46 protein-coding genes and 2 pseudogenes are annotated in these 57,428 nt (G+C 72.6%); 23 read left to right on the top strand and 25 right to left on the bottom strand.

Features of this window, described 5'->3' with window-relative positions:
- Positions 1-43 precede the first annotated feature (43 nt).
- On the bottom strand, positions 44-1,399 hold the full coding sequence (locus tag ACXJMZ_RS20385; RefSeq protein ID WP_057239554.1) for a cation:dicarboxylate symporter family transporter: 1,356 nt from the start codon (positions 1,397-1,399) through the stop codon (positions 44-46).
- 152 nt (positions 1,400-1,551) lie between these two features.
- On the opposite strand from ACXJMZ_RS20385, the gene ACXJMZ_RS20380 reads away from it, so the two are divergent.
- Together ACXJMZ_RS20380 and ACXJMZ_RS20375 are read left to right on the top strand one after the other, a co-directional pair.
- Complete coding sequence (locus ACXJMZ_RS20380) at positions 1,552-3,186, top strand: sensor histidine kinase (protein ID WP_457031487.1); 1,635 nt, start codon at positions 1,552-1,554, stop codon at positions 3,184-3,186.
- Positions 3,183-3,875, top strand: coding sequence for a response regulator (locus tag ACXJMZ_RS20375; RefSeq protein ID WP_457031486.1), 693 nt, complete (start codon positions 3,183-3,185; stop codon positions 3,873-3,875). Before ACXJMZ_RS20380 ends, ACXJMZ_RS20375 begins: the two co-directional genes overlap by 4 nt.
- Before the next feature lie 6 nt (positions 3,876-3,881).
- Here the strand turns inward: ACXJMZ_RS20375 and ACXJMZ_RS20370 are convergent, their stop codons facing one another.
- A complete protein-coding gene (locus ACXJMZ_RS20370) occupies positions 3,882-4,481 on the bottom strand; it encodes a class I SAM-dependent methyltransferase (RefSeq protein WP_457031485.1) in 600 nt (199 codons plus the stop codon).
- A 9-nt stretch (positions 4,482-4,490) separates the two neighbouring features.
- Positions 4,491-5,060, bottom strand: a complete 570-nt coding sequence (locus ACXJMZ_RS20365; protein ID WP_457031484.1) for a dihydrofolate reductase family protein — start codon at positions 5,058-5,060, stop codon at positions 4,491-4,493.
- Between the two features lie 150 nt (positions 5,061-5,210).
- Between ACXJMZ_RS20365 and ACXJMZ_RS20360 the strand changes: the two genes are divergently transcribed.
- From ACXJMZ_RS20360 to ACXJMZ_RS20340, 5 genes are all read left to right on the top strand, one after another.
- Complete coding sequence (locus ACXJMZ_RS20360; RefSeq protein ID WP_457031483.1) at positions 5,211-6,554, top strand: diaminobutyrate--2-oxoglutarate transaminase family protein; 1,344 nt, start codon at positions 5,211-5,213, stop codon at positions 6,552-6,554.
- Positions 6,551-8,017 (top strand): pyridoxal phosphate-dependent decarboxylase family protein, encoded by a 1,467-nt coding sequence (locus tag ACXJMZ_RS20355; protein ID WP_457031482.1) that lies wholly within the window; start codon positions 6,551-6,553, stop codon positions 8,015-8,017. Before ACXJMZ_RS20360 ends, ACXJMZ_RS20355 begins: the two co-directional genes overlap by 4 nt.
- A 50-nt stretch (positions 8,018-8,067) precedes the next feature.
- Entirely contained in the window at positions 8,068-8,526 is a 459-nt protein-coding gene (locus ACXJMZ_RS20350) for a peptidylprolyl isomerase (RefSeq protein ID WP_457031481.1), read from the top strand.
- Positions 8,527-8,919: 393 nt separating this feature from the next.
- Entirely contained in the window at positions 8,920-9,651 is a 732-nt protein-coding gene (locus tag ACXJMZ_RS20345) for a tRNA-dependent cyclodipeptide synthase (RefSeq protein WP_057239575.1), read from the top strand.
- A gap of 31 nt (positions 9,652-9,682) precedes the next feature.
- Positions 9,683-10,879: a cytochrome P450 gene (locus tag ACXJMZ_RS20340; protein ID WP_457031480.1), complete on the top strand. Its 1,197-nt coding sequence runs from the start codon at positions 9,683-9,685 to the stop codon at positions 10,877-10,879.
- Between the two features lie 22 nt (positions 10,880-10,901).
- Here the strand turns inward: ACXJMZ_RS20340 and ACXJMZ_RS20335 are convergent, their stop codons facing one another.
- The 10 genes from ACXJMZ_RS20335 to ACXJMZ_RS20290 form a co-directional block, all read right to left on the bottom strand.
- A complete protein-coding gene (locus ACXJMZ_RS20335) occupies positions 10,902-11,696 on the bottom strand; it encodes an inositol monophosphatase family protein (protein ID WP_457031588.1) in 795 nt (264 codons plus the stop codon).
- Between the two features lie 131 nt (positions 11,697-11,827).
- Positions 11,828-13,000, bottom strand: coding sequence for a type III PLP-dependent enzyme (locus ACXJMZ_RS20330; protein WP_457031479.1), 1,173 nt, complete (start codon positions 12,998-13,000; stop codon positions 11,828-11,830).
- A complete protein-coding gene (locus ACXJMZ_RS20325) occupies positions 13,000-14,712 on the bottom strand; it encodes an IucA/IucC family protein (protein WP_457031478.1) in 1,713 nt (570 codons plus the stop codon). Before ACXJMZ_RS20325 ends, ACXJMZ_RS20330 begins: the two co-directional genes overlap by 1 nt.
- Positions 14,712-15,905: an MFS transporter gene (locus tag ACXJMZ_RS20320; RefSeq protein WP_457031477.1), complete on the bottom strand. Its 1,194-nt coding sequence runs from the start codon at positions 15,903-15,905 to the stop codon at positions 14,712-14,714. The genes ACXJMZ_RS20325 and ACXJMZ_RS20320 overlap by 1 nt, the downstream gene beginning before the upstream one ends.
- The gene (locus ACXJMZ_RS20315) at positions 15,905-17,611 is read right to left on the bottom strand and encodes an IucA/IucC family protein (protein ID WP_457031476.1); all 1,707 of its coding nucleotides are present in this window, start codon (positions 17,609-17,611) and stop codon (positions 15,905-15,907) included. Before ACXJMZ_RS20315 ends, ACXJMZ_RS20320 begins: the two co-directional genes overlap by 1 nt.
- A complete protein-coding gene (locus tag ACXJMZ_RS20310) occupies positions 17,608-18,804 on the bottom strand; it encodes an ATP-grasp domain-containing protein (RefSeq protein WP_457031475.1) in 1,197 nt (398 codons plus the stop codon). The genes ACXJMZ_RS20315 and ACXJMZ_RS20310 overlap by 4 nt, the downstream gene beginning before the upstream one ends.
- Before the next feature lie 63 nt (positions 18,805-18,867).
- Positions 18,868-19,854 carry an ABC transporter substrate-binding protein gene (locus tag ACXJMZ_RS20305; protein ID WP_457031474.1) on the bottom strand — a complete coding sequence of 329 codons (987 nt, stop codon included), beginning with the start codon at positions 19,852-19,854 and terminating at the stop codon, positions 18,868-18,870.
- A gap of 87 nt (positions 19,855-19,941) precedes the next feature.
- Positions 19,942-20,748, bottom strand: coding sequence for an ABC transporter ATP-binding protein (locus ACXJMZ_RS20300; protein WP_457031587.1), 807 nt, complete (start codon positions 20,746-20,748; stop codon positions 19,942-19,944).
- 29 nt (positions 20,749-20,777) lie between these two features.
- The gene (locus tag ACXJMZ_RS20295; RefSeq protein ID WP_457031473.1) at positions 20,778-21,833 is read right to left on the bottom strand and encodes a FecCD family ABC transporter permease; all 1,056 of its coding nucleotides are present in this window, start codon (positions 21,831-21,833) and stop codon (positions 20,778-20,780) included.
- Positions 21,830-22,795, bottom strand: a complete 966-nt coding sequence (locus tag ACXJMZ_RS20290; RefSeq protein WP_457031586.1) for a FecCD family ABC transporter permease — start codon at positions 22,793-22,795, stop codon at positions 21,830-21,832. Before ACXJMZ_RS20290 ends, ACXJMZ_RS20295 begins: the two co-directional genes overlap by 4 nt.
- A 192-nt stretch (positions 22,796-22,987) precedes the next feature.
- Between ACXJMZ_RS20290 and ACXJMZ_RS20285 the strand changes: the two genes are divergently transcribed.
- Positions 22,988-23,758 carry a (2Fe-2S)-binding protein gene (locus ACXJMZ_RS20285; protein WP_457031472.1) on the top strand — a complete coding sequence of 257 codons (771 nt, stop codon included), beginning with the start codon at positions 22,988-22,990 and terminating at the stop codon, positions 23,756-23,758.
- Between the two features lie 7 nt (positions 23,759-23,765).
- On the opposite strand, the gene ACXJMZ_RS20280 is transcribed toward ACXJMZ_RS20285, so the two are convergent.
- Entirely contained in the window at positions 23,766-24,992 is a 1,227-nt protein-coding gene (locus ACXJMZ_RS20280; protein WP_457031471.1) for an MFS transporter, read from the bottom strand.
- Between the two features lie 187 nt (positions 24,993-25,179).
- Positions 25,180-25,920: a MerR family transcriptional regulator gene (locus ACXJMZ_RS20275; RefSeq protein ID WP_457031470.1), complete on the bottom strand. Its 741-nt coding sequence runs from the start codon at positions 25,918-25,920 to the stop codon at positions 25,180-25,182.
- Positions 25,921-26,208: 288 nt separating this feature from the next.
- On the opposite strand from ACXJMZ_RS20275, the pseudogene ACXJMZ_RS20270 reads away from it, so the two are divergent.
- The 3 genes and pseudogenes from ACXJMZ_RS20270 to ACXJMZ_RS20260 all read left to right on the top strand — a co-directional run.
- A pseudogene (locus ACXJMZ_RS20270) lies at positions 26,209-26,359 on the top strand (IS701 family transposase); the annotation flags it as partial.
- Positions 26,360-26,504: 145 nt separating this feature from the next.
- Positions 26,505-28,043, top strand: coding sequence for a phosphatidylinositol-specific phospholipase C domain-containing protein (locus tag ACXJMZ_RS20265; RefSeq protein WP_457031469.1), 1,539 nt, complete (start codon positions 26,505-26,507; stop codon positions 28,041-28,043).
- Positions 27,959-28,171: pseudogene (locus tag ACXJMZ_RS20260) on the top strand (HNH endonuclease); the annotation flags it as partial. The gene ACXJMZ_RS20265 and the pseudogene ACXJMZ_RS20260, both read left to right, overlap by 85 nt.
- A 69-nt stretch (positions 28,172-28,240) precedes the next feature.
- On the opposite strand, the gene ACXJMZ_RS20255 reads toward ACXJMZ_RS20260, so the two are convergent.
- A complete protein-coding gene (locus tag ACXJMZ_RS20255) occupies positions 28,241-28,378 on the bottom strand; it encodes a hypothetical protein (protein ID WP_457031592.1) in 138 nt (45 codons plus the stop codon).
- 245 nt (positions 28,379-28,623) lie between these two features.
- On the opposite strand from ACXJMZ_RS20255, the gene ACXJMZ_RS20250 reads away from it, so the two are divergent.
- From ACXJMZ_RS20250 to ACXJMZ_RS20240, 3 genes are read left to right on the top strand one after another with little or no spacing between them, the layout of a single operon-like run.
- On the top strand, positions 28,624-30,156 hold the full coding sequence (locus tag ACXJMZ_RS20250; protein WP_457031468.1) for a flavin-containing monooxygenase: 1,533 nt from the start codon (positions 28,624-28,626) through the stop codon (positions 30,154-30,156).
- Positions 30,153-31,091 carry an alpha/beta fold hydrolase gene (locus tag ACXJMZ_RS20245; protein WP_457031467.1) on the top strand — a complete coding sequence of 313 codons (939 nt, stop codon included), beginning with the start codon at positions 30,153-30,155 and terminating at the stop codon, positions 31,089-31,091. The genes ACXJMZ_RS20250 and ACXJMZ_RS20245 overlap by 4 nt, the downstream gene beginning before the upstream one ends.
- Entirely contained in the window at positions 31,088-31,984 is an 897-nt protein-coding gene (locus tag ACXJMZ_RS20240) for an SDR family oxidoreductase (RefSeq protein ID WP_457031466.1), read from the top strand. Before ACXJMZ_RS20245 ends, ACXJMZ_RS20240 begins: the two co-directional genes overlap by 4 nt.
- On the opposite strand, the gene ACXJMZ_RS20235 is transcribed toward ACXJMZ_RS20240, so the two are convergent.
- Together ACXJMZ_RS20235 and ACXJMZ_RS20230 are read right to left on the bottom strand one after the other, a co-directional pair.
- On the bottom strand, positions 31,903-34,122 hold the full coding sequence (locus ACXJMZ_RS20235; RefSeq protein ID WP_457031465.1) for an NADP-dependent isocitrate dehydrogenase: 2,220 nt from the start codon (positions 34,120-34,122) through the stop codon (positions 31,903-31,905). The two genes, ACXJMZ_RS20240 and ACXJMZ_RS20235, sit on opposite strands and share 82 nt — an antisense overlap.
- A gap of 35 nt (positions 34,123-34,157) precedes the next feature.
- Positions 34,158-34,319, bottom strand: coding sequence for a hypothetical protein (locus ACXJMZ_RS20230; protein WP_457031464.1), 162 nt, complete (start codon positions 34,317-34,319; stop codon positions 34,158-34,160).
- Here ACXJMZ_RS20230 and ACXJMZ_RS20225 point away from each other — a divergent pair.
- A complete protein-coding gene (locus ACXJMZ_RS20225) occupies positions 34,318-35,085 on the top strand; it encodes an SDR family NAD(P)-dependent oxidoreductase (RefSeq protein ID WP_457031463.1) in 768 nt (255 codons plus the stop codon). The genes ACXJMZ_RS20230 and ACXJMZ_RS20225 overlap by 2 nt on opposite strands.
- A gap of 114 nt (positions 35,086-35,199) precedes the next feature.
- Positions 35,200-37,035 (top strand): ABC transporter ATP-binding protein, encoded by a 1,836-nt coding sequence (locus ACXJMZ_RS20220; protein WP_457031462.1) that lies wholly within the window; start codon positions 35,200-35,202, stop codon positions 37,033-37,035.
- Here the strand turns inward: ACXJMZ_RS20220 and ACXJMZ_RS20215 are convergent.
- Positions 37,008-37,676, bottom strand: a complete 669-nt coding sequence (locus ACXJMZ_RS20215) for a lysophospholipid acyltransferase family protein (RefSeq protein WP_457031461.1) — start codon at positions 37,674-37,676, stop codon at positions 37,008-37,010. The two genes, ACXJMZ_RS20220 and ACXJMZ_RS20215, sit on opposite strands and share 28 nt — an antisense overlap.
- 185 nt (positions 37,677-37,861) lie before the next feature.
- Between ACXJMZ_RS20215 and ACXJMZ_RS20210 the strand changes: the two genes are divergently transcribed.
- On the top strand, positions 37,862-39,418 hold the full coding sequence (locus tag ACXJMZ_RS20210; RefSeq protein ID WP_457031460.1) for a Na+/H+ antiporter: 1,557 nt from the start codon (positions 37,862-37,864) through the stop codon (positions 39,416-39,418).
- Between the two features lie 12 nt (positions 39,419-39,430).
- Here the strand turns inward: ACXJMZ_RS20210 and ACXJMZ_RS20205 are convergent, their stop codons facing one another.
- Positions 39,431-41,605, bottom strand: coding sequence for a bifunctional glycosyltransferase/CDP-glycerol:glycerophosphate glycerophosphotransferase (locus ACXJMZ_RS20205; protein WP_457031459.1), 2,175 nt, complete (start codon positions 41,603-41,605; stop codon positions 39,431-39,433).
- Positions 41,606-42,428: 823 nt separating this feature from the next.
- Here ACXJMZ_RS20205 and ACXJMZ_RS20200 point away from each other — a divergent pair.
- Positions 42,429-42,854, top strand: coding sequence for a YjbQ family protein (locus tag ACXJMZ_RS20200; protein ID WP_457031458.1), 426 nt, complete (start codon positions 42,429-42,431; stop codon positions 42,852-42,854).
- Positions 42,855-42,891: 37 nt separating this feature from the next.
- Positions 42,892-43,092: a hypothetical protein gene (locus ACXJMZ_RS20195; protein WP_057239618.1), complete on the top strand. Its 201-nt coding sequence runs from the start codon at positions 42,892-42,894 to the stop codon at positions 43,090-43,092.
- A 47-nt stretch (positions 43,093-43,139) separates the two neighbouring features.
- Here ACXJMZ_RS20195 and ACXJMZ_RS20190 read toward each other — a convergent pair whose 3' ends face one another.
- Both ACXJMZ_RS20190 and ACXJMZ_RS20185 read right to left on the bottom strand, forming a co-directional pair.
- On the bottom strand, positions 43,140-46,145 hold the full coding sequence (locus tag ACXJMZ_RS20190) for an AAA family ATPase (protein ID WP_457031457.1): 3,006 nt from the start codon (positions 46,143-46,145) through the stop codon (positions 43,140-43,142).
- Entirely contained in the window at positions 46,142-47,311 is a 1,170-nt protein-coding gene (locus tag ACXJMZ_RS20185; protein WP_457031456.1) for an exonuclease SbcCD subunit D, read from the bottom strand. The genes ACXJMZ_RS20190 and ACXJMZ_RS20185 overlap by 4 nt, the downstream gene beginning before the upstream one ends.
- A gap of 172 nt (positions 47,312-47,483) precedes the next feature.
- On the opposite strand from ACXJMZ_RS20185, the gene ACXJMZ_RS20180 reads away from it, so the two are divergent.
- From ACXJMZ_RS20180 to ACXJMZ_RS20170, 3 genes are all read left to right on the top strand, one after another.
- On the top strand, positions 47,484-48,353 hold the full coding sequence (locus ACXJMZ_RS20180) for a hypothetical protein (RefSeq protein WP_457031455.1): 870 nt from the start codon (positions 47,484-47,486) through the stop codon (positions 48,351-48,353).
- 173 nt (positions 48,354-48,526) lie between these two features.
- Complete coding sequence (locus tag ACXJMZ_RS20175) at positions 48,527-49,123, top strand: hypothetical protein (protein ID WP_457031454.1); 597 nt, start codon at positions 48,527-48,529, stop codon at positions 49,121-49,123.
- Between the two features lie 138 nt (positions 49,124-49,261).
- The gene (locus ACXJMZ_RS20170) at positions 49,262-50,062 is read left to right on the top strand and encodes an SGNH/GDSL hydrolase family protein (RefSeq protein WP_457031453.1); all 801 of its coding nucleotides are present in this window, start codon (positions 49,262-49,264) and stop codon (positions 50,060-50,062) included.
- A gap of 62 nt (positions 50,063-50,124) precedes the next feature.
- Here ACXJMZ_RS20170 and ACXJMZ_RS20165 read toward each other — a convergent pair whose 3' ends face one another.
- From ACXJMZ_RS20165 to ACXJMZ_RS20155, 3 genes are all read right to left on the bottom strand, one after another.
- Positions 50,125-51,189, bottom strand: coding sequence for a M36 family metallopeptidase (locus ACXJMZ_RS20165; RefSeq protein ID WP_457031452.1), 1,065 nt, complete (start codon positions 51,187-51,189; stop codon positions 50,125-50,127).
- A 187-nt stretch (positions 51,190-51,376) separates the two neighbouring features.
- The gene (locus ACXJMZ_RS20160; protein ID WP_457031451.1) at positions 51,377-52,486 is read right to left on the bottom strand and encodes a polysaccharide deacetylase family protein; all 1,110 of its coding nucleotides are present in this window, start codon (positions 52,484-52,486) and stop codon (positions 51,377-51,379) included.
- Positions 52,487-52,669: 183 nt separating this feature from the next.
- Positions 52,670-54,481, bottom strand: coding sequence for an AMP-dependent synthetase/ligase (locus tag ACXJMZ_RS20155; protein ID WP_457031450.1), 1,812 nt, complete (start codon positions 54,479-54,481; stop codon positions 52,670-52,672).
- A 305-nt stretch (positions 54,482-54,786) separates the two neighbouring features.
- On the opposite strand from ACXJMZ_RS20155, the gene ACXJMZ_RS20150 reads away from it, so the two are divergent.
- The coding region (locus tag ACXJMZ_RS20150; RefSeq protein ID WP_457031449.1) for a sensor histidine kinase at positions 54,787-57,428 on the top strand (2,642 nt) is incomplete at its 3' end.

The raw sequence follows: 57,428 nt of genomic DNA, 5'->3' as shown, positions 1-57,428 counted from the left end.
GACCGGGGGGTCTCCGAGCGGGGGCCTGCGGCTTGAGGGGGTGTCAGTGGGTCTTCTCCAGGGTGGGGGCGTCCGGCTGGGCCGGGACCGTGGAGGTGTGACTGTCCACCAGGGTGGTCTCGTCGAAGGGGAGGCGGCCGGTCAGGACCTGGTCCATCCGGTCGCGGTCGAGCTCCTTGGTCCAGTGGCCGATCAGCACGGTGGCGACCGCGTTGCCCGCGAAGTTGGTGAGGGCGCGGGCCTCGGACATGAAGCGGTCGATGCCGACGATGAGGCCGACGCCGTCGACGAGTTCGGGGCGGTGGGACTGGAGGCCGCCGGCGAGGGTGGCGAGGCCGGCGCCGGTGACGCCTGCTGCGCCCTTGCTGGCGATGATCATGAAGATGAGGAGGCCGAGCTGCTGGCCGAGCGCCATCGGCTTGTCGAGGGCCTCGGAGATGAAGATCGAGGCCATCGTGAGGTAGATCGCGGTGCCGTCGAGGTTGAAGCTGTAGCCGGTGGGGACGGTGATGCCGACGACGGGGCGGCTGACGCCGAGGTGCTCCATCTTGGCGATCAGGCGGGGGAGGGCGCTCTCGGAGGAGGAGGTGGAGAGGATCAGGAGGAACTCGCGGCCGAGGTAGCGGAGCAGGGCGAAGATGTTGACCCCCGCAGCCAGCCGGAGCAGTCCACCGAGCACCAGCAGGACGAAGAGCGCGCAGGTGACGTAGAAGCCGATCATGATCACGGCGAGGCTCTTGAGCGCGGCGGTGCCGGTGGCACCGACCACGGCGGCGATCGCGCCGAAGGCCCCGACCGGCGCCAGCCACATGATCATCGACATCACCCGGAAGACCAGCCGCTGGAGGTGCTCGATGCCGCGCAGCACCGGCTTCCCGGCCGGGCCCATCGCCTGCAGCGCGAAGCCCGCGAGCAGGGCGACCAGCAGGGTCTGCAGCACCTTGCCCTCGGTGAGGGCGGAGAAGACGGTGGTCGGGATGATCCCGAGCAGGAAGTCCGTGGTGTCCTGGGCGTGCCCGGCGGTGGCCTGGGCGTGGCCGGACTTGGCGAGGGCCTGGGTGAGGTGCAGGCCGGAGCCGGGCTCGAGCAGGTTGCCGACCAGCAGGCCGATGCCGAGTGCGACGGTGGACATCAGCAGGAAGTAGCCGAGCGCGAGCCCGCCGACCCGGCCGACCTTGGCCGCCTTGGTGACGGAGCCGATGCCGAGCACGATGGTGCAGAAGATCACCGGGCTGATCATCATCTTGATCAGGTTCACGAAGCCGGTGCCGATCGGCTTCAGGTCCACCGCCACGCCGGGGGCGACCAGGCCGACCGCGATGCCGGCCAGCACCGCGACGATCACCGCGAGATAGAGGTAGTGCGTCCGGTCCCGTCTCTGGGCTGCTGTGGTCGTCATGGTGCGGCTCCTTCGCCTGCGGGTGCTGCGGCCCGGGGTGGACGGGTCGGTCCGACTATGGGCGCCGAAGTGACCAGGGTCACGTTTGAGTTCATAGAGTTCACGCCACCCGAGCCGCTCGGCCCGCGCGGTGGCAGGGCACACTGGCTGGCATGGACGCGCACCCCGACCCCCAGCCGCGCCGCCGCGCACGCAGCCTGGCGGGCCAGCTCTTCGTGCTCCAGGTGGTCATCGTGGCCGCCGTGGTGGCCGGGGGTGCGGTGCTCGCCTACCTGTTCACCACCGGCCGGGCCGAGGATGCCGCCCGCCGCCAGGTCACCGCGGTGGCCCGATCGGTGGCCGCCGCACCCGACGTCCGGGACGCCGCGCTCGGCCCCGACCCGTCCGCCGTGCTCCAGCCGTACGCCGAGCGGGTCCGCCAGGACACCGGGGTCGACTTCGTCACCGTGATGGCCCCGGACGGCATCCGCTGGGCCCACCGCGACCCCGCCCAGATCGGCCGCCCGTTCCTGGGGCACACCGAACAGGCGCTGGCGGGACGGGTGTTCACCGAGACGTACACCGGCACGCTCGGCCCCTCGGTCCGGGTGGTGGCCCCGGTGCTGGACGGCAGCCAGGTGGTCGGGATGGTCAGCGCGGGCATCACGGTGCAGTCGATCAGCACCCAACTGCGGGGCCCGCTGATCGCGCTGGGCGGAGTCGCACTCGGCGCACTGCTGCTCGGCGGGGCGGCCACCTACCTGGCCAACGTCCGGTTGCGACGGCACACCCACGGCATGGGCGCTGCCCAGCTGAGCCATCTGTACGACTACCACCAGGCCACCCTGCACTCCGTCCGGGAGGGTCTGGTGCTGCTGGACGGCGTCGGTCGTGTGGTGCTCTGCAACGATGCTGCCCGCGAACTGCTGGGCCTGTCGGGTGAGTTGGACGGTGTGCCGGTCCGGTCGCTCGGCCTGCCGCCCTCGCTGGTCCGGGCGCTCGGCTCGGCCGAGCCGGTCCGGGACGAGCTGCACCTGACCGCGGAGCGGGTGGTGGTGCTGAACACCTCGGCGGTCGGGCCCGGCCTCGGCACCGTGGTGACCCTCCGGGATCACACCGAACTCCAGGGGCTGGTCGGCGAGTTGGACTCGGTACGGGGCTTCGCCGAGGCGCTCGGCGCGCAGGCGCACGAGGCCGCCAACCGGCTGCACACCGTGGTCTCGCTGATCGAACTCGGCCGCCACCGCGAGGCGGTGGACTTCGCCACCGCCGAACTCGAGCTCGCCCAGCAGCTCACCGACCGGGTGGTGGCGGCGGTCGGCGAACCGGTGCTGGCCGCCCTGCTGCTCGGCAAGACCGCCCAAGCCGCCGAACGCGGCGTCGAGTTGACCCTGACCGAGGACAGCCGGATCGACGACGGCGTACTGCCGCCCGGCCTCACCCCGCGCGACCTGGTCACCGTGCTCGGCAACCTGGTGGACAACGCGGTGGACGCCGCGATCGAGAACGCCGCCGCCCGCGCCCCCGAGGTCACCGTCACCGCCCGGGTGGACGGCTCCGAACTGCTGCTCCGGGTCGCCGACTCCGGGGCCGGCATCGAACCGGACGCCGCCGCCGAGGTGTTCGGCCGGGGCTGGACCACCAAGGCGGCCGAGGGCGGCCGGGGGCTGGGCCTCGCCCTGGTCCAGCAGACCGCCCGGCGCAACGGCGGCACGGTGCAGGTCGGCCGCTCGGACGGCGCGGTGCTCACCGTCCGGCTGCCGCTCCAGCGGGACGCGCTACCGCTCCAGCGGGAGGCGGTCCGATGATCTCGGTCCTCGTCGTGGAGGACGACCCGGTGGCCGCCGCCGCCCACACCCTCTACGTCCAGCGCACCCCTGGTTTCGCCGCCGCGGGCACCGCACACACCTGCACCGAGGTGCTGCGCCTGCTGGACCGCTCCCGTACCGCCGGAACCCCCGTGGACCTGCTGCTGCTCGACCTCCACCTGCCCGACGGCCACGGCCTCCAGCTGCTCCGCACGCTGCGCGCCGCCGGGCACTCCGCCGACATCATCGCCGTCACCTCGGCCCGTGAGCTGGCCACCGTCCGGCAGGCCGTCTCGGCCGGGGTGGTCCAGTACCTGCTGAAGCCCTTCGGCGCGGCCGCCCTGCACGACCGCCTGGACCGCTACGCCCGCTACCGCTCCACCCTCGGCCGGACCGGCGACGCCACCGGCCAGGACGAGGTCGACCAGGCCTTCGCCGCCCTCCGCACCCCCGACCGCACCGCCCTCCCCAAGGGCCTCAGCGCTGCCACCCTCGACACCCTGGCCACCGTGCTGCGCACCGCCCCTGACGGCGTGTCCGCCACCGCAGCCGCCACAGCCACCGGCGTCTCCCGGATCACCGCCCGCCGCTACCTCGAACACCTGGTCACCACCGGCCTCGCCGACCGCGAACCCCAGTACGGCCAGGTCGGCCGCCCGGAACTCAACTACCGCTGGCGCTCGGGCTGACGCTGCCTACGGCCGGCGCTCCGCCACCGCGAGGAAGCGGTCGTCGGTGTCGGTGTAGCTCACCAGGTGCCAGCCGTTGGCGGCCAGTAGCGGGCGGAGGTTGGGCTCGGCCCGGAGGTCGTCGGGGGTGAGCTCGCGGCCGTGGCGGGCGGCCAGGACGGCGCGGCCGATCGGGTGGAAGAGGGCCAGGGTGCCGCCGGGGCGGCTGATCCGGGCCAGTTCGCGCAGGCCCAGGGCGGGGTCGGGGAGGTGGTTGACCAGGCCGGCCGCGAAGACCAGGTCGGCCGTGCCGTCGGGCAGCGGGAGGTGGGCGCAGTCGGCCAGTGCGACGGCGGCCACGTCGGAGTGCGCCTGGGCCCGGGCCACCATCTCGGGGGTCACGTCGATGCCGAGTACGGTCCCGGCCGGGCCGACGGCGTCGCGGAGCAGTGGCAGCGCACGGCCGGTCCCGCAGCCCGCGTCGAGTACGAACGCACCTGAGGCCAGGCCGAGTTCGGCGATCGCGGCGGCGTAGCGCGGGCTGTCGTCCGGGTACTTGGAGTCCCAGGTGTCGGCGCGGGCGGCGAAGAACTCACGGGTGGCGGCCAGTTCGGCTTCGTACGACATGCCCGCAGCCTATGACGCAGGGACCTTCCGGTAGTGGAGTAGGGCGACCCCGTTGCCGAAGGTCCGGCTCTCGATCAGTTGCAGGTCCACCGTGCGGTCGGCGGGCGGGAAGAGCGGCTTGCCCCGCCCGATCAGTACCGGGTGGACGTAGATCCGGTACTCGTCGATCAGGCCGTGCTGCGCGAAGGCGGTGGCCAACTCGGCGCCGCTGAGCACCAGATCGCCGCCGGGTCGGGCGGCGAGCGCCCGCACCTCGGCCGGGTCGACCTCGCGGGCGATCTCGGTGTTCCAGCCGGCGTGGGTGAGGGTCCGGGAGTAGACGGTCTTGGGCATCTCCCGCCAGATGCCCGCGAAGTCCGCCGTCGGCCCGGTCACCGAGGGGTCGGCGTCGGCGGTCGGCCAGTAGTCGGCCATCAGCTGCCAGGTGACCCGCCCGCTCAGGAACCCGCCCTTGGTGCGCAGTTCGTCGTTCATGTGCTGGTGCAGCTCGTCGTCCACCCGGTGCCAGCTGATGTCGCGGTCCGGGCGCTCGATGTAGCCGTCCAGGGAGATGCCCACGAACAGGATGATCTTCCGCATCCGTTCACCATGGCATGCCCCGTTTCCCCTGTCGGCCTCACTCGTTGATGGAGTGTCGGGTTCACTCGGACGAGTGGAAAGCGGGCCCCGTGCGGAACCGAAGGCTCCGAGTGAGTAAAGTTAGGCTTACCTAACTCAAGGGAGTCTGCCTTGGCCCTCACCGCCGCCCCCTCGGCCGGCGACGCGATCCTGCGCCGTCAGCGCGTCCGCGAGTCGGCTGCCCGCACCTACGCCCGTTCCTTCCCGATCGTGCCGGTCCGGGCCCACGGGATGACGGTGGAGGGCGCGGACGGCCGCCGCTATCTGGACTGTCTGTCCGGCGCCGGGACGCTGGCGCTCGGCCACAACCACCCGACGGTGCTCACCGCGATCCGCCGCACCCTGGACAGCGGCGCACCGCTGCACCTGCTCGACCTGGCCACCGCCGAGAAGGACGACTTCACCACCGCGCTGTTCGAGAGCCTGCCGCCCGGCTTCGGCGACCGCTCCCGGGTGCACTTCTGCGGACCGGCCGGCACCGACGCGGTCGAGGCGGCGCTCAAGCTGATGCAGACCGCCACCGGCCGCCGGGGCGCGCTCGCGTTCACCGGCGCGTACCACGGCATGACCGCCGGGGCGTTGGCCGTCACCGGCGCCGTAGAGGTCAAGTCGCCGCTGCCCAGCGGGGGAGAGGTGACCCGGCTGCCCTACCCGTACGCCTACCGCTGCCCGTTCGGCGAGGGCGCGCGCGGGGCCGAGCTGTCCGCGACGTACGTGGAGCGGCTGCTCGACGACCCGTCAGGGGGCGTGCTGCCGCCGGCCGCGATGATCCTGGAGGTGGTCCAGGGCGAGGGCGGGGTGGTGCCCGCGCCGGACGGCTGGCTGCGCGAGATGCGCCGGATCACCGCCGAGCGCGGCATCCCGCTGATCGTGGACGAGGTGCAGACCGGCGTCGGCCGGACCGGCGCGATGTGGGCGGTCGAGCACAGCGGGATCATGCCGGACGCGATGGTGCTGTCCAAGGCGATCGGCGGCAGCCTGCCGCTCGCGGTGGTGGTCTACCGGGAGGAGTACGACGGCTGGCTGCCCGGCGCGCACACCGGCACCTTCCGCGGCAACACGCTGGCGATGGCGGCGGGCGCGGCCACCCTGCGGTACGTCGCCGAACACGGTCTGGTAGCCAGGGCCGACCTGCTCGGGGCCCGGCTGACGGGCCGTCTGGACGCACTCAAGGGACGGCTGCCGGTGATCGGCGACGTCCGGGGCCGGGGTCTGATGATCGGTGTCGAGCTGGTCGACCCGAGCGGCGAACCGGACCGCTGCGGCGCCCACCCGGCCGACCCCGAGCTGGCCCGCCGGGTCCGGGCGGCCTGCCTGCAGCGCGGCCTGATCGTCGAACTCGGCGGCCGCCACGACGCGGTGCTCCGGCTGCTGCCGCCGCTCACCGTCACCGACGAACAGGTCGAGGCGGTGCTGGAGCGGCTCGCCGAGGCGATCGAGGCCGCGTCCCGGTGACGGGCAGCCCGGGAGAGCTGGCCCGCCCGGCGACGCTGCGCCCGCTGCTCGAGCTGGTGCTGACCGCCCTGGAGGTCGGCGCCGCGCACCGGGGCGGCCCGCTGCCGCCCGGCGGCCCCGAGCTGATCGCTGGTCAGACCCGGCTGGCGCTGGCCGTCCAGCACGACCAGGACGCCCTGCTCCGGCTCACCGAGTTCCTCGCCTTCGGCGCCGCCGACCCCGCCGACCCGGCCTGCGCGGCGCACCTGCACTGCCCGCCGCTCGCCGTCGCGGTCGCCGCCGACCTCGCGGTCAGCGCCCTCAACCCCTCGCTCGACTCCTGGGACCAGGCCCCGGCGGCCACCGGGATGGAGACCGCACTGATCGCCGAGCTGGCCGATCTGGTCGGCTTCGACCCGGCACTCGCCGCCGGAGTGCTGACCACGGGCGGCACCGAGTCCAACCTGATGGGCCTGCTGCTGGCGCGGGATCAGGTGCTCGGCGGCGAGGTCGAGTTGCACGGGCTGCCACCGGGCGTCCGCCCGGTGATCCTGGCCTCCGAGGCGGCGCATTTCTCGGTCCAGCGCGCCGCCGCCCTGCTCGGCCTGGGCGAACGGGCGGTCCGCACCGTCCGGGTCGACCGCGAGCTGCGGATGGAGCAGGACGCGCTGGCCGAGCAGCTGCGCGCCGCCGTCCACGCCGGGCAGCGGCCGATCGCGGTGGTGGCCACGGCGGGCACCACCGACACCGGCGCCGTCGACCCGCTGCACCGGGCCGCCGAGCTGGCCGCCGAGTACGGCGCCTGGCTGCACGTGGACGCCGCGTACGGCGGCGGGGCGCTGCTGAGCGACCGGCTGGCCCCGCTGCTGGACGGCATCGCCCGGGCCGACTCGGTCTCGCTGGACTGGCACAAGTTCGGCTGGCAGCCGGCCGCCGCCGGGGTCTTCCTGGTCCGCCGGGCCGAGTCGTACGGGTCGCTGGCCCGGCGGGCGGCGTACCTCAATCCGGCCGACGACGAGCAGGCCGGCTACCCGAGCCTGCTCGGCCGCTCGCTGCGCACCACCCGCCGGGCCGACGCGTTCAAACTGCTGGTCACCCTGCGGACGCTGGGCCGCAAGGGCCTGGGTGCACTGGTCGACGCCTGCCACGACCTGGCGCTGGCCACCGCCGGGGCGGTCGAGGCGGCCGGGGAGCTGGAGCTGCACTGCGCGCCGGTGCTCAGCACGGTGGTGTTCCGCTACCACCCGGCCGACCATGGACCGGCCGAGCTGGACCGGCTGAACGCCGAGCTGCGCCGCGAGCTGCTCCGGTCCGGCCGGGCCGTGGTCGGCCGGACCGAACTGCCGGGCGAGGGCCCCGGCCGGGTCCGGCTCAAGCTCACCCTGCTCAACCCGCACGCCACCCTGGCGGACACCGGAGCACTGCTGGCCGCGGTGCAGGTGGCCGGACAGCGCGTCAGAGACCGGGGCGGCGAAGAAGGGTGACGTAGGGTGAAAAATCAGGACAACCCTACAGTCAGGACAGGCGGTCAACAGTGGCAAACCGAACCGTGGTGATCGAGACCACCAAGGGCACGATCACGGTCGAGCTGTACGAGGACAAGGCTCCGATCACGGCCGGGAACTTCGCCGACCTGGTCGAGCGGGGCTTCTACGACGGGCTGAAGTTCCACCGCTACGAGCCGGGTTTCGTGATCCAGGGCGGTGACCCGCTGGGCAACGGCACCGGCGGCTTCATCGACCCGGCGACCAAGCGGGAGCGGACCATCAAGCTGGAGGTCACGCCCGGACTCAAGCACGGCGAAGCGGGCGCACTCTCGATGGCCCGCAGCCAGAACCCGAACAGCGCTTCCAGCCAGTTCTACATCACGCTCGGCCCGGCGGCTTTTCTCGACATGAACTACGCCGTCTTCGGCCGGGTCACCCAGGGCCTGGACGTGGCGCAGCAGCTCAGGGCCGGTGACAAGATCACCAGCGCCAAGTTCGCGGACTGAGAAAGCAGTTGGCGGATCTGACAGCCGGATTCCCGCTCCGGCTGTCAGAATTCGTAGGAAAGCGCGACCGCAGGTCGCCCCGTGGGTATTTCCGGGGCCTTTTCGGCAAGCCTCCGTGGACATACCGTCTCAGTGCTGTCCGGTTGTTTTCGGCCGCACTGGGGCGGGTTCTCGCCAACCACCCGGTCATGGTTGCGGATCAGTCGGAGTGCGGCGGTAACTTCTAGTAGCCGCCGCCACACCAGGAGCACACGGCTCCTCGGGACTCGCGGCGCGAGGGAGCAGTGAACCCGCCGTCATCCGGCGTGGCCTCTCCTCTCGCCTCTCTGGCACGAACTCCCTTGGTATCGACACCACTTCCCTGTACTCAGTCCTGCGACGCGGAGCTGCGGCATGACCGAAACACTCCTGAGCACCACTTTCAGTACCTTCCAGGCGCTGCCGTTCTCCGACCGCTGCCACCGGGTCTGGCAGCGCGGCGACCATCTGCTGATCGGGGTCAGCCCGGGCAACAGCTACTTCAGCCATCTTCGGATCGCCCAACTCGTCCGCTGGGGGCGCCAGTTCTTCGACTCGGTGGATGTGGTCCACGCCGACCTGCACGTGGACACCCAGTTCGCCGCGTTCGGCTATCCGGCCGACCAGGCCCGTCGCCGGGCGGCCAAGGAGACCAAGACCACCCGGCGGCGGATCGAGCGCGGGGTCGAACTGGCCGGCCGATCCCGGGTCGGGGTGCACGCGCTGTCCGAGTTCGCGGACACCGCGGCGTACCGGCGGCTGTCCGGCGAGGTGGCCGGTGCGCTGGCGGAGGACGAGGACTTCCGGCTGGCCACCGAGGGGATGGCGGCCGGCTTCCTGGCCGCCAGGCTGCCGGAGGGCGAGGCGCCATCGGCGGACCAACTGGCCGCCGGGGTGGCCTACATAGCCGCTGAGCTGCCGTTCTTCCTGGACACCCCGAGCCTGCTGGACGTGCCGTCCTCGGTCTCCTGCTACCACGTCGAACTGCCGCTCACCCCGGTCCTGTTCGGCCGCGACCAGGGCCTGCGGGCGGTGCCGGGGCAGGGCTACGCGGTGGTCCGGCCGAGGGCCGTACCGCAGGTGCCGCAGGTCGCCACCGCCGCCTGACCCTGACCGACCCTCAAGAGGAGCAACCCCGATGACCACGAGTGCACAGCGCGAGTTCACCTTCCCCCTGTCCCGGCGCGGCGACGTGCTGCCCGAGGAGGCCACCCTGCTGCGCGAGCAGCAGCCGGTCGCCAAGGTCACCACGCTGACCGGTGACCCGGCCTGGCTGGTGAGCAGCTACCAGCTGGCCAAGCAGGTGCTGGAGGACGAGCGGTTCAGCCTCAAGGACACCGCCAACCCGGGCGTGCCGCGCCAGTACGCGCTGACCATCCCGCCCGAGGTGGTCAACAACATGGGCAACATCAACAGCGCCGGGCTGCGGGACGCCGTGATGAAGACCCTCTCGCCGCGCGCCGACAAGGAGTTGGCCGGCTGGCTGGAGGCCGAGGCGCACCGGCTGCTGGACGAGCTGGAGCAGCAGGGCCAGCCGGCCGAACTGCGGGACGGCTTCACCGAGCCGTACTCGGCCGCACTGCACTGCCGGCTGCTGGGCATCCCGACCGACGACTGGCGACGGCTGATGGGCGGGATCGACGTCGCCTTCATCACCAGCCCGGCCACCTTCGAGGGGTCCACCCCCAACTGGTACAAGGACCTGGGCTACATGCTCGGCAAGCTGAACGCCGACCCGGAGCCCAAGGACGGGCTGCTCGGCCGGTTCGCCGCACTGCGCCGGGAGCGTGCCGACCTGGAGGACGACGAGCTGCTGGCCACCGTCGCGCTCTCGCTGTTCGGCGCCGGGGCGGTCTCCACCTCGTCCTTCCTGCTGCACGCGATCATCGCGCTGGCGCAGCGGCCCGAGCTGGCCGAGCGGCTGCGCCAGGAGCCCGCGCTGATCGGCCGGGCGGTGGACGAGCTGCTCCGCTACAACCTGTCGATCGGGGACGCGCTGCCCCGGATCGCGCTGGCGGACGTCCAGGTCGGCGAGGTGCTGGTCCGTCAGGGCGAGCTGGTGCTGGTGCTGATCGAGGGCGCCAACTACGACCCGGCGGTCTTCCCGGACCCGGAGCGGATCGACTTCGACCGGGCGGAGAACCCGCACCTGGCCTTCGGCGCCGGGCGGCACTTCTGCCCGGCCTCCGCGCTCGGCCGCACCCACGCCGAGATCGCGCTGCAGGTCCTGGTGGAGCGGCTGCCCGGGCTGCGGCTGGCCATCCCGGCCGAGCAGCTGGCCTGGCGGCCCGGCTTCATCAAGCGGCTGCCGGAGCGGCTGCCGGTGGTCTGGTGAGCACCCAGCCCGCCGGAGGGCCTCAGCCGAACAGGACCGATCTGACCTGCTCCCAGACCGCCGGATCGGCGGCCACGAGCAGTCCGTCCGTACCGCCGGGTGGTTCCGGCCGGTAGCTGCTGCCGTCCAGGCGGGCGGAGACCCCGCCCGCCTCGGTGACCAGCAGCGAGCCGGGGGAGTGATCCCACGGCAGGGTCCGCCAGTACAGGATGAACTCGGTCCCCCCGTCGGCGATCTGCGGGTACTCCATGCCGGCCGAGCGCAGGCCGTCACCGGTCTTGCCGAAGACCCGGACGGCGGTCTGCATCCGGTGGTGCTCGGCCGGGTCGAGGAAGCGGCTCTTCACCGAGCCGCGCCACTTCTCGGGCGCGTCGGTGACGGCGGGGCGGGTCAGCCGGTGCCCGTCCCGCCAGGCGCCGGCGCCCAGCTCGGCGGCGTACGCCGTCCCGCTGACGGGTTGCCAGATCCAGGCGGCGACGGTCTGCCCGGCGCGGACCAGCGAGGCCATCACGGCGAAGTCAGGGCGGCCCGCGACGAAGTTGGAGGTCCCGTCCACCGGGTCCACCAGCCAGACGGCGGGTTCGGAGCGGAGCGCCTCGGCCAGCGCCGGATCGGCGGCCACCGCCTCCTCGCCGACCACCGGGACGGGCAGCAGCTCGCGCAGCCGGCGGGTGATGATCACCTCGGCCTCCCGGTCGGCGATCGTCACGATCTCCCCGGGCGCCTTCTCGATCACCTCGCCCGCGGCCAGTGCCCGGAAGCGCGGCTCGACCACCTCGGCCGATGTCTCGGCGAGGATCTCGGCCACCTTTTCCATCAGCACGTGCGCGCTCCCTTCGCTGGGTACCACTCTCGCACGTCCCCCCGGCCCCGACCTGCGGCGCCCCACCGACGAGGCAGGTCGGACGGCCCGGAACCGGGKGGGCCGGAGAAGGGCGGCCCACCCGGTCAGCCGAGGAAGTGGAATCCCGGCCGAGGGTGCATCAGGAACTCGTGGTGCGAGATGTTCCAGGCGTACGCCCCGGCCATCGCGAACACCACCCGGTCGCCGGCCCGCAGCTCCGCCACCGGGATGCCCGCCGCCAGCACGTCCTTGGGCGTGCAGAGCTGCCCGGCCACGGTCACCCGGCCGGTGGTCACGGCGGGCCGCTCCCACGGGTGCGGCCAGTCGGCCACCGGGAGCACGCTGAACGGCTGGTCGTGGCCCCGGGTGGCCGGGGTGCGCAGGTGGTGGGTGCCGCCCCGGACGATCGCGAAGTCCTCGCCGTGGCTCTGCTTCACGTCCAGCACCTCGGTCGCGTAGTAGCCGCAGTACGAGGTCAGTGCCCGGCCCGGCTCGATCCGCAGGGTCAGTCCGGGGTGCCGGTCCAGCAGCTTCGCCAGCCCGGTGCCGAAGGCCGTCCAGTCGAAGCGGGCGGCCGGGTCGGCGTAGTCCACGGCCATCCCACCGCCGACGTTGACCTCATCGAGGGTGATCCCGTGCCGCTCGGCCAGCGCCATCGACCACTCCACCACCTGCTCGGCGACCGCGAGTTGAGTCTCCGCTGCCAGGCCGCTGGCCAGGTGGGCGTGCACGCCGACCAGCCGCAGCCGCTCGAAGCCGGGCTCCGCCAGCAGCCGCACACAGCGGTCGACCAGCGCCGGGTCGAGGCCGAAGGAGGTCGGCCGGCCGCCCATCGCCAGCTTCACCGAGTCGAGCGAACCGTCCGCCACCGGCAGGTTGGCCCGCAGCAGCACCTCAACAGGGCCGTCGGCGAGCGCGGCCAGCATCCGCAGCTCGTGCTCGCTCTCCACGTGCCAGCGCCGCACCCCGAGCCGCAGTGCGGACTCGATCTCGGCCGGGGTCTTGCCCGGGCCGCCGAAGGCCAGCGGATGGTCCGGCACCGCGGCCCGGACATGGGCCAACTCGCCGCCGGAGGAGACCTCGTAGCCGTCCACGGCGGAGCCGAGCGCGGCCAGCACGGCCGGCTCGGGGTTGGCCTTGGCGGCGTAGTACAGCTCGACCCGCTCGGGCAGCGCGGCCCGGACGGCGGCGGCGTGCTCGCGCAGCGCGGCCAGGTCGTAGACGTAGACCGGGAACTGGTCGGGCGTCAGGCCGGCGATCAGGGTGTCGAGGGACATCAGGCACTCCAGCTCAGGGCCAGCACGGATTCGCCGAGCGGCGAGGGCAGCGGGACGTACCCCGCCTCCCGGTCGGCCTTGCGCTCCCAACGGGTGAGCAGGTTGGCCTTGGCGGGCAGCGGCACCCCTGCGAGCAGTGCGGCCAGCCGGGGTGGGCAGCCGTGGGCGTCGCCGAACTCGCCGAGTACGGTGCGCAGTTCACCCCAGAAGGCGGCTTCGAGGGTCGGGTGCTGGTCGGCCAGTGCGGAGACCAGCTCGGACAGGTGGTTGACCACCAGGCAGTACACCACCCGGTCCCAGCCGCGCTGGGCGTCGTAGGCCATCGGCCCGGCCACCTCGGGCGGCAGGGCGGCCAGCAGCTCGGCGTTCCGCTCCAGCAGCAACTTGGTGCCCTCCAGGTCGCGGAACAGCACCTGGGCCGGACGGCCCAGGCCGTCCACGCCGAGCACCACGTTCTGCAGGTGCGGCTCCAGCACCACACCGTGCTCGAAGTACGCGGCCAGCACCGGCGGCACCACCAGGCGCAGGTAGGCGCCCCACCAGTCGAGTGCCCCGGCCGGGCCCGAGTCGCCCAGCAGTTCGGCCAGTTGGGCCGAGCTGGTCGGATACTCGTCGGCCACTGCGGCTGCCAGCAGCGCGGTGACGCCGGGCCGCAGCTTGTCCGCCAGGCCCTCCCGGACGATCAGGCCGAAGCCTTCGAACAGCGAGTTGTCCACCGAGCCGTCCGGGCCGGGCAGGGCCAGCGTGCGGAAGGCGGGCTCGCGTAGCATCCCGGCGTCCGGGTACTGCTCGGCCAGCTTGGCGAACGGCTTGGCCAGCAGCCTGGTCAGGGTGACCGCACCGGTCAGCTCGTAGGCGGCGTTCTTGCGCAGGCAGTTGGTGATCCGCACGTTCAGGCTGAACTTCAGGAAGGCGCCCGCGCCGTACAGGGTGCGCACCGAGGCGGTGGCGGCGAAGTCCTCGCCGTGCTCGCCCAGGTCGATCACGTCGCCGCGCTCCATGGCAGCGGTCAACCCGGGGTGGTCGCAGAGAAGTTCGTACTGCCAGGGGTGGGCGGGCAGCAGGGTGTAGCCCTCCGGTACCTCGCCCAGCGAGTCGAGCAGAGCCAGCGCGCCCGGGTCGGCGGTGTCCTGGGCGACGTACTCGGAGCGCACCGCGAGATGGCGCAGCCGGAACACGGCCCGGGCTTCGGGGGCGTAGTCGTCCCAGGAACCGCGCTCGGCGTAACGGGACTTGGGGGCCGGGTGGAACCGGTGGCCGAACAGCAGGGCCTGTTCGGACTCCAGGTAACGGTCCGGGCCGGGGGCGGGCCGACGGTCCAGTCCGTGGGCCACCCCGGCGCGGCTGGAAGCCAGCTGGGTGAGGAACTCCTCGTTGCGCACGCCGGTGCGCAGCGTCAGCTCGGCCTGCACGTGCTCGGCCAGCTCCCGCCAGCCCAGCTCGCGGGCGCCGTCGGGGCCCTCCTCGAAGACCGGCCCGATGAAGCGGTGCGCGCCGGTCAGCGAGGTCCGGCGGAGCTCGATCCGGAGAGCAACGCCCCGGCGGGGCAGCCGAAGATGCAGCCGGCCGTCCACGATCGCGGTCTGGTGCTCGGGGCCGGAGACCTCACGGAGGAGGCAGTTCAGCAGGGTGTGGGCGACGGCCTGATCGGCCGTCGGGAGGGTGGTGGGCGCGAGGTTCGACCGCTGGGCGGTGTCGAGCGAAGAGGGCATCAGTTGCTCCTGCGGGAGAGGAGGACGAGGGCGGCGGCGACCAGTGCGGCCACGGTGCCGGTCAGCACCGGGGCGGTCGGACCGAAAGCGCTGTTGACCAGCGCGGCGACCACCCCGGCGGCGACCGCGCCGCCCTTGGAGACGAATTCGAGTGAGCCGAACATCCGGCCCGGGGCCCGCCCGCGGCATGCCTCGGCGGCGAGCACCGAGAGGCAGACCAGACCGAGGGTCAGGCCGACGCCCAGCAGCAGCCGGGCGAGGGTGAAGGTGAGCAGGGAGCCGGCCGGGCCGTGTGCGGCCAGGCCGAGCGCGACGAAGCCGAAGCCGATCGCCAGGCCGGTGCGCGGCCGCTCCAGGAAACGGGTGTGCACCCGTCCGGCGGCGGCCAGATAGCACAGGTGCGGCAGCGCGAAGAGCAGGCCGGTGACCGTGCCGGAGACGCCGGGCAGCTTCTGCTCCACCAACGCGACCAGGTACGGGAAGGAGATGATGGTGGAGAAGACGAAGGCGAACTCCACCGTGTAGAGCAGCTTGAGCGAACCGGGCACGACGACGGCGGCGGGCGGGCGGCCCGCCGCGCTCGGCCGGACCGGCCTGGACGGCTCGGGCAGCAGGGCGAGCAGTCCGGCGGCGAGCAGCGGCAGAACGGCCATCAGCAGATACTGCCGGTGCGGGGATATCCAGGGCGAGAGGGCGCCCACCAGGATCGGCGCGGCCACCAGCGAGGCCCGGGCGCTGCCCTGCATCAGGGTCAGCGCCTTGGACAGCCGGGGGCCCTCCAGTGCGGCGGCCAGGTAGCCGTTGGTGGCGGCGAAGGTGCCGCCGAGGAAGCCCTGCAGCACCAGCGCGACGGTGAAGGCGGGCAGGCTGTCGGCCCAGCCGGCGAGCAGGAACGAGACGGTGAGCCCGAGTTGGGCCCGGAGCAGCAGCCGCTTTCGACCGAACCGGTCGGCCAGCCGGCCCCAGAGCGGGGCACCGAGGCCGCTGAAGACGGTCGGCACGATGTAGAGCACCCCGGCCCAGCTGCCGTCCTGGTCGCCGAGACCCGGCAGGATCTGGGTCAGGAACGGCGGCAGGCCGAGCGCCGCGAAGGAGGCGACGAAGTAGCAGGCGGCGATCGCGTGCACCTGGCGGCGGTCCAGCCCCTCCGGTGCCGGGACGGTCATCGTGCGCTCAGCTGCTGCGGTGCTCATCAGACCTCCAGGCGAAGGTAGTTCGGTCCGCTGGTGTAGTGCTTGTTGATGTCGGCTGCGCCGGAGCGCTCCTTGCTGAGCAGCGATCCGGCGGTGACCATCGCCTTCACCGGCAGCCGTTCGGCGTCCAGCAGGGCGGCCCGCAGCGAATCGCCGGCCGGGCCGAGCCGCCCGATCGAGCGCTCGAGCTCGGCGCGCAGCAGGCCGAGCAGCTCGGCCAGCGGGGCCCGGCCGTGCGCGGCCAGACCGAAGGCGAGCGAGGCGGTGCACAGGTGGCCGGTGATCGTGGTGAACAGGTCGGTGAGTGCCAGGTCGCTCTGCGAGAAGACCCGGGCGTCGTCGAACTCGCCGACGAAGGACCCGAGTTCACCGAGCCGGTCGGTGTTCACCCGGGGGCCGTCGTTGTCCTTGTAGAGCAGCCGCAGCCGGGTCGCGCCGTCCACCCGGTCGAGCACCAGCGAGGTGTTCTGCTGGTGCGACTCCAGGGCGATGCCGTAGCCGAACAGGGTGGTCTGCCAGTCCAGCAGCAGCGCCAGCAGCTCCCGGTAGAAGGCGGTCACCGAGCCGTCGTAGAACCGGTCGGCCAGCAGGTCGACCACCAGCCCGCCGGGCGCCGGGGCGAGCAGCGCGGCCAGCGGCACCGTCAGGGCGTGTTCCAGGCCGGCCGGGTAGCGCCGGACCAGCACCGCCAGCAGCTCGTGGCCGGTGTGCGCGTAGCCCTGCTCGTCGGCGTGCAGGATCCGCTCCGCCAGGCGGGGTTCGCGGGCCAGTACGGCCTCGAACAGCCGCTGTCCTGCAGCGCCGTCCTCCAGGGTGCCGGGCTTGATGGTGCGCCGGTTGCGCAGGCCGAGGGTGGCGGTCGTCAGCGGCAGCTTGAGGTGCCACTCGGGGTGCTCGGCCAGAGCGACGGTGCGCATCGACAGGGTCGGCACCACCTCCAGGTGGCCGCGCTCGGCGAGCACCGCGCCCGGTACGGCGGCCAGCGCCTCGCGGGCGCTCAACGGGTGGACCGGGACGGCGACATGACTGTCGGTCAGCTCGCTCAGCCCCAGCTGTGCCAGGCTCGGCCACCAGTCGGGGCGCGGCCCGACGGTGTCCACGGCCAGTGCCCCGGCCGGTACGGCCAGCCAGTTCAGTTCGAAGCTCGGGTGGAACTCCGGTGCGTAGCTGCGCAGTTCGTCCTGGCTCAGGCCGGACCGGCCGCGCGCGGTCGGGTACACCGGGTGGTCCAGGAAGGCGGCCAAGGTGTCGAAGCCGAGCGAGCCCGCCAGGCCGGTCCAGTTGGCGGGGTGCTCGCCGTGCCGGAGCGCGAGCAGGTCGTGCACCTGGCTCTGGATGTCCGCGTGCAGCTCCATGGTGGCCAGGGTCTGCCGGCACTCCTCGGCGAAGGCCGGGTAGCCGTCCCGGTCCTGTGGATCGGCCAGCTCGGCGAGGTGGGCCAGGATCTCGGGGAGCCCGGTCAGCTGCTTTCCCTCCACCGTCAGCAGCGGGAGCCTGGCGGTCAGTTCGCTCTGGAAGCCGTCGGTCGCGACCGGCAGCGCGAGTGTCCCGGCCACCAGCCAGCGGCCGTCCGCCCGGTCCTCGAGAGTGCTCTGGGTACGCAGGCCGAGCACGTCCTCGCGGAGCAGCGCGCCGAGCACCCGCAGGGTCAGCTGCTCGGCCTGGCCGGCGCGGGAGCCGTTGCCGGCGCGGGAGTCGACGCTCATGCGGAGATCTCCCAGCGGTTGGCCGCGATGAACCCGGCGACCGCGCCGTCCACCGCCGTCTGGTCGGTGCCGACCGCCCAGATCACGCCCAGGTAGTCGCGGTTGGTGCCGTAGTGGTCGTGCCGCTCGCCGACCGGACGGAACGGGCGGTAGCTGAGCCTGACGCCGTCCCGGTCCTGGTCGAAAGCCTCCGGAGCGGAGGTGAGCACCCCGGCCCGGTCGGCGCAGACCGCCTCGTTGCGGGCCCGGCCGTCGGTACGGGCGCCGAGGTCGGCGGGCAGCGGCACGCCGAGGTGGGCGCGCAGCACGTGCTCGAAGAACGGGATCTCCAGCAGCTGGGCCAGCATCAGGTCGCACTGGTCGCCGATGGCCCGGTAGTTGATCTCGATGATCCGGGCCCGGCCGTCCTCCTGCACCACGAACTCGGTGTGGCAGGCGCCGAGTCCGACGCCGACGGCGTCGAGTTGGGCGAGCACCTGCTCGGTCACCGCCTGCGGGTGCGCGGGGACGAACTCCAGCACCTCCTCGATGAAGTTCGGCGGCGGCGAGAGCCGGGTCCGGAAGCCGCCGAGCACGTGCCGGACGGTGCCGTCGCCGAGCGTCTCCAAGGTGTGCAGCTCACCGGCCAGGAACTCCTCGACCACCAGCGCCGTACCGGCCCGGCGTTCGCGGATCGCGGCCACCCGCCCGGCCAGTTCGGCGGCGTCGGCGACCAGCGCGACATCCTCGCTGGCCACGCCCTCGCGCGGTTTGACCACACAGGGGAACGGCGGGTCCAGCTCGCCCGGGTCCTGCTCCGGGGCCAGCTCGCCGGACCAGACCGCGTCCAGCCCGGCGGCGGCCAGGTGGCGGCGGAACTGGGCCTTGTTCTTGGCCCGCAGCGTCGCCTTCCAGTCCTTGCCGGGCAGCCCGAAGTACTCGGCGGCCAGCGCGGTCTGGGTCTGCAGATGGTCGCTGTTGCTGAACACCGCGTCCGGGGCCTGGAGTTGCGAGATCAGGCCGATCACCTCGCGGTGGTCGTGCACCGCGCACTCCACCACCTCGGGCACGAACTCCCGGTCGGCGTAGGCCTTCCGGTGCGCCTCGGGGGAGTCGGTGAGCACGGTCACCGACAGGCCGAGCCGCGCGGCGGCCGGCAGGAAGCCGTCGGTGACGGAGTCGGTGGGGTTGAGTGCGAGCAGGTACATCCGCATGGCGAGCTGTCCTCCGGTGTGGTTCAGGAGGACCGGGGGCGTCGACGCCCCCGGCCCCGGGGACTACTTGGGCGCGTCGACGCCGGCGGCCTTGGCGATGTCGCCGAGCATCTGCTCGGCCGCCTGCACGCCGATCCCGGACATCCAGGTCTCGTCCGGCACGTTGAAGACCTTGTTGTTCTTGACCGCGGTCAGGCCCTGCCAGACCGGGGTGGCCTGGACCTCGGCCTGCTTGGTCTTGGTCGGGTCGGTGGCGACGGTGACGAACACCAGGTCGGCGTCGGCCTGGTTGATCAGCTCGGGGCCGACCTCCAGCATCGCCTTGTTGACGTCCTGCGGGGTCGGGCGGGCCAGCCCGGTGTCCTGCAGCACCACGCCGCTGAACGAGTCCTTGGCGTACAGGCGGGTCGGACCGGCCACGAAGCGGACCACCGAGGCGGTCGGCACCTTGCCGCCGTTCTTCTCGGTGATGGACTTGCCGAGCTTGACGGCCTTCTCCTCGTACGCCTTCAGCGCCTTGGCGGCCTCGGCCTCCATGCCCAGCGCCTGGGCGTGGACGGCCAGGTTCGCCTTCCACGGGAAGCCCGTGGTCTCCGTCATCACGGTCGGCGCAATGGCGTTGAGCTTGTCGTAGACCTTCTCGTGCCGGACCTTCGAGGTGAGGATCAGGTCGGGCTTGAGCGAGGCGATCAGCTCCAGGTTGGGCTCGGCGCTCGGGCCGACGTCCTTGGTGCCGTCGACCTTGCCCTTGAGGTACGCCGGGAAGCCGCCCTCGGTCTTCAGGTGCGGGGCCACCGCGCCGACCGGAGTGATGCCCAGCAGGGTGACGTCGTCCAGCTCGCCGCTGTCCAGCACCACGACCTTCTTGGGCTTGGCCTTGATCTCCGCGGTGCCCATCGCGTGCTTGACGCTGCGCGGGAAGCCGGCGTCCGAGGACTTCGCGGCCTCGTTCGAGCTGCCGCTGCTGCCGCAGGCGGCGAGCGAGACGGTCAGCGCGGCGGCCAGCAGGACGGCGGGCAGTCTGCGCAGGTGGGTGGTGGGCTGAGACATGGTCAGGTCCTTGCTGTGGGTGTGTGCAGGCAGGTTGGGGCGGCCGGCGGCGGGACGGAAGCCCGGCCGGAAGATCGTGAGGGGGCGTCAGGCGCGGGTCGGGCGACGGCTCCTGGCCCGGGGAACGACCATCGGGGTGCCGGTCTCCGGGTCGGGGACCACCAGGCAGGGGACCTGGAAGACGGCCTCCACCAGCTCGGCGGTGAGCACCTCGGCGGGCGGCCCGGCGGCGGCCAGCTTCCCGCCGTCGAGCACCACCAGGTGGTCCGCGTACCGGGCGGCCTGGCCCAGGTCGTGCAGCACCATCACCACGGTGCGCCCGGCCTGGTCGTGCAGGTCCGCGACCAGGTCGAGCACCTCCAGCTGGTGCCGCAGGTCGAGGAAGGTGGTCGGCTCGTCCAGCAGCAGCAGCTCGGTGTCCTGGGCCAATGCCAGGGCTATCCAGGCGCGTTGGCGCTGGCCGCCGGAGAGCTGGTCCACCGGCCGGTCGCGCAGTTCGGCGGTGCCGGTACGGATCAGTGCGTCCTCCACGGCGGCCTGGTCGGCGGCCGACCAGGGGCTGAGCATCCGCTGGTGCGGGTAGCGGCCGAGCCGCACCAGCGACTCGACGGTGACCGCCTCCGGGGTGACCGGCTGCTGCGGCAGCAGGCCGAGCCGCTTGGCCAGCGCCCGGGCGGACATCCGGTGGATGTCGGAGCCGTCCAGGGTGACGGTGCCGGCGGCCGGGGCGAGCAGCCGGGTCAGGCCGCGCAGCAGGGTGGACTTGCCGCAGGCGTTCGGGCCGACGATCGCGGTCACCGCGCCGCCCGGCAGGGTCAGGTCGAGGCCTGCCACGATGGTCCGGTCGCCGTAGCGCAGGTCCAGGCCGGTGGCGGTGAGCTGATTGCCGCTCAGCTGCGCGGTGGGGGTCAGTTGGTCGGTGGTCACGACTCACTCCTCTGGGGCGGCCGCCCCTGGCGGATCATCAGCACGAGCAGCCAGGGCGCACCGAGGGTGGCGGTCACGGCGCCCACCGGCAGGCCGTGGATCGGCAGCAGGTTCAGTACGGCGTAGTCGGAGCCGAGCAGCAGCAGGGCGCCGGTGAGCGCGGTCAGCGCGAGGGTGGCCGGAGTCGGCGGACCGGCCAGCAGCCGGACCAGGTGCGGTACGGCCAGCGCGACGAAGGCGACCGGGCCGCACAGCGCGGCGGCCATCGAGGCCAGCACCACGGCGAGCAGCAGCAGGCCGAGCCTGGCCCGGTTCGGGTCGAGGCCGAGCCCGCCCGCCGAGTCGTCGCCGAGGTCCAGCACCGCGACCCGGCGGTACAGCAGGAAGACCGCGAGCACGGTCAGCACGATTGCTGCGCCGCCGAGTTGCACCTCGGTCCAGTTCCGGCCGTACAGCGAGCCGGTGGTCCACTGCAGTGCGGAGGAGGCGAGTTCGGCCGGGAACCGGACGATCATCAGGTTGACCGCCGCCGCCAGCCCGGACTGCACGGCCAGGCCGACCAGCACCAGCCGGTTGACGGCCATTCGGGAACGCCAGGCGAAGGCGCCCAGCAGCAGCGCAGCCAGCATCCCGCCGCCGAGTGCGGCCAGCGGGATGAACGCCTGGCTCGCGCCGAGCGCCAGCATCAGCACCGCGCCGAACGAGGCGCCGCCGGTTACCCCGACCACGTCGGGGGAGGCCAGCGGATTCCGGAAGAGTCGCTGGAGCAGCGTGCCGGAGACCGCGAGCCCGGCCCCGGCGATCAGCGCCGAGACCACCCGGGGCGCGCGGAACTCCTGCACCACCAGGACGTTGCCCGGATCGCCGAGGCCGACCAGCGCGCGCAGCGAGTCCAGTAGCGGCAGTTCGATCTGACCGGTGCTCAGGGCCAGCCCGGTGAGCAGCACCAGAGCGATGGTCAGGCCGAGGCCGAGCAGCAGCGAACGGCGGCGCCGCCGGGCGATCGCACCGGCCCTGGGGCGGAGGCCGGTGACCGGCAGGACGGCGGTCACCGGGCGGCCTTCCGGGCCAGCAGGGCGAGCATCGGGGCACCGAGGAAGGCGGTGACGATGCCGACCTCGATCTCGGAGGGCCGGACCACCAGCCGTCCGAGCACGTCCGCGCCGAGCAGCAGCACCGCGCCGCCGAGCAGGCAGCCGGGGATCAGCCAGCGGTGGTCGTTGCCGAGCAGCGGGCGGACCAGGTGCGGGGCGGCCAGCCCGACGAAGGCGATCGGCCCGGCCACCGCGACCGCACCGGCGGCCAGCAGCACCACCGCGAGCCCGCCGACCAGCCGGATCCGGACCACCGGCACGCCGAGCGACTGGGCGGCCTCGTCACCGAGCGCCAGCGCGTTCAGGGCGGGCGAGACCAGCAGCGCGATCAGCAGACCGATCAGGATCAACGGCAGGACGGGGGTGAGCACTTCGAGGCTGCGGGTGCCGATCGAGCCGGCCAGCCAGAACCGGGCCTCGTCCAGTGTGCGGTGGCTGGCCAGCATCACCGCGGAGGTCCAGGAGGTCAGCACGGCGGTCAGCACGGTGCCGCCGAGGGCGAGCCGGACCGGGTCGAGGTCACCCGAGCGGCGGGCCATCGCGTACGCCAGTACGGCGGCGGCAGCGGCGCCGACGACGGCGAACCAGACGTACTGCAGCGGGTGGGTGAGCCCCAGCGTGAAGATCGCCACCACCACCGCGAGGCTGGCGCCGGCGTTGATGCCGAGCGTGGTGGGCGCGGCGAGCGGGTTGCGGGTGACGCCCTGGGCGACCGCTCCGGCCACGCCGAGGGCGGCGCCGACGGTCACTCCGATGATCGTGCGCGGGACCCGCAGGCCCCGTACGACATCGGCGTCCCCGCCGGTCAGGCGCCCTGAGAGGGCGTCAAGAACGGTCCCCAGCGGGATCGGCCGCGATCCCAGCGCCAGGCTGAGCGCCGCGCACAGCGCGAGCGCCGCGAGCCCGGCGAGCAGCAGCAGGGGTTGCCGGTACGTCGCCGTGGTCCGCCGCGCCGGGGCTGTCGACTCCGGTTGTTCGGTGGTGAGCACGAGGCAGAAGCTTAGGTTAGGTTTCCCTAAGTTCTCAAGTCGCTCTCGAGTTGAGCGAAAATTTCCCAGCTGCCTATAAGGTGAGCCTCACCTTATTCGATCTAGAGAGTCGGGGTGTCCCGGATGACGGCCGTCATGGTCTCGCCGGACGAGCGGTTGGCCGAAACCTATCGGTCGGTGATCAGCGCCTGTGGCACGCTCCGCGTCTCCGTGCAGAGCTCGTCGCAGAGCGGGCCGACGCCCGGTCAGGGCTGGCTGCCGCTCAGCGGACTGACCTCGGGTCTGGATGCGCTGGTCGCCGCCGAGGCGGCCAGGATCGAGGCCGAACACGGGACCGCGCCGCGTACCCATGTGGCGGCCTCCCGTCTGCTGCACCACTACCTGTGGTCCGCCGGGCTGCTGTTCAGCGGTCCCTGGTACCTGACCGGCGAGCTGCCGGTGCTCCGGCCCGAGGACGTCTGGATCGAGATCGCCACCGGCGATCTGCTGGTCCGTCCGAGCGGCTCGGCCCCGGCCGACGAGGCCGGACTGCGGGCGGCCGTGGCGGCCCACGTCGAGCCGGTGCTGACGGCTTTTCAGCCAATCGTGAAACGCGGACCCCGGGCACTCTGGGGCATGGTGACGGACGATCTGATCTCCGGAATCTGGTATCTCGGCCGGATGCTCGGCGAGGAGGAGTACGCCGTCCGGGTGGCCGAAGCCGTCTTTCCGGGTGACACCGCCCCGCTCCCCGGCGCCGCCGACTTCCGTCGGCTGGCCGGCACCGAGGGCCGCAGTCACCTGACCAGGACCAGGCTCGGTTGCTGCCTCTACTACGCGGTCAAGCCGCCGGAGGCGTGCGTCACCTGCCCGCGCACCTGCGACGCCGACCGGGTCCGCAAGCTGGAGGCCTGACCCGGGGTCAGGAGACCTGGACCGGCTCCGCCGTCGGTGCGCTCGCGGCCACCCGCCGGTAGCGCCGCGAGGTGGCGGTGGTGGCGGCCAGCGTGAGCGCGGCCAGCGCGGCCGTGCAGGTGATCCAGAACGGCGCGGTGGTGCCGTGCCGTTCGGCGAGCAGGCCCGCGAGCAGCGTGCCGCCCGCCTGGGCCAGCGTGATGCTGGAGACCAGCGCGGCCATCGCCTCGCCCAACCGGGCGGCCGGGACGGTCCGTTCGACCAGGCCGAACATCGTGATCATCTGCGGCGCGATCGCCACCCCGAGGCCGCCGATGGCCAGCGCCAGGCCGCCGACGCTGCCGACCGCGAGCAGCGGCAACGACACCGCGAGCAGCAGGGCGGTGCCGACCCGCAGCCGCAGCGGCAGGTCCCAGCGGGCCGGCAGTGCGACGGTGGCCACCCCGGCCAGCGCGCTGGTGCCGCCCATCAGCCCGTAGATCAGACCGGCGGCGCCCGGCTGCCCGAGTGCCTCGGTGGTCGCGGTGACCCCGACCTGGACCGAGCCGAAGCAGGTGCCGAGCAGCGCCATCCCGGCCAGCAGGAGCAGGTACGGGGTGGTCAACAGCCTTCCGGCGCCACGCTGTTGGGCCGGATTCCCGGGAGCCGCCGTCGGGTGCAGGGCGAACAGGGTGGCGCAGACCGCGACCAGCCCGGCGCCCAGCAGCAGTCCGGCGGCCGGGTCCAGCAGGGCGGCCAGCAGGCCGATCACGGCGGGGCCCGCGGTGAACGAGATCTCGTCGATGGTGCCGTCCAGCGAGAGCGTGGCGGAGGTCAACTCGGCGTCGCCGCCAACGAGTCGGACCCAGCGGCTGCGGGAGAGCGGCCCGACCGCCGGGACGGACAGGCCGATCAGGGTGGCGGCCACCAGCTGCTCGGGCAGCGGGCGGCCGGCCTCCGAGGTGGCCACCAGGGCCAGGATGGCCAGCGTGTTGACTGTGGCGGTCAGCAGGCCGATCCGGCGCTGCCCGTGCCGGTCCGCGAGCCGCCCGACCAGCGGGCCGCCGACCGCCTGACCGATCGCCAGCAGCCCGGTGGCAGCCGAACCGCGCCAGACGCTGCCGGAGTTGTGGGTGACCAGCAGCAGCGCCCCGATCGGGCACATCGCGTTCGGCAGCCGCCCGAGCGCGGACCAGAGCAGCACCCGGCCGCCGGTCAGTCTGGCGGCGGTCCCGAAGGCGGTGAACACGGCCATGGTGATGCTCCCGTACGGACCGGGCTCGGGGCGCCCGCCTCCCGTCCGCCGGCCCTGACAGGTGATCATCCTGCGGGTGAGTCTTGACCGTACGGTGTGCGCGACGCCCGCCGGAAGGGTGGCTTCGCCCAGGGTGGCGACGCGGTCACGGTGCGGTACCTGTAGGACCGACCAATGCGCCGTACCGTCAGAGGTGCTGTTCCAGTACGGCGCGGTACTCGGCGGCCACCCGGTGGTCCATCGCCAGCGTGAACTGCGCGTCCGCCACCGTCCGGGCCAGCGGCCGCAGCCGGTGCACCTGTTCGGTCAGCCGGGCGGCCTCGCCGGGCGTCAGCTCCTCCGCCCGCTCCAGTGCCCCGAGCAGCTGATCGCGGATCAGCGAGGTGAAGACCTCGGCGACCGAGTCCGCGTACTCCTGCGCCTTGCGGCTGGCGGCCAGTACCGCGCCGAGCGGGATGCCCTCGGCCACCAGGGCGGTGGTGGCGTCCATCAGCCGGCGGCTGACGTGGGTGATGCCGTCCTCCTCGACCGTGATGTAGCCCTGGTCGATCGACTCGGCGGTGTTGTCGTCGGTGAGCTGGTCGCCGAAGGCGCGCTCCAGTTCGGTCCAGCTGAGGTGCACCGGGGTCTCGTCCGACCAGGGCGCGGTGATGGCGGCCTTCAGGCCGATCAGCCCGGCCACGTCCTGGCCGTTCTCGCCCGCGCCGATCAGCTCGGCGATGCCGCCCAGGGTGTGGCCGCGCTCCAACAGCTCGCCGATCATCCGCAGCCGGGTCAGGTGCCGCTCCCCGTACCAGGCGATCCGGCCCTCCCGGCGGGGCGGCTGGAGCAGCTTGCGCTCGCGGTAGAACCGCAGCGTCCGGGTGCTGATCCCGGCCGCCTCGGCCAGCTCCTCGACCCGGTACTCCCGGTGCTCCTCGATCTCCACGGCGCCCAGCATAGGACCGGGGCTGCCGAAACCGGCTCGGTCGGGCTTCTTGTGACCGGACGCGGTAGTTGGCGGGGCTTGAGCAGCTTGGTTGCTGGGAGTAGCCGTCACCTGCGGCGTCAGCGGTGATCCGGGAGCCTGGGCGGTACCTACGGCGGCATGCCAGTGATCAGAACGCAATTGGCCTGCCCATTCGTCGTTATGGGCCATGACGGCATCGAACAGCAGTGGCAGATTCCGGTTCGTCTCGGCGTAGGGCGGATAGTCTTCGGGCTCTGACGCCACCGAGCCGAGCAAGCCGGTCATGCCCGTCCCGGGCCGATGCAGCAGCTACTGCGAAGCACCCGCTGGGACGCCGACGCGGTCCGCGACGACCTCCGCTCCTACCTGTTCCAACGACCTGGGCGCCGACCTCGGCGTACTGATCGTGAACGAGACCGCGACGGATTCTGCCCTTTCGGCGCCACCGCCGTGCCCCATCGGCTCTACCTTCGAAGCAGTCACCCAGGGCAGCATCAGGGGGTTCACAGCAGTGCGGCCGGCCTCGGCCGCGCCTGCGGCCTTCCCCTCCCCGAAAGGTGGCCATGCCCCACACCCCCGCCACGTCCGCCCGCCCGGCCCGCGCCGCCCTGCGGCGCCTGCGCCGCCTGACCCGGACGGCGACGGTGACCGCCGTCGCCACCCTTGCCCTGGTTGTGGCCCAGCTGGCCGCACCGCACGCCGCCCTGGCCGAGGGGAAGGACAACCGTGACGCCTTCCAGAACCTCGGTTCGGCCGACCAGCAGGACTGGATGGGCAAGGTGGGGGCGACCACACCGCTGACGGCGATGTCCATTCCCGGCACGCACGAGACGCTGGCCGTGCACGGGGGTTCCAGCGCCCAGACGCAGCAGGACTTCGGCGACAGTGCGGCGACGTTGTCCGCGCAGTTGGACCGTGGGATCCGCGCGGTCGACATCCGGGTCCGCGTCATCAACGACAAGTTCGTGATCCACCACGGCACCTTCTACCAGAACGCCAACTTCGACGACGTCCTGACCAAGGCGAAGGCCTTCCTCTCGGCCCACCGGGGCGAGACCATCCTGATGCGGCTGCGGGCCGAGTGCGACGGCTCCCTCGGCAGTTGCACGGACGATCACCCGACGGCGAGTCACACGGCCCTCTTCGACGCCTACGCGAAGCAGTACGCGGGACTGTTCTACAACAACGGCAAGCGCAGCGACCCGCCGACGCTGGGCCAGGCCCGCGGCAAGATCGTGCTGTCCGTCTTCAACGCCGACAACGGCGGCTCCTACGGCCTCAACGGCTTCTCGGACCACACCGAGGACACCTGGAACGCCACCGACGCCCCGGCCAAGTGGAGCCTGGTCAGCAAGAACCTCGCCGCGGCCGGCTCGGCCCCCGCCAACCAGACCTTCGTGACCTACACCTCCGCGTCCCGGGCACCGTTCAACCTCGTCCCCTCCGAGTACGCGGGGGGCTATAGCGTCCTGCGCGGCAAGGACCTGGTCTGGGTCGACGGCGTCAACGTGCGGCTGATGAACTACCTCAACAACGACACCGCCAACCGCCGGCTGGGCATCGTCATGATGGACTACCCCGGCTGGGCGCTGGTGCACAACATCATCGCCCGCAACGCCTACTACAACGCCCGGGGCACCAGCCCGGCGATCTGGCTGGTCAAGCCTGACAAGACCTACGTGGACAGCAAGTACGGCCGGTGCATGACCCGCGGGCCCCAGTTCGACAGCTCCGGGCAGGGCGGTGTGGTGCAGCAGCGGGCCTGCCAGAGCAGCCCGCCCAGCAGCCACCAGTGGCAGGCCGCCTATCCGTCCACCTTCGACAGCATGGGCTACTACTGGATCAAGGCCAACAACGGCCAGTGCCTGACCGTCCCGTGGAACAACGGGACTCCGCCGTCGGCCGGGATGGAACTGTTCTGGTGGCCCTGTGAGACCCGCTGGATCTCCGACAACCAGATGTGGAACATCATGCCCACCAATCTCGCCAACCAGTCGGCCCTCCGGTTCATCAACAAGTGGACGAACCTGTGCCTGATGGTGGATCCGGCGACCGCCTCGCAGGCGGGCGGCAAGGTCATCCTGGGCAACTGCCCGGCCTGACCGGACCACCCCGCCACCTGGCCCGAGCCTCGAAGAAGGTGCTCCACAAGCATCACTTCACCTACCGGCGACACGGCGGCACGGACGAGCGGAGCAACTTCCGCCTCGTGCACTCCGAATGTCACCGCCAGCACCACGCTGGCGACATGCGTTCGGCCTCGGCCGCGCGGGCCGGGAGGTCGGTGGCCTGCTCATGTTCAGATGAGCCGCGCCTGGTTGCTGTTACCAGCCGTCCGGTGCAGCGTGCCGAGGTTGAATCCGGCGATGACATTCCCGGCTTCCCGGGCCTTGGTGTACCAGTGCAGCGCTCCGGCCAGGTCGCCCGCCGAGTGCAACGCCGTCCCGTAGTCATGGTGCCGGAGTCTGGTGGCGGGGTCCGGTCGCGCTTTGGGTGTCAGTCGTCGCGACCAGTCACAACTACCTTCTGTAGTCGGCCGCCGCTCTCGCCAACCAACGTGTCCGGTCGCACTTCTTCCACTCGGTGTCAGCAAGAGCTACCCTGCCAATCGCGCCAGCAATCACTGGCGCGGTTCTAATGGAACCGGCGCACCCCTCTCCTCTCTCCCCAGGAGGCCGACGCATGCCAGCCAGCCCCAAGCGCACCAAGCAACGCCCGACCAAGGGGACCCCGCATGTCCGGGTCGCCGTGGTCGGTTCCGGATTCGGCGGCCTCGGTGCCGGGGTCCGGCTGCGCCGGGCCGGGATCACCGACTTCGTGATCCTGGAGCGGGCCGACTCGGTCGGCGGGACCTGGCGGGACAACAGCTACCCGGGCTGTGCCTGCGACGTCCCCTCGCACCTCTACTCCTTCTCCTTCGCGCCCAACCCCGACTGGCCGCGCAGCTTCTCCGGCCAGCCGGACATCCGGGCCTACCTGGAGCGGGTCACCGACACCTTCGGGCTCCGCCCGCACCTGCGGTTCAACGCCGAGGTGACCGAGCTGCGCTGGGAGCAGGAGCACACCCGCTGGCGGATCAGCACCGCCGCCGGCGACTGGACCGCCGACGCCGTGGTCTCCGCCGCGGGCCCGCTGGCCGACCCGCAGATCCCGGAGCTGCCGGGCCTGGCCGAGTTCCCCGGCAAGGTCTTCCACTCCTCGCGCTGGGACCACGACTACGACCTGGCCGGCAAGCGGGTCGCGATGGTCGGCACCGGCGCCTCGGCCGCCCAGATCATCCCGCAGATCCAGCCGAAGGTCGGCAAGCTGACGGTCTTCCAGCGCACCCCCGCCTGGGTGCTGCCGCGCCGTGACCGGGAGATCTCGGCGGCCGAGAAGTGGCTGCACGCCAAGCTGCCGCCCGCCGGCACGCTCCGTCGGGCCGCCCTGTTCGCCCTCCGCGAGATGCAGGTGGACGCCTTCGTCCGTCGTCCCGGTGCCCTCAAGCTGATCGAGCAGCTCGCCGTCCACAACATCCACAAGGGCGTCGCCGACCCGGAGTTGCGGGCCCGGCTGACCCCGGACTACCGGATCGGCTGCAAGCGCATCCTGCTCAGCAACACCTACTACCCGGCGCTGGCCGCCGCCAACTCCGAGGTGGTATCGGCCGGTCTGACCGAGCTGCGCGGCTCCACCCTGGTGGCCGCCGACGGCAGCGAGCACGAGGTGGACGCGATCGTCTTCGGCACCGGCTTCCACGTCACCGACATGCCGATCGCGCACCGGGTGTTCGGCATCGACGGGGTGAGCCTGGCCGAGGAGTGGAAGGGCGGCATGGAGGCGCTGCGCGGCTCCACCGTGCGCGGCTTCCCCAACCTGTTCTTCGTGATCGGTCCGAACACCGGCCTCGGCAACAGCTCGATGATCCTGATGATCGAGTCCCAACTGAACTACCTGATCGACGCGTTGACCACCCTCGCAGCCCTGGGCGGCGGTGCCCTGCAGCCCACCGCGCGAGCCCAGCGGCAGTGGAACCTCGAACTCCAGCACCGGATGAGCCGCACCGTCTGGTCCACCGGCGGCTGCCGGAGCTGGTACCAGGACGAGGGCGGCAAGAACACCGTGCTCTGGCCCGCCTCCACCAGCAGCTTCCGGCGCGCGACCCGCAGGCTCGACCTGGCCGAGTACGAGGTCATCCGGCAGACCGCTCCCGTCGCCGAGGAGGCACTCGCATGACCGCCGCCCGCACCGTCACCCTGCCCGCCGACTGCGTGCTGCCCGCCGCCGAGCAGGAGTACCGGATCCGCTCGGCCGACGGCCACTGGATCCACGCCGCCGCGTACGGCCCCGAGGACGCGCCGCTGGTGGTGCTCGCCCACGGCTGGACCTGTTCCACCCGGTTCTGGGCCCCGGTCATCCACCAACTCCTGCCCGACCACCGGGTGGTGGCGTACGACCAGCGAGGCCACGGCCGCAGCGACGTGCCGGCCACCCCGGCCGGGTACTCCACCGTGAAGCTGGCCGACGACCTTGAGGCGGTGCTCGGCGAGGTCGTCCCGGCCGGCGGCCGGGCCGTGCTGGCCGGGCACAGCATGGGCGGCATGACCATCATGGCCGCCGCCGACCGGGCCGAGGTGGCCGACCGGACCGCCGCCGCCGTGCTGGTCAGTACCGGCCCCGGCGACCTGATCGCCGAGCTCGCGGTGCTGCCCGCCGCGATCCGGGGCGGCCTGCGCCGGTTCCTGGGGCGGCAGTTGCTCCAGTCCAGGCTGCCGCTCGGCCCGGTCAGCCCGGTCACCCGGGCCGCTCTCAAGTACGCCACCATGGGCCCGGCCACCCCCGCCGACCGGGTCGAGGCCAACGCCCGGATCGTGCACGCCTGCCCGGCCGGGGTCCGCTACCGGTGGTCCCGGGTGCTCGGCACCCTCGACCTGTACGCCCAGCTGGCCAAGCTGGCCGCCCCCACCGCCGTGGTGGTCGGCAGCCACGACCGGCTCACCCCGCCGGTGCACTCGCACCGGATGCTCGCCGCCCTGCCCGCACCCGAGGGGCTGCTCGAACTCCCCGGCGTCGGCCACATGTCCCCGGTCGAGCGCCCCGCCGAGGTCGCGGGCGAGATCCGCCGCCTCGTCAACTCCCACCTGCTCACTGCTCGGAAGGTCGCCGAATGAGCCCGCAGCTGACCGGTCAGGTCATCGTCGTCACCGGTGCCGCGAGGGGTGTCGGCGCCCTGATGGCCCGTAAGCTCGCCCAGCGCGGCGCCCGGCTCGCGCTGGTCGGCCTGGAGCCCGCCGAGCTCAAGGCGGTCGCCGCCCAGTGCGGACCTGACGCCTCGTACTGGGAGGCCGACGTCACCGACCTGGCGGCGCTGCGCAGCACCGCGCAGGCGATCCAGGAGCGGTACGGCCGGATCGACACCGTGGTCGCCAACGCCGGGATCGCCATCGGCGGGCCGCTGGTGGACAGCGACCCGGGCGCCTTCGACCGGGTGATCCAGGTCAACCTGCTCGGCAGCGTCGCCACCGCCAGGGCCTTCCTGCCCGCGCTCACCGAGAGTCGCGGTTACCTGCTGCAGATCGCCTCGCTGGCCGCGATCACCCCGGCCCCGCTGATGGCCGCGTACTGCGCGAGCAAGGCCGGGGTCGAGGCGTTCGCCCACTCGCTCCGCGCCGAGGTCGCCCACCAGGGCGTCAAGGTCGGTGTGGGGTACCTGAGTTGGACCGACACCGACATGGTGCGCGGCGCCGACCAGGACGAGGTGCTGCGGCAGATGCGGGCCCGGCTGCCCTGGCCCGCGAACAAGACCTACCCGCTGCCGCCCGCCGTCGACCGGCTGATCGCGGGCATCGCCCGGCGCTCCGCCCACGTCTACGCCCAGCCCTGGCTGCGCGGTATGCAGCCGGTCCGCTGGCTGCTGCCGTCCCTGATCGCGGCCGTCCCCACGATGTGGGCGGGGCTTCGGCGTTACCGCGTGCGGGACCGTCAGCCGAGGATGGCGAGGGCCTCGTTGAAGGTCACCGAAGGACGCATGATCGCGGCGGCCTTGGCGGCGTCGGGCTGGTAGTAGCCACCGATGTCGGCGGGCGAGCCCTGGACGGCGATCAGCTCGGCCACGATGGCCTGCTCCTGCTCGGCCAGGGTCTTGGCCAGGCCGGCGAAGGACTGGGCCAGCTCGGCGTCCTCGGTCTGCGCCGCCAGCTCCTGGGCCCAGTACATGGCCAGGTAGAAGTGGCTGCCACGGTTGTCGATGCCACCGAGGCGGCGGCTCGGCGACTTGTCCTCGTTGAGGAAGGTGCCGGTGGCCCGGTCCAGGGTGTCGGCGAGCACCTGGGCGCTCGCGTTGCCGGTGGTCTGCGCCAGGTGCTCGAAGCTCGCGGCCAGCGCGAAGAACTCGCCCAGGCTGTCCCAGCGCAGGTAGTTCTCCTTGACCAGCTGCTGGACGTGCTTCGGGGCGGAGCCGCCCGCGCCGGTCTCGAACAGACCGCCACCGTTCATCAGCGGCACGATCGAGAGCATCTTGGCGCTGGTGCCCAGCTCCAGGATCGGGAACAGGTCGGTCAGGTAGTCACGCAGCACGTTGCCGGTCACCGAGATGGTGTCCTCGCCGCGGCGGATCCGCTCCAGCGAGAAGGCGGTGGCCTCGACCGGGGAGAGGATCTCGATCTGCAGACCCTCGGTGTCGTGGTCCGCGAGGTACTGCTTGACCTTCTCGATCAGCACGGCGTCGTGCGCACGAGTCTGGTCCAGCCAGAACACCGCGGGGGTGCCGGTGGCCCGGGCCCGGGTGACGGCCAGCTTGACCCAGTCCTGGATCGGCAGGTCCTTGGCCTGGCAGGCACGGAAGATGTCGCCGGCCTGGACGGCCTGCTCCAGCACGACCGCGCCGGTGGCGTCGACCAGGCGGACGGTGCCCGCGGTGGCGATCTCGAAGGTCTTGTCGTGGCTGCCGTACTCCTCGGCCGCCTGCGCCATCAGACCGACGTTCGCCACCGAGCCCATGGTGGCCGGGTCGAAGGCGCCGTGGGCGCGGCAGTCGTCGAGGACGACCTGGTAGACACCGGAGTAGCTGCTGTCCGGCAGCACGGCCAGGGTGTCGGCCTCGGCGCCGTCCGGGCCCCACATGTGGCCGGAGGTGCGGATCATGGCCGGCATCGAGGCGTCGACGATCACGTCGCTCGGCACGTGCAGGTTGGTGATGCCCTTGTCCGAGTCGACCATCGCGAGCGCGGGGCCGTCGGCCAGCTCGGCGTCGAACGAGGCCTTGATCTCGGCGCCCTGGGGGAGCGCGGCCAGGCCGTCGAGGATGCCACCGAGGCCGTTGTTCGGGCTCAGGCCGGCGGCGGCCAGCACCTCGCCGTACGCGGCGAAGGTCTTCGGGAAGAAGGCGCGGACCACGTGGCCGAAGATGATCGGGTCGGAGACCTTCATCATGGTGGCCTTGAGGTGCACCGAGAACAGCACGCCCTCGGCCTTGGCCCGGGCGACCTGGGCAGCGAGGAACTCGTTCAGCGCGGCGGCGCGCATGACCGAGGCGTCCACGACCTCGCCCGCGAGCACCGGCACCGACTCGCGCAGCACGGTGGTGCTGCCGTCGGCCGCGAGCAGCTCGATCCGGAGCGAACCGGCCTCGGCGACCACCGTGGACTTCTCGGTGGAGCGGAAGTCGTCGGCGCCCATGGTGGCGACGTTGGTCTTGGACTCGGCCGTCCAGGCGCCCATCCGGTGCGGGTGGTTCTTGGCGTAGTTCTTCACCGAGGCGGGGGCGCGGCGGTCGGAGTTGCCCTCGCGGAGCACCGGGTTGACGGCGCTGCCCTTGATCTTGTCGTACCGGGCGCGGACGTCGCGGTCCTGGTCGGACTTCGGGTCGTCCGGGTAGTCCGGCAGCGCGTAGCCCTGGGCCTGCAGCTCGGCGACGGCAGCCTTGAGCTGCGGGATCGAGGCCGACACGTTCGGCAGCTTGATGATGTTGGCGCCCGGCGTCTTGGCGAGCTCGCCGAGCTCGGCGAGGGCGTCGGCGATCCGCTGACCCTCCTCGAGGAACTCGGGGAAGCTCGCGATGATGCGCCCGGCCAGGGAGATGTCGCGGGTCTCCACAGTGACGCCCGCTGTCGAGGCGTACGCCTGGACCACCGGCAGGAGCGAATACGTCGCCAGGGCCGGGGCCTCGTCAGTGTGCGTATAGATGATGGTCGAGTCAGTCACCGGTGCTCCGCTCCATGTCTACTAACGTCTTGATATCAAGATATCTCGTCTTCGGCCCTCCCCGACACCAACCCCCTCCCCGGCGCGGGCGTCGGCGGAAAGTCGTACGCCGTCCGGACGAAACGGCCGCCGAGCGCCCGGACCAGGGTCGCCGCCCCGGCGATCGCCGCGACCGCCGCCGAGTACGGTCTGCACATGACGACTGCTCTCATCACCGGCGCGACCGCCGGAATCGGTGCCGCCTTCGCCCGCCGCCTCGCCAAGGACGGCCGAGACCTGGTGCTGGTCGCCCGCGACGCCGAGCGGCTGGCCGCCACGGCGGCCGAGCTGACGAAGACGTACGGCGTCGAGGTCGAGGTGCTGCCCGCCGACCTGGCCACCGACGCCGGGATCGGCGCCGTCGAGGACCGGCTGCGGGGCGGCGCCAAGCCGGTCGACATCCTGATCAACAACGCCGGCTTCGGGAACAAGGGCGAGTTCCTGACCGTCCCGCTGGACCAGGAGCTCGACATGCTCAAGGTGCACGTCGAGGCGGTCCTGCGGACCACCGTCGCCGCCCTGCCCGGCATGCGCGAGCGCGGCTTCGGCGGCATCGTGAACGTCGCCTCGGTGGCGGCCTTCCTGCCGCGCGGCACGTACGGCGCCAGCAAGGCCTGGGTGGTCAGCTTCACCCAGGGGGCGGCCCGCGACCTCGGCGGTACCGGGGTGCGGCTGATGGCGCTGGCGCCGGGCTTCACCCGGACGGAGTTCCACCAGCGGGCCGGTATGGGCACCTCCAACGTGCCTGCCTGGGGCTGGCTGTCGGCGGAGCGGGTGGTGGACGAGGCGCTGCGCGACCTGGCCAAGGGCCGCTCGCTCTCGGTCCCCGGCAAGCGCTACAAGGCGGTCGTGGCGGTTGCCAGGCTGCTGCCGTCCGGCAAGCTGGGTGGTGTCTCCGCCAAGGCGGCGCGGACGTACGAGTAGGACCCTCCGAGGTTCGAGACCTCAGCTCATTATTAGCCCGTCTAACTATGAGCTATGCTCGGTACGCGGGCGGGGGACTCCTGCCCGCGTGCCGACATCACGGGGAGGTCGCCTGTGCGCGACGAGATCAACTGGACACCGCCACCACGGGTCAAGGGCGAACCCCGCCCGCCGGCCGAGTGGCGCCGCATCCTGGCCCTGTTCCGCCCCTACCGGGCCCGGCTCGCCGTGGTCGGCCTGCTGGTCGGGGCCTCCGCCGTGGTCGGCGTGGTCACGCCCTTCCTGCTCCGCGCCGTGCTGGACACCGCGATCCCGCAGGGCCGCACCGGGCTGCTCACCCTGCTCGTGCTCGGCATGATCATGGCCGCCGTGGTGAGCAGCATCTTCGGGGTGCTGCAGACGCTGATCTCCACCACCGTCGGCCAGCGCGTGATGCACGACCTGCGCACCTCGGTCTACCGCCACCTGCAGCGGATGTCGCTGGCCTTCTTCACCCGGACCAGGACCGGTGAGGTGCAGTCCAGGATCGCCAACGACATCGGCGGCATGCAGTCCACCGTCACCTCCACCGCCACCTCGCTGGTCTCCAACCTCACCGGCGTGATCGCCACCGTGGTCGCCATGATCGCGCTGGACTGGCGGCTCACCGTGGTCTCGCTGCTGCTGCTCCCGGTGTTCGTCTGGATCAGCCGCCGGGTCGGCAACGAGCGCAAGAAGATCACCACCCAGCGGCAGAAGCAGCTCGCCGCGATGAGCTCCGCCGTCCAGGAGTCGCTGTCCGTCAGCGGCATCCTGCTCGGCCGCACGATGGGCCGCTCGGGCTCGCTCTCGCACGAGTTCGACCGGCAGTCGGACGATCTGGCCGAGCTGGAGGTCCGCTCCAGCATGGCCGGGCGCTGGCGGATGGCCACCATCGGGATCGTGATGGCCGCGATGCCCGCCGTCATCTACTGGGTCGCCGGTCTGGCGATGGCGAGCGGCGCCCCGATCGTCTCGGTCGGCACCCTGGTCGCCTTCGTCTCGCTCCAGCAGGGCCTGTTCCGACCCACCGTCAGCCTGCTCTCCACCGGCGTGCAGGTGCAGACCTCGCTCGCGCTGTTCCAGCGGATCTTCGAGTACCTCGACCTCCCGGTCGAGATCGCCGAACCGGCCACCCCGGTCCGGTTGACCGAGATCCGAGGGGACGTCACCTTCGAGAACGTCGAGTTCCGCTACAACGCCGACCAGGACCGCCCCACCCTGACCGGGATCGACCTCAAGCTCCCGGCCGGCGGCTCGCTCGCCGTGGTCGGCGAGACCGGCTCGGGCAAGACCACCCTCAGCTACCTGGTGCCCCGGCTCTACGACGTGACCGGCGGACGGGTCGCCATCGACGGCACCGACGTCCGCGAGCTCGGCTTCGACACCCTGGCCGACGCGATCGGCGTGGTCTCCCAGGAGACCTACCTGTTCCACGCCTCGGTCGCCGACAACCTGCGCTTCGCCAAACCGGACGCCACCGACGCCGAGCTGGTCCAGGCCGCCCGGGCGGCCCAGATCCACGAGCTGATCGCCGGGCTTCCCGAGGGCTACGACACCGTGGTCGGCGAGCGCGGCTACCGGTTCTCCGGCGGCGAGAAGCAGCGGCTCGCGATCGCCAGGACGGTGCTGCGCAACCCGCCGATCCTGATCCTGGACGAGGCCACCAGCGCGCTCGACAACCAGACCGAACGAGCCGTCCAGCAGGCCATCGACGCACTGTCGGCGGGCCGCACCACGATCACCATCGCGCACCGGCTCTCCACCGTGCAGCGGGCCGACCAGATCGCCGTGCTGGACGCGGGCGAGATCGCGGAGCTCGGCACCCACGAGGAACTGCTCGCCCGGAACGGGCGGTACGCGGCGCTGCTGCGCCGTGAGCTGCCGTCAGCTTCGGGTGAGAGTCAGGCCGCCATCGGGCGCTCGTTGTAGACCTCGGCCAGCTCCTGGCCGGAGAGCTGGTGGATCGCCGCCATCACCTGGTCGGTGACCTCGCGCCGGGCCCGGGCCGAACGGGCCTGGCCGTGCAGCTCGTCGAAGTGCAGCGGCTCGCCGAACCGCACGGTCACCTTGCGCAGCCGGGGAATCCGCTTGCCGACCGGCAGGATGTCCGCCGGACCCTCCAGCGCCACCGGCACCACCGGCACCCCGGCGGTCAGCGCCAGCCAGGCCACCCCGGTCTTGCCCCGGTAGAGCCGCCCGTCCAGCGAACGGGTGCCCTCCGGGTAGATGCCGAACGCCTTGCCCGCGTGCAGGATCTCCAGCGCCGAGTCCAGCGCGGCCTGGGCGGTCTTGATTTCGCCACGCTCCACCGGGACGGCATTGAGCGCGTTGAAGAGCGCCCTGGAGAGCGCACCCTTGAGCCCGGTGCCGGTGAAGTACTCGGCCTTGGCGAGGAAGTACACCCGGCGCGGGGCGGTCAGCGGGATCACCACGCTGTCGACGAACGACAGGTGATTGCTCGCCAGGATGACTCCGCCATCACGCGGCACGTTCTCCAGCCCCTCGATGACGGGGCGGTAGAGCGCCTTCGCCACGGGCTTGAGTACGAGCTTGGTGATGAGGTTGATCATCTAATCTCCCTGGCCGCCACTACCCCCGCGCCGGAAAGACCGGGGCGAGGCCAGACCGCAGGTTACGTCATCACCCCCGTCCGCCGTCCACCACTCCACTGGACGGACGGCTGCGATCCTCGTCACGCCGGGCCGCCTTGGGCGGCGTTCTGGGCCTTTCTGACGCACCGTCCTAAGGTGAGGCAGTGAGCGAAGTGACGACTGTATTGCTGCTCGTGGTGCTGGCGACGGCGGTGGCCACCGGTGCGCGGCGGTGGAGCATTCCGGCGCCGTCCACGCTGGTGGTGGCCGGGGTGCTGGTGGCGCTGCTGCCGTTCGTCCCGACGGTCGAGGTGCCGCCGGAGGTGATCAGCGTGGTCGTGCTGCCGCCGCTGCTCTACGCCTCGGCGGAGGAGATCTCCTGGCGTGAGCTGCGCGCGGTCTGGCGGCCCGTCACCGCGCTGGCGCTCGGCCTGGTGCTGGTCACCGCGTTCGGAATCGGGGCGCTCGCCGGGGCGCTCACCCCGCTCACCCCGGCGATGGCCTTCGTGCTCGGCTCGGTGCTGGCCAGCACCGACCCGGTGGCGGTCACCGCGCTCGGCCGGCGGCTCGCGCTGCCGTCCCGGATCCAGACCCTGGTGCAGGCCGAGAGCCTGTTCAACGACGCCACCAGCCTGGTGCTGTTCAAGGTCGCGGTCTCGACGGCCGTCGCCGCGGGGTCGGTCTCGGTGGCCTCGGCGACGGGCGAGTTCCTGCTGTTGGCCGGCGGTGGCGCGGTGGTCGGCGGGGTGGTCGCGGTGGTGGTGGCGTTCATCCGCAGCCGGACCGAGGACCCGGTGCTGGAGACCGTCACCGCCCTGGTCACCCCGTACGCGGCGTACGTCCTGGGCGAGGACCTGCACACCTCGGGCGTGACCGCCGTGGTGGTGGCCGGGGTGGCGCTCGGCGCCCAGCAGCACCGGCTGACCGACGCCCGGATCAGGCTCCAGGTGCACGCGGTCTACCAGACGGTGGTGTTCATGCTGGAGAGCGTGGTCTTCGCGCTGATCGGCCTCGAACTGCCCGGCATGGTCGAGGATCTGACCGGTGCGCAGGGGGCCTGGATCTGGCAGTCCGTCCTGATCGCGCTGGCGCTGATCCTGCTCCGGCTGCTCTGGATCGGGCCGATGTCCTGGGTGATGCACCGTCAGCAGCAGCGTGCCAAGGGCGTACCGAGCCCCGACCCGCTCAGCTGGCGGGTCCCCGCCGTGCTGACCTGGGCCGGGACCCGGGGGGTCATGCCGCTGGCCGCCGCCCTGACCATCCCGCTCACCGCCGACGACGGCTCCGCGCTGCCCTACCGGGAGCTCGTCCTGGTGCTCACCACGGCCGCAGTCGCCATCACCCTGACCGTCCAGGGTTTCACCCTCGCCGCGGTCGTCCGAGCCAGTGGCCTGGCCCTGGCCCCGGAACAGACCGAACAGGAGGAGGCCGAGGCCGCGGACCGCCTGCTGCGGGCCGCCCTCGACCACCTGGACGGGCTGCTCGACGCGGAGACGGTGGCCCCGGTCGTCGCGGACCGGATGCGACACGACCTGCGGGCCCGCCTGGCCATAGCCGACCAGCGGCCCGACGCCGCCTACCGCCGGCTGCGCCGGGACCTGATCGCGGTCGAGACCGCCACCCTCCAGCAGCTCTACGCCGACCACCAGATCAGCGACGCCGTCCGGGTCCGCCTGCAGCACGCACTGGACCTGGAGGAGGCAGCTCTCAGCGACCTCTAGACCGACCGGCACTCACCCGAGGTCGAAGACGCGCCGCACCACGCGCTCCGAAGCCCGGCCGTCGTCCCAGGGGCAGAACCGCTCCCGGAAGGCCGCCCGGGCGGCCGGGGCGGGGTCACCGGCGAGCAGGGCCTCGGTCAGGGCGCCGGGTTCGGTGGCGACCGCGCCCGGGGGGAAGGCGAGGAGGTCGAAGTAGACGCCGCGGATCCGGCGGTACTGCTCCCAGTCGGGGGCGTGGATGACGATCGGCCGGTCCAGGACCGCGTAGTCGAACATCATCGAGGAGTAGTCCGTGACCAGCACGTCCGCCGCCAGGTAGAGGTCCTCGACCACGGGGTGGGCGGAGACGTCGACCAGCTCGGCCGCGTGCGGGCCCGTGGTCAGGTCGCCGGGGCCGCCGTGGTGGAAGTAGTGGGTACGGACCAGCAGGGTGTACCCGGGCCCGAGCTTCTCGGCCAGCTCCCGCAGGTCGAGCAGCGGGACGTAGCTGCCCTGCTCCTCCCGGTGGGTCGGTGCGTAGAGCACCGTGCGCTGCCCGGCTGCCAGGCCGAGCCTGGACCGGACGTCGGCCACCTCGGCGGGGGTGGCCAGGGCGAGCCGGTCGTTGCGCGGGTAGCCGGTCTCCAGCAGCTCGTAGTGGCCGGGGAAGGCACGGGTGAAGTGCTCGCTGGTGTGCGGGTTGGGGGAGACCAGGTAGTCCCAGCGGTCGACCGCCTCGCGCAGCCGGTCGAAGTCCATGCCGTCGGCGGCGGCCGGATGGTCCCTCAGGTCCATGCCCATGGCCTTCACGGGGGTGCCGTGCTGGGTCTGCACGTGCACGGTGCCGGGCCGCTTGGCCATGGTGCGCGGGAAGTTGACGTTGTTGACGAAGTACTTGGCGGTGGCCATCGCCCGCAGGTAGGCGGGCGTGTTCAGCAGCACGTACGGCACCCCGGCCGGCAGTGTGGCGGCCTGGGCCCGGGTCTCCACCACCCACACCCCGCGCACCTGGGGCGCCAGCTCGCGCGCCTTCCGGTAGATCGCCGCCGGGTTGCAGGAGTAGCCCCGGTGCCAGTACGCCGCGTAGACCGCGAGGTGCTCGTCCAGCGGCAGCCGGCGGAAGGTGTTGTACGCGGTGGACCTGGCCCCGCTGCGGACGCCCTTGCGGAGCGCCGGCGCGAGCGCCCCGGCGCCTCGCTTGAGGCTGCGCGGCAGCTGCCCGCCCCGGCGCAGTTCGCCGTACGCGAGTCGAGCGCCCCGGGCGGCCAGCCGGTACTGGACGCCGCGCAGACCGCCGGGGAAGCGGTAGTCGGCGGGGCGGTGACGGGCGAAGTGGTCGGCGATCCGGGCGAAGAAGTCGGCCCGCAGGGCGGTAGGCACCAGGCCAGGGGTGTCGTACACGGTGAGTGCCTGACGGACCGTCCGGTCGAAGACCAGGCGGCGCAGGGCCGGGCCGGGGTCGGCCGAGGGGCGGTCGAGGACCCGGAAGATCGCGTCGTACTGGGCGAAGGCGTCCGCGTGCTTGGGGGAGGCGGTGGCGGTGATCGCGCCGGGGCGCCCGCGCCGGTAGTTGTAGCAGGAGCGGTCGAGGTAGCGCAGGCGCCCGGTGAGCAGCGCGGGGTAGGTGACCGAGATGTCCTCGTAGTAGCCGCGCCCGAAGGCGACGTCCAGGTCGAGCAGGAACTGCCGGCGGAACACCTTGTTCCACACCGACATCACGGTCTGGAACAGCGCCGGGTGGTCGGCGGCCCGGCAGCCGGCCACCAGCGGGGAGCCGCGCAGCAGGTGCCGCCAGGGGTTGGGCTCGGTGCTGCCGTCGGGGTAGACGTGGGTGAAGTCGGTGAGCAGCACGTCCACCGGGGCCTCGGCGGCCTGCTCCGCGCGGAGCTCGTCCAGCAGGGCGTCGAGGGTGCCCTCGGGCAGCCAGTCGTCGCTGTCGACGAACCAGACGTACGTCCCGGTGGCCTGGGCCAGCCCGACCTCGCGGGCGCCGCCGAGGCCCTGGTTCTCCGTCAGGTGCAGCACCCGCAGGCGGGGGTCGCGGGTGGCCTGCTCGTCGAGGATCGCGCCGCAGCCGTCGGGGGAGAGGTCGTCGACCGCGATCAGCTCGACCGTGCCGTCCGCCGGGCCGGCCAGCGACTCGAGGCAGCGCGGCAGGTAGCGCTCAACGCCGTGGACCGGCAGCACGATGCTGAGGAGGGGGCTCACGCTGGTTCACTCCGCTGGGGATGCCGGGGCGAGGGGCAGCCGCCCGGTTCTGGCGCCACTCTACTGGGCCCGACGGGACGGGCGGCGGCGAGGCGTGCGGCGAGGGGACGGCGGGCCGTGGGCAGAAAAAGCGACCGCCGGTGCCGCGCCGTGCGAGCGCGAGCACCGGCAGTCCGGTGTTGGCGGTCCGACCGACCCTCAGCGGTCGACCGCCGGTCCGTCCACCAGTTCGGAGCCGGGCCGCCGCAGCGTCGAGACGGCCGGACAGTAGCTCACCTGGTGTCGGAAGCAGTTGTCCCTTCATCTGTCGAACGTATTCGACAGGGTCGGGGGCGCCTTTCGGCGTCAGTAGAGATATTGCTTGTAGGTTTCGGCCGCGTCAATCCCTCTGATGTGTTCACTTCCTGAATTTTGCGAGGGAAGTCCCATCGGGTGAGACGGTCGTTTAGCCGGATCCGGCCGATGCGCAGTCGTGACCGGGGTCGCTGGGATCTGGTGGAGCGTCAGTTCACTTGGCACGATACGGTGGCAGAACACCAGGACGGTTGCGCGAAGCCCGCCACTCACGGATAGTCTTCGCCTCACGGCCCTGGCGCCTCGTAGGGGTGGGAAACTGATGGAACACATGCAAGTGCGGTCCCGGCCACGAGTGCCGGCGATCCAGTGCGGCGTCGGCTCGACCGGCCGCCGGCTCGATCGCCATCTCTCGGTGCTCGGTGCGCCGGCCATCCCGGCGGTCGAGCGCCTCGTCTCCGGACGACCCGATGGACCTGCCCCGCCATCGGGTTTTCCGCATGTCCGCCGCCGGTGCGAGGATGGGCGCATGGCGGACACCTCCTTCCACTCCCACACCATCGACCTCACCACCGGCAGCGGAGAGGTGGCCCTGGACATCACCCACCACTGCGCGGACTTCCTGGCGAGCGCGGCCCCCGGCCGGGACGGCCTGCTGAACGTCTTCGTCCCGCACGCCACCGCCGGGGTCGCGGTGATCGAGGTCGGTGCGGGCAGCGACGACGACCTGCTGGCCGTGCTGCGCGACCTGCTCCCGGCCGACGGCCGCTGGCGGCACCGGCACGGCAGCCCCGGCCACGGCCGGGACCACGTACTCCCCGGGCTGGTCGCCCCGCACGCCACGCTGCCGGTGATCGGCGGCCAACTGGCGCTCGGGGTCTGGCAGTCGGTGGTGCTGGTGGACACCAACGGCGACAACCCCCGGCGCACCGTCCGGCTGTCCTTCCTGGGCTGACGGCCGGCGACCGGCCGAGCCGCCGTAGGGTGGCGGTATGACTGACGAGACCCCGCAGTGCGACCTCGCGCCCGCCGTCGACGCCGTGGCGGCGCTGACCCCGGCGGTGGGGGACGGGCCCCGGGCCGACTGTGTGCTGTGCGGCGAGCCGACCGAGCTGCCGGCGGACCAGCCCGGGGTGACGCTCTGCCCGGTCTGCGCCTGGCAGGAGGCGCAGCGGATCGCCTGCTCCGGCTGAGGCCGACCGGCACATGGTGGGCGGATGAAGGAGCGGCGACCGGCCGGTCAGTGCTCCTCGCGGTCGGCCAGCCGCAGGGTGGAGCCGTGGCGGCCCTTGTGGACCAGCAGTTGGGCCGGGATGCGCGAGCGCAGGTCGGCGACATGGCTGACGATGCCGACGGCGCGGTCCCGCTCCCGCAGGCCGTCCAGTACGTCGAGCACCTCTTCGAGCGCCTGCTCGTCCAGACTGCCGAAGCCCTCGTCGATGAAGAGGGTGTCCAGCGGCATCCCGCCCGACTCGTCGGTGACCACGTCCGCCAGGCCGAGGGCGAGGGCGAGCGAGGCGAAGAAGCTCTCGCCGCCGGAGAGGGTGGCGGTGTCGCGGTCCAGCCCCGTCCAGGCGTCGACCACCCGCAGGGCCAGGCCCGAGCGCCGGTTGCCCGCCGCCCGGCCGTCGCTGTGCACCAGGGTGTAGCGGCCGCTGGACATCCGGACCAGCCGGCCGCTGGCCGCCGCCGCGACCTGCTCCAGTCGGGCCGCCAGCACGTAGGACTCCAGCCGCATCCGGAGCGCGTTCTCGGTGGACGTCCCGGCGGCCAGCTCGGCCAGTCGCTTGATCCGCTCGTACTGCTCCAGCGCCGGGCCCAACGCGACGGCCAGCTCGGTGAGTTGCCGGCCCAATCGGCCGAGCGCGGCCGTCCGCTGGCGGGCCGCGCTGTCGGCGGCGGAGGCCTCCCGGAGCCGGGCGGTGGCCTGCTGGTACGTCAGCTGGACGGCCGCCTGGTCGACGGGGGGCAGGGCGCCGGCCGAGACCAGCTCCGGCTCGGCCAGGCGGCGTTCGACCTCCTCGCGCTCGGCCCGGTCGCGCTCCGCCCGGTCCTGCAGTGCGCGGTACTCGGGTGCGGGCAGCAGGGCGGCCGCGGCCTCGGCGGGGGAGGCGAACCCGGCCCGGGCACTGACCTCGGTCACCTCCCGCTCGGCCGCGCGGAGCCTGCTCTCGGCCTCGGCGCGGGTGCGGACGGCGGCCAGGGCGGCGGCGACCGCGTCGGCCAGCTCGGTGAGGGCGGCCGACCGGGCGGCGACCGACGGGGCGTCGCCGAGGACGGCGCCGATCCGGGTGGTCAGCGCCTGCTGCTCGGCGGCCAGTGAGCCGAGCCGGGTGGTCAGGGCGGCGGCGCGGAGCCGAGCCTCCTGCCGATCTGCCTGCTTGGTGGTCTGCTCCTGGGTCAACCGGTCGAGCTGCCGGTCGAGTTGGCCCAGCGAGTCGGCGCTGCCGAGGGCTTCGCGGTGCTGCCGGTCGGCCTCCGCGAGGGCGGTGCGCAGCTGCTCGGCCGGCTGGTCGCCCGCCGCGCCGACGGCCTTCGCCTCGGCCACCCGCAGGGTGAGCAGCGACTGTTCGGCAGCGTCCCGGTGGCGCTCGGCCTGCTGCTGGGCGGCGGTGGCCCGCTGCTCGTCCTCGGCCCGGACCGAGCCGTCGGCGGGTCGGGCCGGGGCCGGGTGCTCGGCCGATCCGCAGACCCGGCAGGGGTCACCGCTGACGAGCTGGCCCGCCAGCTCGGCGGCCATCCCGGTCAGGCGGCGTTCGCGCAGGTCGAGGGTGCGCTCGCGGGCGTCGTTGGCGGCGGCCCTGAGGGTCTCCAACTCCCTTTCGGCGGTGGTGATCCCGCTGCGGAGGCGGTCCCGCTCGGCGGCGGCGGCGAGTCGGCCGCGGAGCTCGGTGCGGCGGGCATCGAGCTGCTCGACCCTGGCCTCGGCAGTGCGAGCCTCGGCCTGGCGCTCCTGGAGCCGCTTGAACCGGCCGTCGAAGTCGGTCAGCCAGTCCGCCGCATCCTCCGCCGACTCCTCGGCCCGGAGCAGCTCGTGGCCCAGCTGCTCGCGCTCCCGAAGTGCTTCGGTGAGCCGCTGCTCGTCGGCCCGGGCGGCGTCCAGGCGGCCGAGCTCGGCGCGCAGTTCCCGTTCGTGTTCCGCGAGTTGCGAGGCGTCGGCATCGGCGGTGGGCCCGGCGAGTGCGGCCCGGCTGTGCTGCTCGGCCCGGACGGCGGTGGTGTGGGCGGCGGCCGCAGTGGCGTGGTGGCGGAGCACCGGCTCGACGGTGGCGGCCTGCTGGGCGGTGCCGAGCCGCTCCCGGTCCTGCCGGTACCGGTCGGCGCTGTGGGCCAACTCGGCTGCGGCCAGCACGGCCTGACGGTGGCGCTGCTGACGGCCGGCCAGCTCGGTGGCCCGCTGGAGCGCCTGCTGGGCCGCGCCGTGGCCCCGCTCGGCGGCGTCCAGGGCGAGCGCCGCGACGGTGGCCCGCTCGGCCGCGTCGGTGCGCAGGATCGCCGCCCAGCCGAGGAACTCCACGGCCCCCGCGTGCTCCGGCACCTGCTCGGCCAGCGGGATTGCGGTCGCCCCGGCGGCCTCCTCGGCCCGGGTGGCGAGCGAGTGCAGCCGCTGCCTGCCCTCCTTGACGGTGGCCTCGTGCTTCGTCCGCTGGTCGGTGAGCCAGCGCTCCACCTGGTCGAACCGGCCGGTGTCGAAGAGCTGCCGGAGCAGCTTGGCCCGCTCGTTGGTGTCGGCCCGCAGGAACCGCGCGAAGTCACCCTGCGGCAGCAGCACCACCTGGCAGAACTGCTCCCGGCTCATCCCGATCAGCCGGTGGATCTGCTCACCCGCCTCCTGGTGCGAACGGCTGAGCGCCCGCCAGCCAGGCTCGCCCTCCCCGGTGTCGGAGGTCCACTCGCTGAGCAGGGTCTCCGGCTTCATGGGGGTCAGCCCGGTGCCGCGCAGCTTCGGCCGGAGCTGCTCGGGGCTGCGCACGATCCGCAGCCGCTGGCCGCCGAGGGTGAGTTCGAGCTCGACCTGGGTCGGCACGGTGGCCAGGGCGTGGTCGCTGCGCAGCGGGTTGCCCTTGCGGGCGCCCGGCACCTCGCCGTAGAGCGCGAAGCAGACCGCGTCCAGCACGCTGCTCTTGCCCGCGCCGGTGGCGCCCCTGAGCAGGAAGAGCCCGGCCGAGGCCAGCTCGTCGAAGTCGACCCGCTCGGTGCCCGCGAACGGGCCGAACGCGGTGACGGTCAGCTGATGCAGCCTCATCGGGGCAGCTCCGCCTTTCGGTCGCCCTGCTCGCGGACGGTCTCGAACGCCGTCCGCAGCCAGGCCCGCTCGGTCTCGTCCGCCTCGGTGCCGGGGCGGACGTGCCGGACGAAGCCCTCGGCGATCTCCAGGTCCGACCGGCCGCTGACCCGGGCGGCGTACGACTCCTGCCGGTCGCCGGGGACCGGGTCGGGCTCGAAGAGCAGCTGGAGGGTGTGCGGGAAGCGCTTGCGGAGCTGTTCCATCGGGTTGGCGGGCCGGGCCGGGTCGGTCAGGGTGGCCTGTACCCAGGCGTCCTCGTGCTGCTGGTACTTCTCGGCGGTCAGCAGCTCGTCGAGCCGGCCGCGCAGCCGGGCCAGCGGGCGGGGGACCGGGCAGTCGATCCGCTCCGCCGCGACCGAGCCGTCGGCGGCGAGGTCGACCAGCCACATGGTCTTGCGGTGGTCCACCTCGGAGAACGAGTAGGCGATCGGGGAGCCGCTGTAGCGCAGGTGCGGGGCGATCGTCTGGCTGCCGTGCAGGTGGCCGAGGGCGGCGTAGTGCACCCCGTCGAAGACGGCGGACGGCACGCTCGCCACCCCGCCGACGGTGATGTCCCGCTCGCTGTCGCTGATCTCGCCGCCGGTCACGAAGGCGTGCGCCAGCACCACCGCCCTGGTGCCGTCCTGACGGGTCGCCAGATCGGCCCTGACCTGGTCCATCGCCGCGCCGAGCACCTGCTCGTGGCCGCCCTTGGCCAGACCGAACCGCTCCCGGGTCAGGGCCGGCTCCAGGTAGGGCAGGCCGTAGACGGCGACCGGCCCGTGCTCGTCCGTCAGCAGGACCGGGGTGGCGACGGCGCCGGGATCCGTCCGCAGGTGGATGCCGGCCCGGCCGATCAGACCGGCCGCGACGCCCAGCCGGCGGGCCGAGTCGTGGTTGCCGCTGATGAAGACGGTGGGCACGCCGAGCTCGGCGAGCCGGTGCAGCACGTCGTCGAAGAGCTCGACCGCGTCCAGCCCGGGGAGCGCGCGGTCGTAGACGTCACCGGCGACGAGCACCGCCTCGACACCGTGCTCACGGACCACGCCGACCAGGTGGTCGAGGAACGCGCGCTGCGCCCCGATCAGGTTCTCCCGGTGGAACGACCGGCCCAGGTGCCAGTCCGAGGTGTGCAGCAGCCGCACGTACCCAACCCCCACACGCTCGTACTCACCAGAACCGTTCCCGAGTATCACAGCTCGCGCCGACAAACCCCGAAGGTGGTAGCTGAGCGTGCTTGTCAGTGACGCTGTGTACGTTTCCCGGCATCGGGGGCCAGGCGTTGCCCGGCCGCCGGATTCCACCTCGGGAGGGTGCATGACCAGCAGGAACAAGAACGGCAGCAGGCGGCGGTGCGGGGAGCGGGGCCGGGTGCGGCAGACGGTGGCGCTGGCGGTGGCCGCCGACGAGGCGGCGTACGTCCGGCTGCGCGGCTGCGGCCTGTTCGGCGCGGCGGACTACGGGGCGTACCTGCGCTGCACCGAGCAGCGGCTGCGGGCGCTGCACGGGCACGGGATGGCGGTGCACCTGCGGGTGCTGGAGCCGGTCGACTTCGAGGACTTCTGCGCCGAGCACCTGCTCGACCCGGCCGACCCGGTGGCCGAGGTGGCGTACGCGGCCGACCCGGAGCTGGCCGGTGAGCCGTTCGCCTACACCGGGCAGCGGCTGGCCGAGCTGCTGCCCGCACTGACGGAGGATCACCTGGCCCGGGTGCGGATCTCGATCGGCTGCGCCGCGCTGCTGGCGGCGGTCGGCTGCGAGCGGCGGCCGCAGGAGCGGGTCACGGCGGTGCTGCAGTACGTCTCCGAGGTCTGCCTCGCGCTGGCGGCGGGCGCGGGGGACGGGCGGCACCGGCTGACGCTCCGTTCGCTCGGCCTGCTGGACGGGGAGGAGTTGACGGCGGCGGCCGAGCTGCTGGTGGCGGCGGGGCGGCCGGCCGAGCTGGGCCGGGAGGCGGAGGCGTTCTGCGTCACCCTGGCGGCGGCGGTGGCCGGGTACGGATCGGGCGAGCTGCTGCTGTATCGGGACTGCGGCGAGGTGTCCGGCTGGGTGCTGGTGGACGGCTGGCTGCGGCCGATGTCCGCGCTGGAGACCCAGGCGGTGCTGGGCGCGGAGGGGGCCGGCCGGTTCGGTCCGGTCGGCCGGGCAGGTTTCCCGCTGCCGCCCCCGGAGGTGACCGGGGACTGAACGGAGAGCGGCCGGCCATGCCCCGGGCGGCGGCCAGGACTGTTCATCGACCGGATGTTCGGGGAAGATCAACAGTTGGGGCGTGCTGTCATGGGACGGCGCGCCCGCGCGCACCACCAGGAGTACGTCCACGCACCGCACGCCTACCGGCGCCCGAGACCGAAGGGGGACGCATGAGCCGGATCGAGTACAGCGCGGAGATCGCCGAGCTGCTCGGCCGGGTCCGGCGCCGTCCGACGGCGGGGTGGCCGTGGCGCCCCGGCGAGCAGGTGCCGGGGGGGCTGCCGGTCAAGCAGTCCTGGGGCTGGCTGTTCGTGCCGGACGGCCGGGTGCTCACCCTGGTCAACCCCCGGGACGGCGTGGTCAGCCTGCCCGGCGGCTCGCTGGAGCCGGAGGACGCGGGCGACCCCGGGGCGGCGCTGGCCCGGGAGGCGGGGGAGGAGGCGCAGGCGGTGATCGGCCCGGCGCACTACCTCGGCTACCTCTACGACCGGGTCGGCTCGGCCAACGGCGGCCACGAGTGCGCCCGGGTCCGGATGGCCGCCGCGCKGCGGGCGGCCGGCCCGACCGCCCCCGACCCCGCCTCCGGGCGGCACTACCGCCGGCTGCTGGTGGCACCCGGCCTCGCGGTCGAGCTGCTCGGCTGGGGCGAGCCCGGCCTGCGGCAGGCCCGCGCGGCGGTGGATCTGGCGGTCCGCCGGCTCGGTGTGCCGTCCGCCGCCGAGGAGACCATCGAGGAGCTACCGGCCGCCGGGCTGGCCTTCGGCTGACGTACGGGAACTGACACCCCGTCCAACTGACGGTGCCACATGAGCGAACCCTCGCAACAGTTTTGGCATGGCCACTGTTGCTCGAAGCTACTCCCTGGTAAATAAAATGTGACCCGCGTCACTCCAGTGGAGGTACTCGTGCGCCCTGCTCGTGCCGTGTCCGTCGCCACCACGGCGATCCTGCTCACCCTGACCACCCTTTTCGTGGCCCCCGCGGCCAGCGCCTCGTCGGCCCGCTACGTCGCGCTGGGCGACTCCTACTCCTCCGGAGTGGGCGCGGGCAGCTACACCAGCGAGAGTGGCAACTGCAAGCGCAGCACCAACGCCTATCCGTACCAGTGGAAGAACGCCAACTCGCCCGCCGCCTTCGCGTTCACCGCCTGCTCGGGTGCGCGGACCGGCGACGTGGTGAACAACCAGCTCGGCCCGCTGGACGCCTCGACCACCCTGGTCAGCCTCACCGTCGGCGGCAATGACTCGGGCTTCGCCAGCACCATGCAGACCTGCGTACTGAACAGCGAGAGCGCCTGCCTGACGGCGGTCAACAACGCCAAGGCGTACGCGACCAGCACCCTGCCCGGCCTGCTCGACTCGCTCTACGCGAAGATCCACGCGAAGGCCCCCAACGCCCATGTGGTGGTGCTGGGTTACCCGCACCTCTACCAGGTCGGCGGGAGCTGCATCTTCGGCATCGGCGACACCAAGCGGGCCGCTATCAACAGCGCGGCCGACGTGCTGGACGACGTGATCGCCAAGCGGGTGGCGAACGCCGGCTTCACCTATGAGGACGTCAGAAGCCGGTTCGCCGCCGGCCACGAGATCTGCGGCAGCAGCACGCTGTGGCTGAACAGCACGGTGCTGCCGGTGGACGAGAGCTACCACCCCAAGGCGGCCGGCCAGATCGGCGGCTACCTGCCGGCCTTCACCGCCGGAGTCTGATCCACCGAAGGCTGTGCCCTCTGCCCATCGCGGGCGGCAGAGGGCACAGCCCTTCTTTGCGGTTACAGCCCGGGGATCTGCCGGGCGGCGAAGGCCTGACGGACCGTGGCGGCCGCCTTGTCGCCGTACATGGCGCGGGCGGTGGCGACGGTGGTCAGGGCCGCCGCGGTGAAGCTGGTGTCGGGCGCGAACGAGAACTGGGCGTTCACGATGATCCGGTCGGCGGTGCGGGCACCGAGGGCCTTGCGGATGTCGTACAGCGCCTGGGACCAGATCTCGCCGTCGGCGTGCACCTCGCCGACCTTGTCCGCGTAGACCTTGCCGCTGTCGATCCGGCGCAGGCAGTGCGGCGTCGTGGAGGTGTAGCTGACGGAGTCCCAGTCGCCGACGCACGCCTCGGGCGTGTTGCGCGGCCAGCCGTACTTGGCGTCGGCGGCCAGGCCGACCGACACGGCGAGGTAGTCGCCCCAGGCCTCGCCGATCGAGCCGGCCTCCTCCGAGCTGCCGAAGCCGGGGACCTGGGCCTCGTGCACGGCGTGACCGTACTCGTGGACGATCACCTCGGCGTCCTCGGCGTCGTCCACGCCGCCCTTGCCGAAGCGGATCTCGTCCTTCTTGTCGGTGAAGAAGGAGTTGTCGGCGCCCCACTGGTTCAGCCGGACGTTCTGCGGGCGGTCGTTGGCGCCGGGCAGCTCGGTTCCGAAGCCGAGGCTCTGCAGGTACTCCTGCGCCTCGTTGACCCAGAAGTAGGCCATCACCTGCTCGAACTGGTCGGCGTTGCGGGTGTAGCGGAAGTCGCCGGTGCCCGAGCGGGCGGGCGTGCCGGTCTCCGAGCGGACGACGGCCCAGCGGCCGGAGAGGCTGCCGGAGGCGTCCAGGTTGCGCAGGGCGACGGTCGCGTAGGCGGAGGCCGGGACGGCGGAGTCCGCGTCCTTGCCGTCGGTCAGCTTCTGGTCACCCGAGGACTGCACCGGGTTGACCATGAATATCCGCCCGGTGGCGGTGGTGGCAGCCGGGGTGCCTGCGGCGAGGGCGGGCGGGGCGGCGACGCCGGCCACCGAGGCGAGGACCGCGGTGGCGGCGAGGGCCAGGGTGAGGCGTCGGGGCGCAGGGGTGGAACGTGACAAGGCTCCTCCAGGGCAGGCAGAGCAGACGCCCGGTCGGGACGCGCGATGCTCGATGGGGGATCTTCCCGCACGGCGGCGACCGTGACCAGAGGAGCGGCTGGTCGGGGGAGGTGTTGTTGGTGCTGCTGAGGACGCAGAGGTTGTGCCCCCTGCCCGTCGCGGGCGGCCGAGGGCACAACCCTTCGTGCTAGTTGGTGTAGCTGCGCAGCCCGGCCACGGTCAGCCCGGCGGCGGTGGCGTCGGTCAGGGCCCGCTGGAGGTCGCCGGCCAGCGAGTCGGCGAAGTGGAAGATCACCACGTCACCGGCCTGCAGACCGCCGTGGTAGCTGTTGGACGCGCCCCAGCTGTAGTCCGCGGTCGCGGTCAGCACGGTGCGCAGCCCGCAGTTGGCGGCCGCCTGCAGGGTGTCGGCGTTGAACGCGAAGTACGGCGGACGGAAGATGGTCGGCACCGTGCCGTACCGCTTGGCCGCCGCGTCCCGGGCGTCGCAGATCTCGGCCTGCTGCTCGGCGGCGGAGAGGGTGGTGAGGTCACGGTGCGAGACGCTGTGCGCCTCGACCGAGGAGCCGGGGACGGCGGTGATCCGCTTGAAGTAGTCCGGCTCGAAGCCGGACGGCATCGGCAGCGGGAAGGCCGTCACCGGCAGCTTGTTGGTCTCGATGAACTGCGCCGCGTCGGCGGCGCGGGCCCAGCCGTCGTCGATGGTGAAGAAGACCACCTTGTCCTGGGTCGGCATGTTCCAGGTGGCCCAGGCCGGGGCGGGGGCCGGGCCGGTCAGCTCGACGTCGTCGGCCGAGAAGGCGCCCTGCTGGTACCAGCCGTGCAGGTAGAGCCGGACGGAGGTGTTGGTCGGTCCGGTGGTGAAGCTGGTGGTGAGCTTCTGCCAGTTCCCGCCGGTGGACTGCACCCAGGACGGGGCCACGTCGTTGCCGGTGCCGGTGGCGCCGAGGAAGACGTAACTGCCGCGCACCCAGGCCGAGTAGGTGTAGGTGGTGTTGGGCCGGACCGCGAGGGTCTGGGCGCACTCGCCGTTGCTGTGGTCGCCGGCCGGAGTCACCGTGAGGGCCGAACCGCCGCTGTGCGCGGCGGTGTTGAGCACGGCCTCGCCGGTGGTGCACTGCCAGCCGGGAACCGAGCCCCAGTCCGCCAGCGGCAGGGTGGGGATCTCGAAGCCGGGGTTGGTGGCGAGGTTGACGGCCGGAGCGGTCTCGGCGTGCGCGGCGGGGACCGCGGCGCTCAGGGCCGTGAGCGCCGTGCCGGCCGCGCAGGCGGCGAGACGGCGCAGAGTGGTGGACACGAGTGATCTCCTGTGGGGGAAGAACGCTGCACTCCCCTGAGGGCGGGGACGAATCGGCCTGCCGCACACATGCCGGGTCCCGGTCGCTGGCTGTCGCTTTCCGGGCCGGGCCATACATTGGACTGGACCAGACGACCCGTCAAGGGCCGCTCCGACATTGCCGAACCAGCCTGATCACCGGCGTCAGCTGTGGTAGAGCTCCTCGATGTCGTCCGCGTAGTGCCGGACGATGGCGCCGCGACGGAGCTTGAGGGACGGGGTCAGCAGGCCCTGGTCCGGGCCGAACTCGCGGGGCAGCAGGCGAAAGGCGCGGATCGACTCGGCGCGCGAGACGGTGGTGTTGGCGGCGGCGACGCCGCGCTGGATCTCGGCGTGCAGGGCCTCGTCCGCCAGTGCGGCCCAGGAGTCCAGCTGCTCGCGGCCGTTGGCCTTCAGCCAGTGCGCCAGCGCCTGCGGGTCGAGGGTGATCAGGGCCGCCACGTAGGGGCGGTTGTCGCCGACCACCAGGCACTGGGAGACCAGTGGATGCGCTCGCACCCGCTCCTCCAGCACGGTCGGGGCAAGGTTCTTGCCGCTGCTGGTGACGATCAGCTCCTTCTTCCGGCCGGTGATGGTGAGGTAGCCGTCCTCGTCCAGCTCGCCGAGGTCGCCGGTGGCCAACCACCCCTCGTAGAACATGTCGTGCGAGTGGTTCAGGTACCCCGCGAAGACCGAGGGACCGCGGACCCAGACCTCGCCGTCCTCGCCGATCGCCACCTCGGCACCGGGCAGCGGCCGGCCGACCGTGCCGGCCTTGGGGCGGCCGGGCGGGTTGGCGGTGACGGCGGCCGAGGTCTCGGTCAGCCCGTACCCCTCGTACACGGCCAGGCCGACGCCGGTGAAGAACAGGCTGAGCTCGCGGCCGAGCATCGAGCCGCCGCACATCACCGTCCGGGTCCGCCCGCCCAGCACCGCGCGCAGCCGGTGGTACACCAGCCGGTCGTACGCCGCGTGCCGCAGCCGCAGCGAGGCGCTCGGGCCGGGACCGCGCCCGAAGGCGCGCTGCTCCCGGGCGGCCGCCCACTCGATCGCCACCTCGGCCGCCTGGCCGAAGAGTTCGCCCTTGCCGGCCTCCTCGGCGGCCTCCCGGGCGCGTTGGTACACCTTCTCCAGTACGTACGGCACCAGGTGCAGGAAGGTCGGCCGGAACGAGGCCAGCGCGGGCAGCAGCGAGTCGGTGGTCAGCTCGCCGTGGTGGCCGAGCCGGATGCCGCCGCGGATCGCCGCGATCTGCACCACCCGGCCGTACACGTGCGCCAGCGGCAGCAGGACCAGGCTGGCGGGCTGCACCCCGCCGGTGTCCTTGACCACCTGCTCCCAGCCGGTGAGCAGCGCGTCCGCCTCGGCGGCCAGGTTGCCGTGGGTGAGCAGGCAGCCCTTGGGGCGTCCGGTGGTGCCCGAGGTGTAGATAACGGTGGCCACCGAGTCGGGGGAGACACCGAGCCGCTGACGGTGCACCAGCGAGTCGGGCAGGCCCCGGCCGTCCTCGGTCAGGGTGGTCACGCAGTCCTGGTCCAGCTGCCAGATCGAGGTCAGCTCGGTGAGCGCGTCGCAGACCGCGCCGACCGTCATGGCGTGGTCCTCGTGCTCCACCACACAGGCCACCGCCTGGGTCTCGGCCAGGATCCAGCGCACCTGCTCGGCCGCCGAGGTGGGGTAGACCGGCACCGGGATGGCGCCGATCGACCAGAGCGCGTAGTCGAACAGGGTCCACTCGTACCGGGTGCCGGACATCACCGCGACCCGGTCGCCGTACCGGATGCCGTTGCTCAGCAGACCCTTGGCGAGCCCGAGCACCTCGTCCCGGAACCGTAGCGCCGTCACGTGCCGCCAGCCGTCCTCCTGCCACCGGTCCAACTGGACCAGGGCCGGGGATCGTTCGGCGGTGTCGTACACCGAGTCGGCGAGCCCGCCGACAGCCGGGGCCGGCGCGGCCAGGCCGCTGTACTGCCGCACCCGTGGCCCCCCGTTCCCGTCTGCCCGAGCGGATGTCAGCGAAGCTACCGGATCGCAGCTGCGCTGCCCAGGGGTGGTGCGCCGGATCGCCGGATCGGCATGTGCCGCTCAAAAGCGCCGGACGGACAGAACACCCTTTCCGGGCAATACCGGGAGGATCGTGACGGCTTCCGTCTGACTGTGCATTCGACCCTTCGAACGAGTGGTCATGGAGTAGTAAGCTCACGCAGATCTCGGGCAGAGGCGTGTCCGAAACGCACCCGTCGCACCCCCTTGTCCGTGCTCCTCCCCGCACCGAGGACCCCATGCGTCTGCGCAGCAGCTCGATCCGCGCGAAGATGATCGCGCTGCTCATGGTGCCCATCGTCGCGCTCACCGGACTGTGGGTGTACGCGACGCTGGTGACCACCGGCGACGTGTGGAACCAACTGGACGTCAGCTCCGCCTACCGGACCTTCGGTGTGCCGATCGACCAGTACGCCCGCGACGTGCAGGCCGAACGCCGGGCCGCCGTCATCCGGCTGGCCGATCCGGACGACAAGGACGCCCAGGAGAAGTACCAGCAGAGCAAGGCGATCACCGACCGCTCGCTGCAACTGCTGCGCTACCAGGCGGACTCCTCCGACGAGGCCAAGCTGGGCGGCGCCCAGCGGCTCAGGCTGCAGGACGTGCTGACGGCGGCCGACGGGGTCGGCGCGATCCGGCTCGAGGTGGACCGGCGGTCGAAGAGCTGGGACCAGGTGATCGACCGTTATGCCGACCTGGTGCAGCCGGTGTTCGCGTTCCGGACCGCCTTCGTCAGCCAGCAGAGCGGCCAGCTGCCCCGGCAGGGCATGGTGCTGACCGAGCTGGTCCGGGCCAGGGAGTACCTCTCCCAGGAGGACGCGGCGCTCCGTGGCCTGCGGCTGGGCCTGGAGGTGGCCAACCGCCCCGGATCCAGGAGCCCCAAGCCGAGCAACACGATGTACCAGACCGCCTTGGACGCGCTGCACAACCAGCAGACCCTGTTCACCGTCTACGTGGCGGAGCTGGACGTGCAGGACCAGGCCGACTACCGGGCGGCCAGGAACAGCGACAGCATGGCGACCCTGGCCTGGGCCGAGGTGCAGTTCGGCAGCTTCCAGAACCCGGCCGAGCGGGAGGCCGCGCTGACCCGGGTGCCGCTGGCCGGCTGGAGCACCGGCGCCGACCTGGCACTGGCCGAGCTCTCCACCCTGAACACCCGGCTGGCCGGCCAGATCGGCGCGGTGGCGAAGTCCTACGCGGTCAACCAGCTGGTGCGCGGCGGCATCGCCGGCCTGGTCGGTCTGATCGCGGTGGTCGCCTCGGTGATGATCTCCTACCGGATCGGCCGCGGCCTGGCCCGCGAACTGATCAGCCTGCGGAACGCGGCACTGGACATCTCCGGCACCCGGCTGCCCGCCGTGATGCTGCGGCTGCGCCGTGGCGAGCCGGTGGACATCGCGGCCGAGTCGCCCGAGCTGGAGTTCGGCCCCGCCGAGATCGGAGAGGTCGGCCGGGCCTTCAACCAGGTGCAGCGGGTGGCGGTCGAGGCGGCGGTCGAGCAGGCCGAGCTGCGCCGGGGTGTCTCGGCGGTCTTCGTCAACCTGGCCCGGCGCAGCCAGGTGCTGCTGCACCGTCAGCTCACCCTGCTGGACACCATGGAGCGGCGTACCGAGGACCCGGCCGAGCTGGAGGACCTGTTCAAGCTCGACCACCTGACGACCCGTATGCGCCGGCACGCCGAGGGCCTGATCATCCTGTCCGGCGGCTCGCCGGGCCGGGCCTGGCGCAAGCCGGTCCGGATGGTCGACGTGGTGCGCGCCGCCGTCGGTGAGGTGGAGGACTACGCCCGGGTGATAGTCCGGCCGTTCCCCGGCACCGGGCTGCTCGGCAGCGCGGTCGCCGACGTCACCCACCTGATCGCCGAGCTGGTGGAGAACGCGGCGGTGTACTCGCCGCCGCAGGCCCAGGTCACCGTGCAGGGCGAGGTGGTCGCGCACGGCTTCTCGCTGGAGATCGACGACCGGGGCCTCGGGCTGAGCGAGTCGGCACTCGCCGACATCAACCAACGCCTTGCGGTGGAGCAGGAGTTCGACCTCGCGGACACCGACCGGCTGGGCCTCTTCGTGGTCAGCCGGCTGGCCCGGCGGCACGGCATCCGGGTCCACCTGCGGCCCTCCCCGTACGGCGGGACGGCGGCGATCGTGCTGATCCCGCGCGAGCTGCTGGCCGAGGCCCCCGACCTGCTGGCCGACGCACCGGCGGGGCCCCGCCCGGCCGCCGTCCCGCCTGCCGGGACCGGCCGTCCTGACCTGGTCGCGGTCCCGGCGCTGGGCACGGGCCGGGACGACGGCAAGGGCCGGGACGGTGGCAAGGGCCGGGACGGTGGCAAGGAGGGCGGGCCCACCGGCCACGGCRGGCATCGGCGCGGCGAGAGTGCGCCGGTGGGCGCCGACGAGCCGGTCCGCGGCATCGGGCGTCCGACAGGCGGACCACGCCCCTCGGCCGCCGAACCCGCCCGTACGCCGGGTGGTCTGCCGCGTCGCCGGTCCGGTACCGGGCCGACCCTGGTACCGGCCGGGAGCACCGGTGCCGGCAGCGGCACCGGACGGCACCGCCGGTCGGACAGCCCGCCGGAGGAGGGGCCGGTCCCGGTCCCGCCCACCGCGCCGGCCGGAGGGCTGCTGCCCCGCCGGGTCCGACAGGCCAACCTGGCACCGCAGTTGAAGAACGCGGCGGCCGCCGACTCCACCGCCGAGCAGAGCAACCGGGACCGTTCGCCGGAGGAGGCCCGGTCGGCCTTCTCCTCCTTCCAGCGCGGCTTCCAGCGCGGGCGTGGCGACCGGTTCCAGCCCGCCTCGCTCACCGTCGTGCCGGACCAGCCCGAGTCCGCCGTACCCCCTGGGCCCGCCCTGCCGGCACCGGTCCGGCCGGCCCCCCGGGG

This window comes from Kitasatospora sp. P5_F3 (genome assembly GCF_054049135.1).
The sequence above is the reverse complement of the archived record's forward strand: the minus strand, read 5'-3'. Positions and strand labels throughout refer to the sequence as shown.

Bases quoted from the DNA above. Each gene is read 5' to 3' on its own strand.
- ACXJMZ_RS20340 (WP_457031480.1), top strand. From the start codon at position 9,683: ATGACCACGAGTGCACAGCGCGAGTTCACCTTCCCCCTGTCCCGGCGC.
- ACXJMZ_RS20335 (WP_457031588.1), bottom strand. From the start codon at position 11,696: ATGGAAAAGGTGGCCGAGATCCTCGCCGAGACATCGGCCGAGGTGGTC.
- ACXJMZ_RS20195 (WP_057239618.1), top strand. From the start codon at position 42,892: ATGACTGACGAGACCCCGCAGTGCGACCTCGCGCCCGCCGTCGACGCC.
- ACXJMZ_RS20325 (WP_457031478.1), bottom strand. From the start codon at position 14,712: ATGCCCTCTTCGCTCGACACCGCCCAGCGGTCGAACCTCGCGCCCACC.
- ACXJMZ_RS20245 (WP_457031467.1), top strand. From the start codon at position 30,153: ATGACCGCCGCCCGCACCGTCACCCTGCCCGCCGACTGCGTGCTGCCC.
- ACXJMZ_RS20370 (WP_457031485.1), bottom strand. From the start codon at position 4,481: ATGTCGTACGAAGCCGAACTGGCCGCCACCCGTGAGTTCTTCGCCGCC.
- ACXJMZ_RS20385 (WP_057239554.1), bottom strand. From the start codon at position 1,399: ATGACGACCACAGCAGCCCAGAGACGGGACCGGACGCACTACCTCTAT.
- ACXJMZ_RS20320 (WP_457031477.1), bottom strand. From the start codon at position 15,905: ATGAGCACCGCAGCAGCTGAGCGCACGATGACCGTCCCGGCACCGGAG.
- ACXJMZ_RS20285 (WP_457031472.1), top strand. From the start codon at position 22,988: ATGACGGCCGTCATGGTCTCGCCGGACGAGCGGTTGGCCGAAACCTAT.
- ACXJMZ_RS20280 (WP_457031471.1), bottom strand. From the start codon at position 24,992: ATGGCCGTGTTCACCGCCTTCGGGACCGCCGCCAGACTGACCGGCGGC.
- ACXJMZ_RS20345 (WP_057239575.1), top strand. From the start codon at position 8,920: ATGACCGAAACACTCCTGAGCACCACTTTCAGTACCTTCCAGGCGCTG.
- ACXJMZ_RS20230 (WP_457031464.1), bottom strand. From the start codon at position 34,319: ATGTGCAGACCGTACTCGGCGGCGGTCGCGGCGATCGCCGGGGCGGCG.
- ACXJMZ_RS20315 (WP_457031476.1), bottom strand. From the start codon at position 17,611: ATGAGCGTCGACTCCCGCGCCGGCAACGGCTCCCGCGCCGGCCAGGCC.
- ACXJMZ_RS20365 (WP_457031484.1), bottom strand. From the start codon at position 5,060: ATGCGGAAGATCATCCTGTTCGTGGGCATCTCCCTGGACGGCTACATC.
- ACXJMZ_RS20225 (WP_457031463.1), top strand. From the start codon at position 34,318: ATGACGACTGCTCTCATCACCGGCGCGACCGCCGGAATCGGTGCCGCC.
- ACXJMZ_RS20375 (WP_457031486.1), top strand. From the start codon at position 3,183: ATGATCTCGGTCCTCGTCGTGGAGGACGACCCGGTGGCCGCCGCCGCC.
- ACXJMZ_RS20200 (WP_457031458.1), top strand. From the start codon at position 42,429: ATGGCGGACACCTCCTTCCACTCCCACACCATCGACCTCACCACCGGC.
- ACXJMZ_RS20240 (WP_457031466.1), top strand. From the start codon at position 31,088: ATGAGCCCGCAGCTGACCGGTCAGGTCATCGTCGTCACCGGTGCCGCG.
- ACXJMZ_RS20180 (WP_457031455.1), top strand. From the start codon at position 47,484: ATGACCAGCAGGAACAAGAACGGCAGCAGGCGGCGGTGCGGGGAGCGG.
- ACXJMZ_RS20265 (WP_457031469.1), top strand. From the start codon at position 26,505: ATGCCCCACACCCCCGCCACGTCCGCCCGCCCGGCCCGCGCCGCCCTG.
- ACXJMZ_RS20380 (WP_457031487.1), top strand. From the start codon at position 1,552: ATGGACGCGCACCCCGACCCCCAGCCGCGCCGCCGCGCACGCAGCCTG.
- ACXJMZ_RS20310 (WP_457031475.1), bottom strand. From the start codon at position 18,804: ATGCGGATGTACCTGCTCGCACTCAACCCCACCGACTCCGTCACCGAC.
- ACXJMZ_RS20250 (WP_457031468.1), top strand. From the start codon at position 28,624: ATGCCAGCCAGCCCCAAGCGCACCAAGCAACGCCCGACCAAGGGGACC.
- ACXJMZ_RS20305 (WP_457031474.1), bottom strand. From the start codon at position 19,854: ATGTCTCAGCCCACCACCCACCTGCGCAGACTGCCCGCCGTCCTGCTG.
- ACXJMZ_RS20190 (WP_457031457.1), bottom strand. From the start codon at position 46,145: ATGAGGCTGCATCAGCTGACCGTCACCGCGTTCGGCCCGTTCGCGGGC.
- ACXJMZ_RS20330 (WP_457031479.1), bottom strand. From the start codon at position 13,000: ATGTCCCTCGACACCCTGATCGCCGGCCTGACGCCCGACCAGTTCCCG.
- ACXJMZ_RS20215 (WP_457031461.1), bottom strand. From the start codon at position 37,676: ATGATCAACCTCATCACCAAGCTCGTACTCAAGCCCGTGGCGAAGGCG.